Here is a 57,671-nt window from a genome sequence, read left to right as displayed (position 1 = left end):
CACCGCAGGCCGCGTCGCCACCACCCGAGTCGAACTCCACCTCGAACACACCCAGCAAGGCACCCGCTCCCGCCTCACCACCGACGCCGTCGTCCTCGCCACCGGCTACCGCGAACGCCCCCTCGACACCATGCTCGCCGGACTCGACCCCTACATGCGCCGCGACACCTCACAACGCCCCCGCATCGACGACCACTACCGCCTCGTCCTCGACCCCACCGTCACCGGAGCCGTCTACGTACAGAACGCCGAACGCCACACCCACGGCGTAGGCGCCCCCGACCTCGGCCTCTCCGCCTGGCGCAGCGCCACCATCCTCAACTCCCTCACCGGCACCAACCCCTACCCCCTCCCCAACCGCACCGCATTCACCACCTTCGGCCTCACCCACCCCCACCCCCCGCACCCACACGACCGCACCGACCTCATCCCCCTCACCGAAGCCACCTGAAAACACCACACACAAAAACGGGGCCCGGCTCAGCAACAGCCGAACCGGGCCCCGCCCACACACAAAAAACGCCCTAGAACACCGGCGTCCCGTCCCGCGTCAACTTCCAGTCCACCGACGCGAACTCCGCCGCATCCACCGTCCCCTTCGCCTGCACCCAAGCAATGATCGTATTCCGGATCTCATCCGAATTCGCCCACACCTGCTCAGCACCCGGCACATGCGGGAAATTACCCCCACCACTCGCCCGATAATTATTCACCGCCAGCACGAACTTCGCCGCCGGATCAATCGGCTTCCCACCGAACGACAGATTCACGATCCGCGAACCCACCGCCTTCGCAATATCGATCTCATACGTCAGACCAGAAACCGCATCGTAGTTGTAATCCGGAGTCCCCTCCGCATTCGTCAACTTCGACGTATCCACCGCCCCACCCGCCGGCGTCTGCACATAATACCGAGCCGAGAACTCCAGATAATCCTTCATCTGCGCACCCGTCACCAACCGCGCCTCAAGCGTGTTCTCGAACGGATACAACCCCGCCGCATCCTTGATCGTCACACTCCCCGCAGGAATCTGCGCCGTACGCGAGAAACACGACGCCTGCGACAACACCGGCAACGCCGCATACGCGCCACCCGCCAACGCCGCCCTCACCGTGTCCGCCTGCACCACATTGATCAAATCAATGATCGGCTCGTCCTTCCACGGCGCATCCGCCGTCGTCATCGCCACCGACGACGTCCCGATCACCTCATTGACATACGCCACCACCTTCTTGTGCTCATCCTTCAGCAACTTCGTGATCCTCGGATCCTCCGCCACCGCATTCGTGTTCAACACCTTCGAACCGGCCCTCTCGACCGCCCAACGCCCCTTCTCCCACACCAGATCGAAATCAAAGACCGTCAGCCGCTCACCCCACATCAACGGCTCCGACAGAACAACCTTCCTACCCGTCTCCTCGTTCACCACGAACGACTCAGGGATCTCCACATGCGCATGACCCACCAGAATCGCATCGATCCCCGGCACCTGCTGCGCCACCAGACCCGCCGCATTCTCCACATACGGAATCTGATCCCCGTACGACGACGTACCACTCGCACCCGAATGCGCCGCCACGATCACCACATCCGCACCCATGGACCGCAGCCGCGGAACAAACTTCGCCGCCTGCTCCTCAAGGCCCGGAAACGTCATCTTCCCCTGAACGTTCGCCTTGTCCCAGATCGCAATACCCGGATTCGTCAGACCCAGGATCGCCACCTTCACATCACGACCGTGCGGCGTACGCAACGTCTTGAAGACATACGGAGTGAACGCCGGCTTCAACGTCTTCGCATCCAGCGCATTCGCACCCAGCAGCGGAAAACGACACTGCTCCTCGAACTTCCGCAGCACCGGAATACCGTAGTTGAACTCGTGGTTACCGAGCGCCGCAGCGTCGTAACCGATCAGGTTCATCGCCTGCGCCATCGGATGCACCGGACCGTGCTTCGCCGTGATCGGGTCGATCTTGGCGTAGTAGTACGACAACTGCGTGCCCTGGATCGTGTCACCCGCATCGATCATCAGGGTGTTGTGGCGGCCCTTCTCCTTACGGATCCGCTCCACCAGCGTAGAGATCTTCGCCAGACCGACATCGTTGTGGTCCGCGTCGTCGAACTCCTTGTCCGTGAAGTAGTCCCAGTTGAAGACATGACCGTGCAGATCGGTCGTCCCCATCACGGTGAAGGAGTACCGCTGCTGCGGACGCCCATGACCCTGACCAGGCCCACGCCCATGCGCCTCAGCAGGCACAGCCGTACCCCCAGCCACAGCCACACCGGCGCCGGCGGCTGCCGAAGTACCCAAAAACGTCCTACGGTTGAGCGGCATTTCATCTCCCTAGTCCACAACACAACGCGCGTAGATGCTGTCCAGCACGATGCACAACGCGCGTAGATTCTGACCCAGGAGCCGCACCCCGCAACACCCCCCGCACATTTCGATCTGATGACCGACCACCGTCCGGCCGGGGCTGCCACAGTGGAACCCATGACCTCCGAAACCCCCGCCCCCGCACCTCCCTACGGCACCCCCGAAACCCCCCGCGTCGCCGTACGCGGCGAAGCACACCTCGAAGTCGACCCCGAGATCGCCCGCATCGACATCACCGTCAGCGCCCGCGGCAAAGACCGCCGCGCCGCACTCGACGACCTCACCCGACGCAACAACCAACTCCTCACCCTCGTCAAAACCTACGGACCAGCCATCGAAAAGGTGGAAAACGGGGCATTCTCCATCACCCCCGAAACCACCCCGCACAGCAGAGGCGAACGCATCCGCGCCTACCACGGCCGCGTCCACATCACCGTCGAACTCAACGACTTCACCGCACTCGGCGAACTCACCACCCGCACCGCCGACCACGACATGACCCGCACCACCGGACCCTGGTGGTCCCTGCGCCCCGCCTCACCCGCCCACGGCGAAGCACGCCGCCGAGCAGTCCGGGACGCCGTCCAACGAGCCCGCGAATACGCCGACGCCCTCGGCGCCCGGCTCACCGCACTCGTCGAACTCGCCGACCTCGGCGCCGAGAACACCCCCACCCTCGGCGCAATGCCCCCGGTCCCCGGCGGCCTCCGGACCCGATCCGCCTACAGCGGCACCGACGAAACCCCCACCGCCCTCGACCTCGAACCCCAACGTCAGACCGTGTACGCACAAGTAAACGCCCGCTTCACCATGACCCCACCCCAGCTCTGAACCAACCGCTCATCAGAGCACCACTCCGCCCACTTCAACACTTGTCAACTAGCCTTCATCCAAAGGTGGTTGAGCCGTCACCCCCACCCAATTGCCTACCCATCGGTAAGCCCTACGCTCGAACCATGCGCCGAGCAAAGATCGTCTGCACCCTGGGCCCAGCAACCGACTCGTACGAGCAGATCAAGACACTCGTCGACGCCGGAATGGACATCGCCCGCTTCAACCTCAGCCACGGCAGCTACGCCGAGCACGAACAGCGCTACCACCACGTCCGCAAAGCATCAGAGGAAACCGGCCGCAGCGTCGGCATCCTCGCCGACCTTCAAGGCCCGAAGATCCGCCTCGGCCGATTCACCGAAGGCCCCGTACTCCTTGAACGCGGCGACGACTTCACCCTCACCGTCGAACCCGACGCCCAGGGCGACCGCAACAGCTGCGGCACCACCTACAGCGGCCTCACCCGCGACGTCACCACCGGCGAACGCATCCTCGTCGACGACGGAAAAGTCACCCTCGAAGTCATCTCCGTCGAAGGCCCCCGCGTCCACACCATCGTCATCGAAGGAGGAATGATCTCCGACCACAAGGGACTCAACCTCCCCGGCGTCGCCGTATCCGTCCCCGCGATGTCCGAAAAAGACACCGAAGACCTCCGCTGGGCCCTCCGCACCGGCGCCGACATCATCGCCCTCTCCTTCGTACGCACCGGACAGGACATCAACGAAGTCCACCGCGTCATGAAGGAAGAGGGCCGCACCCTCCCCGTCATCGCCAAAATCGAGAAGCCCCAGGCCGTCGACAACATCGACGACATCGTCGCCGCATTCGACGGCATCATGGTGGCCCGCGGCGACCTCGGCGTCGAAATGCCCCTGGAACAGGTCCCGATCGTCCAGAAGCGCGCCGTCAAACTCGCCAGGCGCAACGCGAAGCCCGTCATCGTCGCCACCCAGATGCTCGACTCGATGATCGAGAACTCCCGCCCCACCCGCGCCGAAGCCTCCGACGTCGCCAACGCGATCATCGACGGCACCGACGCCGTCATGCTCTCCGGCGAGACCAGCGTCGGAAAGCACCCCGTCGAGACCGTCAAGACCATGAGCCGCATCGTCGAGGCAGCCGAGGAGGACCTCCTCGCCAAGGGCCTGCCGCCCCTCACCGACCGCAACAAACCCCACACCCAGAGCGGCGCCGTCGCCCGCGCAGCCGCCGAAATGGGCGACTTCCTCGGCGCCGAACTCCTCGTCGCCTTCACCCAGTCCGGCGACACCGCCCGACGCCTCTCCCGCTACCGCTCCCCGATCCCGCTGCTGGCGTTCACCCCCGACCCGGCCACCCGCGCGCAGCTCAACCTCAGCTGGGGCGTCGAAGCGATCCTCGGCCCGCACGTCGACTCCACCGACGAAATGGTCGCGCAGGTCGACGAGCAGCTCCTGAGGACCGGCCGCTGCCAGAGGGGCGACACGGTGGTCATCACCGCGGGCTCCCCGCCCGGCATCGCGGGCTCCACCAACCTGGTCCGCGTCCACCACATCGGCGAGAACGACGCCCCGGAGTAGCGGCGCTGCGGCCCGGGGTCAGAACTTCGGGCCCACGTGGCGGTCCATGAGGGCGACGGACGCGCGCTTGGCGACGGAGATGTTGTAAGGCCTGCCGTGGCGGGTGCAGTGCTTCCACTCGACGCCGAGCCTGTCGAGTGTGTCGGTGTAGAGCGTGCGGATGTCGTCCGAGACGTTGGTGAACCAGTAGCGCGGATACTCGTACCGCTTCCGTTCGCCGCCCACGACGCGGGTGGTCCAGTTCATGTTCCGGCACCCGTCGGAATGGACCAGACCCCGGACGAACTGCCAGGGGTGCTCGTCCACGATGTTCTGCTGCCAGGGGTCCAGGGTGATGGCCCGGTCGTGCTTCTTGCCGGGGCCGTGCTGGGGGAAGAGGCAGGGCAGGTGTTTGGAGTAGACCTTGATGTTGTGGCAGCCCTCCTTGCGCACGCGGCACGTGGCGTTGTCCGGGAAAACTGCTCTCAGAGCTGACTCTGCGGCGTCCTGCAAGCCCGGCCAGGCGTCGTCACACGTGATCATGAGGCTCGGCACATTGTGCTTGGAGTAGTGGTTGATGTGGCCGTCGCCGAGATAGAGGCCGAGCAAGTAGGCGTAAGCGGATCGGTCCAGGTGGCGGCCGTCGCAGCGTGGGCACAGCGCTGACGACTGTGCGCGTGTCGTCTCGCCCCTCTTGACCCGCTCCATGTGCCGCCAGTAGGAGACGGTGCCGGGGGGCACCTTGAGCCGTCGAGCGACGGCCGCGTTGGTGGAACCGGCCTGGAGGAGCCCGAGCGCCTGCTGGCGCACGGCTATGCCATGAGTGTTCATGGCGCGACTCTCTGCTATGCCAGGAGCTGGTGCGCAGCAAAAAGCGGATGTTCACGTGAATGTGAACATCCGCCTCTTTTGTTCGAATGTGCCCGGTGTGGGATTCGAACCCACATGCCCAAAGGGCACGGCATTTTGAGTGCCGCGAGTCTGACCAGTTCCTCCAACCGGGCAAGTCAGGGAGCTTTCGAGCAGTGTACCGGTTCACGTTGGCAGCTTGCTGCTAGGTAGGCTGCATAGGCAGCTGCACCTGCCCCGCAACGAGGAGCCCCCGTGACCGCCCCCGAGTCGCCCCAGCCCGTCGCCGACGACGACAAGTCGCACGTCCCGCCGCTGACGACCCGCGTCGTCATCGCCGAGGACGAGGCCCTCATCCGCCTCGACCTCAAAGAGATGCTCGAAGAAGAGGGTTACGCGGTCGTCGGCGAAGCCGGTGACGGTCAGCGGGCTGTCGAGCTGGCCCGGGAACACAAGCCCGATCTCGTCATCCTCGACGTGAAGATGCCCGTCCTGGACGGCATCTCCGCCGCCGAGAAGATCGCCGAGGAGTCCATCGCCCCCGTCCTGATGCTGACCGCGTTCTCGCAGCGCGACCTCGTGGAGCGGGCCCGGGACGCCGGAGCGATGGCGTACCTGGTGAAGCCGTTCTCCAAGAGCGACGTGGTGCCCGCCATCGAGATGGCGGTGTCCCGCTTCACCGAACTGAAGGCCCTGGAGCAGGAGGTCGCGGACCTGTCGCTCCGGCTGGAGACCCGGAAGCTGGTGGACCGGGCGAAGTCGGTGCTGCAGACGCAGTACGGGCTGACCGAGCCCGCCGCGTTCCGGTGGATCCAGAAGACGTCGATGGACCGGCGGATGTCGATGCAGCAGGTCGCCGAGGCGGTCATCGAGGACGCCGAGGAGAAGAAGGCGGCGAAGGAGCAGGGCCAGTAGACGCCCGCCGCTCTGTACGGAGAAGGCCCGCCCCGGTGACGCACGGGGGCGGGCCTTCGTCCGTGGTGGGTCAGTCCTCGCCGAGGTACGCCTTGCGGACCGACTCGTCGTGGAGCAGGTCCTGGCCGGTGCCGGAGAGGGAGATCTTGCCGATCTCCATGACGTAGCCCTGGTCGGCCAGGGAGAGCGCGGCCTGCGCGTTCTGTTCGACGAGCAGGATCGTGGTGCCCTGGGACTTGAGCTCGACGATGGTCTCCAGGATCTTCTGCATCATGATCGGGGAGAGGCCCATGGAGGGCTCGTCGAGCATGAGCAGTTTGGGCTGGGACATCAGTGCGCGGCCCATGGCGAGCATCTGCTGTTCGCCGCCCGAGAGGGTTCCGGCGGCTTGCTTTCGGCGTTCGCCCAGGATGGGGAAGAGGTCGTAGGCGCGCTGGATGTCCTTCTCGATGCCTTCTTTGTCGTCTCTCAGGAACGCTCCGAGCTGGAGGTTCTCGTAGATCGAGAGGCGGGGGAAGATGTGGCGGCCTTCGGGGGAGTGGGCGAGGCCCAGTGCGACGATCTTGTGGGCGGGGATGCCCGCGAGTGGTTTCCCGTCGAAGGTGATGGTGCCGCCGGCCGGCTTGATCAGTCCGGAGAGGGTGCGCAGGGTGGTGGTTTTGCCTGCGCCGTTGGTGCCGATGAGGGTGACGACCTGGCCGGCTTCGACGGTGAAGGAGATGCCTTTGACGGCTTCGATCTTGCCGTAGGCGACTCTGAGGTCCTCGACTTCGAGGAGAGCGGTCACGGGGTGTCTCCTTCGGTGCCGGTGGCGCTGTTCTGTTGTGCTGCTTCGGCTTCTGCTGCTTCGACTTCGGCGGCTTCTTCGTCGCCGGGGGCGCCTTCGAAGGGGGTGCCGAGGTAGGCGGCGATGACGCGTTCGTCGCCCTGGACGACGTCGGATGTGCCTTCGACGAGTTTTTCGCCCTGGACGAGGACGGCGACGCGGTCGCAGAGGTTGAAGATGAAGCGCATGTCGTGCTCGATGACGAGTACGGCGATGCCCTGGTCGCGGATGGCGAAGACGAGTTCTTCGGTGGCGCGGGTTTCCTGGGGGTTCATTCCGGCGGTGGGCTCGTCGAGGAGGAGCAGGCCGGGTTCGCTGGCGAGGGCGCGGGCGATTTCGAGCTTGCGCTGTTCGCCGTACGGGAGGTTGCGTGCGAGGTGGTCGGCCTTGTGGGCGAGGCCGATGAACTCCAGGAGTTCCGTGGCGCGTTCGCGGGATTTCGCTTCGGCCTTGTGGAAGCCGGGGCCGCGGAGGATGGCGGACCAGAGGCCTTCTTTGGTTCTGGTGTGGCGGCCGACGAGGACGTTTTCCAGGACGGTCATGTTGGCGAAGAGCCGGATGTTCTGGAAGGTGCGGGCGATGCCTGCCTTGGTGACGAGGTGGGGCTTGGGTGGCAGGACGGTGCCTTTGTAGCTGACCTTGCCCTCGGTGGGGACGTAGAGGCCGGTGAGGCAGTTGAAGAAGGTGGTTTTGCCTGCGCCGTTGGGGCCGATGAGGCCGACGATCTCTCCGGTGTTGACGGTGAGGTCGACGTTGCGTACGGCGGTGAGGCCGCCGAAGCGCATGATGACGCCTTCGGCCTGGAGCACCGGGGTGCCGGTGGCTTGGGGTGTCTGTGCGGTGGTTTCGGTGGTCATGTCGTTCCTCACGCCCCTGCCGTGCCGGCGGGGACGGTGTCGTCGCCGGGTGCGCGCTGTTCCGGTAGGTCGGGGGTGTCGTCCTCGTGGAATTCGAGTTGGCGTCGCCGGTTGGCGATGACGCCTTCGGGGCGGAAGCGCATGAGGAGGACGAGGGCGATGCCGAAGGCGAGGAGTTCGTACTGCCGGAGGAAGGTGAGTTTCTGGGGGATGAGGTAGAGGAAGGTGGCGCCGAGGAGGGGGCCGCCGACGGTGCCCATGCCGCCGAGGACGACGGCGGCGAGGAGGAACGCGGAGTTGGGTGGGGCTGCTCCGGCGAACTGGTAGGGGGCGGGTGTGACGCTGTAGGTCACGTGTGCGCTGACGGTGCCGGCGAGTCCGGCGAGGGTGGCGCCGAGGGCGAAGGCGATGAGTTTGGCTCGGAAGCCGTTGATGCCCATGGCGGTTGCTGCGGTTTCGTCCTCGCGGATGGCGATCCAGGAGCGGCCGATGCGGGAGTCCGCGGCGCGGTTGAAGACCACGACGACGAGTCCGGTGATGACCAGCATGAGGAGGAAGTAGTTGGCGAAGCGGCCGAGGGTGAAGCCTGCGATGTCGTGGGCTGTGCCGAGGTTGAAGCCGAAGAGGTTGAGGTCGGGGATGGAGGGGATTCCGTTGGGGCCGTTGGTGATGTCGGGTCCTGAGGAGCCGTCCATGCTGTTGACGGCGATGCGGAAGATCTCTCCGAAGCCGAGGGTGACGATGGCGAGGTAGTCGCCGCGGAGGCGGAGGGTGGGGGCGCCGATGAGGACGCCGAAGATCAGTGAGGCGGCCATTCCGGTGAGGGCGGCTGCCCAGAAGGGGAATTGGACGCCGGCGAATCTGGAGAATTCGGAGCCGGAGACGAGGGCGGCTGCGTAGGCGCCGACGCCGAGGAAGGCGACGTATCCGAGGTCGAGGAGTCCGGTGAGGCCGACGACGATGTTGAGGCCGAGGGCGACGGTTCCGAAGACGAGGATGCTGACGCCGAGGTTGGCGTTGGCGTCCTCGGTCTGGGTGAAGGGGAAGATCGCGGCGGCGAGGAAGGCCATGGAGGTGGCGAATCCCTTGTGCCGTGCGTTGAGTTGGGAGAAGCGGTCGGTGAGTCCGGCGCTGAAGAGGGCCCAGGCGTTGAAGAGGACGAGGAGGACGAATGCGAGGAAGACCTCGGGTTGTTCGTCGGGGACGTCGATGCCGTAGGTGAAGACGGTCAGGCCGAGTGCGGTGGCGGCGGTGATGACGACGCGCTGTGCCCAGGCGGGCAGGCGCTTGGGTGCGGGGATGCCCTCGGCTTTGGCGAAGTAGTGCTTGGCGGTGGGGCCGGGGCGGGGGAGTGCGAGGGTTCCGGCGAGGGAGAGCGTGGAGCCTGCGAGGGCGATCCAGCCGCCGGGGTCGACGTTGACGAGCCCGCCGAGTTCGAAGGAGATGGCGAGGACGACGTACCAGGCGGCGGCGAAGGCGGCGAGTGCGGCGAGGAACACGGGGGCGGTGGCGGCGCCGGGGTTGAGCCAGCGCAGTCCGCGGGTGTTCTGGTGGCCGAGCAGGTAGAGGAGGGTGATGACGCCGGCGATGACGATGAGGATCTGGAGGCCGGAGGGGTTGCCGGAGTAGGTGAGGTCGTCGGCGAAGTCCGCTTTCCAGGTCCAGGAGAGGAAGGCGCTGATGATGGTGGCGACGGCGCCGACGGCGGTGAGTGCGCGGGCGGCGGCCGGGGGGAGCGGTATCGGCGGCTGGGGCCCGGTGGGTTCGGGGCTCTTGGCGGGTTCTGTGGTGGCGTTGGTGGTCATGGTGGTCACGCCCTGTCCGCGACGCGTTCGCCCAGTAGACCTTGTGGTCGTAGGAGCAGTACGAGGATGAGGAGGACGAAGGCCCAGACGGAGGACCAGGCCTGGCCGCCGAGTTGGTGCATGCCGGGTACCTGGTCGATGTAGGCGGTGGCCATGACTTCGGCGACGCCGAGGACGAGGCCGCCGAGCATGGCGCCGTAGATGTTGCCGATGCCGCCCAGTACGGCTGCGGTGAAGGCCTTGAGTCCGGCCTGGAAGCCCATGCTGTAGTCGACGTTGCCGATTTTGAAGCCGTAGGCGATGCCGGCGACGGCGGCGAAGAGGCCGCCGATGGCGAAGGCGATCACGATGATGCGGTTGGTGTCGATGCCCATGAGCTGGGCGGTGTCCGGGTCCTGGGCGGTGGCCTGCATGGCGCGGCCGGTGCGGGAGGTCCGGGTGAAGACGGCGAGGGCGGCCATGCAGAGCGGGGCGGCGATGATGAGGAAGAGGTCGCCGCTCTGGACGGTGACGGAGCCGAGGTGGTAGGGGCCGCCGGGGAGGGCGGGGAAGACGCGGGCGTTCTCGGCGCCGGGGTACCAGTTGAAGACGGCCTGCTGGAGGGCGAGGGAGAGGCCGATGGCGGTGATGAGTGGTGCGAGGCGTGGTGCGCCGCGTAGGGGGCGGTAGGCGAAGCGTTCGGCTCCTACGGCGACGAGTACGGCGACGAGGGCGCCGCCGATGAGCATGGCGGGCAGGGCTATCCACATGGATGTGCCGTTGGGCAGCACGTACAGGTAGATGGTGAGTGCGCCGAAGCCGCCGGTCATGAATATCTCGCCGTGGGCGAAGTTGATGAGCTGGACGATGCCGTAGACCATCGTGTATCCGATGGCTATCAGCCCGTACATCGAGCCGAGGAACAGCCCGTTGGCCAGCTGCTGCGGCAGGGAGTTCACCGCGTGGCCTCCATGTGGGTGGGAAGTGAGCGGGGGGAGACTGCGGGCCGCGCGGTGACGGGTGGTCCTGGCCGCGCGGCCCTGGGTGGTGCGGTGTTCCTGGTCAGCCGGCGGGGGTGTAGACGCCGCTCTTGACGGCCTTCCAGACGCCGTTCTTGACCTGGTAGACGGTGAGCTGCTTGTTGGTGGTGTCGCCGTACTGGTCGAATGCGACGTGGCCGGCGATGCCGTCGAAGTCGGTCTTCTGGACGGCGTCGACGATCTGCTGGCGGGCGTCGGTGGGGATCTTGCCGTCCTTCACGACGGCGCCGACGGCCTTGATGATGGCGGTGGCGGCGTCGTAGGAGTATCCGCCGTAGGTCCCGTAGTCACCGGTGTACTTGGCGGCCTTGTACTTCGCGATGAAGTCCTTGGCGGCGGGGAGGGAGTCGACGGGGACGCCGACGGAGGTGGCGAGGTCGCCTTCGGCTGCCTTGCCGGCGGTCTTGATGTAGGTCGGGGAGAACATGCCGTCGCCGCCCATGAGGGGGATGTTGGCGCCGGCGTCCTTGAGCTGCTTGGTGATGATCTGGGACTCGTCGTACTGGCCGCCGTAGTAGAGCATGTCGGCGCCGGAGTTCTTGATCTTGGTGACGAGGGTGGAGAAGTCCTTGTCGCCGGTGTTGACGTGGTCCTCGCCGGCGAGTTTGCCGCCTGCCTTCAGGAAGTTGGACTTGAAGAGCTTGGCGAGGCCGGCGCCGTAGGTCTGCTTGTCGTCGACGACGAAGACCTTCTTCTTCTTGAGGGTCTGGCCGGCGTACTGGGCCGCGAAGCCGCCCTGGAGGGCGTCGGTGGTGGCGGTGCGGAAGTACGTCTTGTAGGGGCGGACCTTGGAGGTCTGCCAGTTCTTGCCCTGGGTGAGTTCGGGGGCGGTGTTCGCCGGTGATATCTCGACGAGGTTGGCGGTGGCGAAGACCTGCTGCATCGTTTGTGCGACACCGGAGTTGAGGGGGCCGACGACGCCGAGGACGTTCTTGTCGGCGACGAGGGTGGAGGCGTTCTGCTGGCCGGTGGGCGGCAGGGCCTTGTCGTCGAGGGCCTTGATGGCGAACTTCACGCCGGGCACGGTGTTGTTCTTGTTGGCGTCGTCGATGGCGACCTTGACGCCGCCCTGGATGCCGAGGCCGGTGGCGGAGTTCGCTCCGGTGAGGGGCGCGTCGACGCCGATGATGACCTCGGTCTTGCTGTCGCCGCCCTTGCTGTCCTTGTTGTCGCGTGATCCACAGGCGGTGAGTGTGAGTGCTCCGGTGGTCAGCACGGTGGTGAGTATGAGCAACGAACGGTGTCGCACGATGTTTCCTCTCCCTGGCGCGTCGCCTCTGCTGAGGCGACGTAGGTCTCGCCGGGCCGTACTGGGGTGGTACTGAGCCGTGCTGCAGACGCGCCCGGCGGCGCGGTGACTGGCCGTGACTCTAAGCGCAGGTGGCAGAGGTGTGGGCCGGAGAGGGTCAGGATGTGACTGTCTTGTTATGCCCGGAGGGTTGAACGGCTGTCCTACAGCGGACAGTTGGGAGGAATGCGGTCACCATCTATCTGCCCACATGATGAGAACGCGCAGTTCCGCTCAGGGGCTTGAGGCAATCTTGCTGCTGTCACCTTGTGGTGTAAGGGAGTTGGGGCGACGGCGCCCCCGGACCCGGTGGAGGTGGGGGTGCGGGGGGCGTCGCGGACCCGTGCGTTCCTTGCGTTCTTGTGACGCAGTGTGACGGCGGAGTGGTGTGGCGGTCGTCGGGAGTGACGGATTCCGCTCGCTGCCGTGGTGCGCGATGGCGTGTTCTGTGCCGGCCGGGCGCTGTGCCGGGGTGGTGCGTGTGCTGTCAGGTTTCCGTGTCAGCCCGTGGGGTTGCCGGGGTTGGCGTCGCGGAGGAGGCAGGTGAGGCGTGCGGTGCAGACCCGCTTGTCGTGTTCGTCGGTGATGACGATTTCGTAGGTGGCGGTGGAGCGGCCCCGGTGGACGGGGGTGGCGACTCCGGTGACGAGTCCGCTGCGGGCGCCGCGGTGGTGGGTGCAGTTGAGGTCGACGCCGACGGCGAGTTTGGCGGGGCCGCCGTGCAGCATGGCGCCGACGGAGCCGAGGGTTTCGGCGAGGACGGCGGAGGCGCCGCCGTGCAGCAGGCCGTAGGGCTGGGTGTTGCCTTCGACGGGCATGGTGCCGACGACGCGGTCGGCGGAGGCTTCGACGATGCGTACGTCCATGCGTTCGCCGAGGTGCCCGGCGGAGAAGAGCGCGACCAGGTCGACGCCGAGGGCCGCGTACTCGTCGATGACTTCCTGGGGGAAATTCACGGTGGTCTGCTCGCCCATGGGGGTGTGGCTCCGATCGGTGTCCGGGGTGCTTAAGCGAACGCTTAGGCGGGGGGAGATTGTTCCAGACGGATCACCACGGATTTGCTCATGGGGGTGTTGCTGATGTCGGCCGTGGCGTCGAGCGGGACCAGGACGTTGGTCTCCGGGTAGTACGCGGCGGCGCAGCCCCGGGCGGTGGGGTAGTGCACGATCCGGAAGCCGGGGGCGCGTCGTTCTGCGCCGTCCTTCCATTCGCTGACGAGGTCGGCGTACGTGCCGTCGGGGAGGCCGAGTTCGCGGGCGTCGTCGGGGTTGACGAGGACGACGCGGCGACCGCCCTTGATGCCGCGGTAGCGGTCGTCGAGGCCGTAGATCGTGGTGTTGTACTGGTCGTGGGAGCGCAGTGTCTGGAGGAGCAGCCGGCCTGCGGGGAGTGTGGGGTACTCGACGGGTGCCGCGGTGAAGTTGGCTTTGCCGGTGGTGGTGGGGAAGCGGCGTTCGTCGCGGGGGGCGTGCGGGAGGGCGAAGCCGCCGGGGGCGGCGATGCGGGTGTTGAAGTTTTCGAAGCCGGGGACGACGCGGGAGATCCGGTCGCGGATCGTGGCGTAGTCCTGCTCGAATTCCTCCCAGTCGATGGTGGTGCGGTCGCCGAGGGTGGCGCGTGCCATGCGGGCGACGATGGCGGGTTCGGGGAGGAGGTGGGGGCTTGCGGGGGTGAGGTTGCCGCGGGAGGCGTGGACGAGGCCCATGGAGTCCTCGACGGTGACGAACCGGGTGGTGCTCCTGGTGCCGCGGGTGCCTGGCCGGATGTCTTTGTCGGTGCGTCCCAGGGTGGGCAGGATCAGTGCGCGGGTGCCTGTGACGGTGTGTGAGCGGTTGAGTTTCGTCGATACGTGCACGGTGAGGGAGGCGCGGCGCATCGCTGCCTCGGTGACGTGGGTGTCGGGTGTGGCGGCGACGAAGTTGCCGCCCATGGCGAAGAAGACTTTGGCTCTGCCGTCGCGCAGGGCTTCGATGGAGCGGACGACGTCGTAGCCGTGGTGGCGGGGTGAGGTGATGCCGAATTCCTGGTCGAGGGCGTCGAGGAATGCGGGGGCGGGTCGTTCGAAGATGCCCATGGTGCGGTCGCCCTGGACGTTGGAGTGTCCGCGGACGGGGCAGACGCCGGCGCCGGTGCGGCCGATGTTGCCGCGCAGGAGGAGGAAGTTGACGACTTCGCGGATCGTGGGCACGGAGTGTTTGTGCTGGGTGAGGCCCATGGCCCAGCAGACGATGGTGCGTTTGGAGGCGAGGATCAGGGCGAGGGCCTGTTCGATGTCCGTGCGGTCGAGGCCGGTCGCGGTGAGGGTCTGGTCCCAGTCGGCGGCGCGTGCGGCGGCGGCGAACTCCTGGTAGCCGTGGGTGTGTTCGCGTACGAACAGTTCGTCGGTGGCGCCGTCGGTCTCGATGATCAGTTTGTTGAGGAGGCGGAAGAGTGCTTGGTCGCCGCCGATGCGGATCTGGAGGAAGAGGTCGTTGAGTGCTGCGCCCCGGAGCATGCCCTGGGGGGTCTGCGGGTTCTTGAAGCGTGCGAGTCCGGCTTCGGGCAGCGGGTTGATCGAGATGATCTTGGCACCGGCGGCTTTGGCCTTCTCCAGTGCGGAGAGCATCCGGGGGTGGTTGGTGCCGGGGTTCTGTCCGGCGACGATGATCAGGTCGGCCTGGTGCATGTCGTCGAGGGAGACGCTGCCTTTGCCGATGCCGATGGTTTCCGACAGGGCGGTGCCGGAGGACTCGTGGCACATGTTGGAGCAGTCGGGGAGGTTGTTGGTGCCGTAGGCGCGGGCGAAGAGCTGGAGGAGGAAGGCTGCTTCGTTGCTGGTGCGGCCCGAGGTGTAGAAGAGTGCTTCGTCGGGGGAGCCGAGGGCGTTGAGCTCGTCGGCGATGAGGGTGAAGGCCTGGTCCCAGCTGACCGGTTCGTAGTGGTCGCCGCCTTCGGGGAGCAGCATGGGCTGGGTGATGCGGCCTTGTTGTCCGAGCCAGTAGCCGCTGCGTTCGGCGAGGTCGGCGACGGGGTGCGCGGCGAAGAATTCGGGGGTGACGCGGCGGAGTGTCGCTTCTTCGGCGACGGCTTTCGCGCCGTTCTCGCAGAATTCCGCGGTGTGTCGTTTGTCGCCTTCGGGCCAGGCGCAGCCGGGGCAGTCGAAGCCGTCCTTCTGGTTGACCTTGAGGAGTGTCCTGGCGGTGCGCACGACGCCCATCTGCTGTTGGGCGATCTGCAGGGTGTGGGCGATGGCGGGGATTCCGGCGGCGGCGTGTTTGGGGGGCGCGACCTGCGGTGCGTCCTGGACCGGGTCACCTGCGGGCGGCTTGGCAGCCATGGCGCTCCCCTTCGAACGGGCGGATCTGGCGTACGTGACCGATCCTGTCACGCGGCACCGACAGGTGCTCCGGGGAGGTGTGCGGAGGTCTGGATTGTCAGTGCTCCGTGGCAGGATCGCTTCCGTGGCAAAGACAGCGAAGACCGCGCAGACAGCACAGGCAGCGCCGAAGCAGACCGCAAGCACCCGCCCCCGCCTGCTCCTGATGGATGGGCATTCTCTGGCGTACCGGGCGTTCTTCGCGCTGCCCGCGGAGAATTTCACGACCGCGAGCGGTCAGCCGACGAATGCCGTCTACGGTTTCGCGTCGATGCTGGCGAATACGTTGCGTGACGAGGCGCCGACGCATTTCGCGGTGGCTTTCGATGTGTCCCGTAAGACGTGGCGTTCGGAGGAGTTCCCGGAGTACAAGGCGAACCGTTCGAAGACGCCGGACGAGTTCAAGGGGCAGGTCGAGCTGATCGGTGAAGTGCTGGACACGATGCGGGTGGACCGGTTCGCGGTCGAGGGGTTCGAGGCGGACGATGTCATCGCGACGCTGGCCACGCGTGCCGAGGCGGAGGGTTTCGATGTTCTGATCGTGACGGGTGACCGGGATTCCTTCCAGCTGATCACGGACCGGGTCACGGTGCTGTATCCGACGAAGGGGGTCTCGGAGCTGACCCGTTTCACGCCGGAGAAGGTCGAGGAGAAGTACGGGCTGACTCCGCAGCAGTATCCGGATTTCGCGGCTCTGCGGGGTGACCCGTCGGACAATCTGCCGGGGATTCCGGGGGTCGGTGAGAAGACGGCCGCGAAGTGGATCAATCAGTTCGGTTCGTTCGCGGAGCTGGTGGAGCGTGCGGACGAGGTGAAGGGGAAGGCCGGGCAGAATTTCCGTGATCATCTGGATGCGGTGCGGCTGAACCGCCGGCTGACCGAGATGGTGCGGGACGTGGAGTTGCCGAAGGGTCCTGCGGATCTGGAGCGTGTCGCGTACGACCGTGAGGCGCTGGCGGGGGTGCTGGAGGTGCTGGAGATCCGGAACCCGAGCCTGCGGGAGCGGTTGCTGGCCGTTGATCCGGGCGCGGCGGAGGAGGAGCCGGCGGCTCCGGCGGCCGGGGTGGAGCTGGACGGTTCGGTGCTGGGGTCCGGTGAGCTGGCGCCGTGGTTGGCCGAGCACGGCGGGCAGCCGCTGGGTGTGGCGACGGTCGAGTCCTGGGCGTTGGGTACGGGCAGTGTCGGTGAGGTCGCGCTGGCGGCGGCGGGGGGCGCGGCGGCGTGGTTCGATCCGGCGCAGCTGGATGAGGCGGACGAGCGGGCGTTCGCGGCGTGGATCGCGGATGAGGGCGCCGCGAAGGTCATGCACGGTGCGAAGAACGCGATGCGGGTGTTCCCCGAGCACGGGTGGAGTGTCGGGGGCGTCACGATGGACACCGCGCTCGCGGCGTATCTGGTGAAGCCGGGTCGGCGTTCCTTCGCGCTGGAGGCGTTGGCGGTGGAATATCTGGGCCGGGAGCTGGCTCCGGCTGCTTCGGCGGACGGGCAGCTCGCTTTCGGTTCGGACGAGCAGGCCGAGGCCGAGGCGCTGATGACGCAGGCGCGTGCGGTGCTCGATCTCGGTGCGGCGTTCGGTGAGCGGCTGCAGGAGGTCGGTGCGGCGGATCTTCTTCATGAGGTGGAGCTGCCGACGTCGGTGTTGCTCGCCAGGCTGGAGCGTCATGGCATCGCCGCGGACCGGGCTCATCTGGAGGGGATGGAGCGGCAGTTCGCGGGTGCGGTGCAGCAGGCGGTGAAGGAGGCGCATGCGGCGGTGGGACACGAGTTCAATCTCGGTTCGCCGAAGCAGCTGCAGGAGGTGTTCTTCGGTGAGCTGGGGCTGCCGAAGACGAAGAAGACGAAGACCGGGTACACGACGGACGCGGACGCGCTGGCGTGGCTTGCCGCGCAGACCGAGCACGATCTGCCGGTGATCATGTTGCGCCATCGTGAGCAGGCCAAGCTGCGGGTGACGGTCGAGGGTCTGATCAAGATGGTGGCGGCGGACGGCCGTATTCACACGACGTTCAACCAGACGGTCGCGGCGACCGGCCGGCTGTCGTCCACGGATCCCAATCTGCAGAACATCCCGGTGCGTACGGACGAGGGGCGGGCCATCCGCCGGGGCTTCGTCGTGGGCGAGGGGTACGAGTCGCTGATGACGGCGGACTACAGCCAGATCGAGTTGCGGGTGATGGCGCATCTGTCTCAGGACGCGGGGCTGATCGAGGCGTTCGCCTCGGGTGAGGACCTGCACACGACGGTTGCCTCGCAGGTGTTCGGTGTGGAGAAGTCCGCTGTCGACCCGGAGATGCGCCGCAAGATCAAGGCGATGTCGTACGGGCTGGCGTACGGGCTCTCGGCGTTCGGTCTTTCCCAGCAGTTGAATATCGAGGCGGGTGAGGCGCGTGCGCTGATGGACACGTTCTTCGAGCGGTTCGGTGGGGTGCGGGACTATCTGCAGCGTGTCGTGGAGGAGGCGCGGGCCACGGGGTACACGGAGACGATGCTGGGGCGCCGCCGTTATCTGCCGGATCTCAACAGTGACAACCGTCAGCGTCGTGAGATGGCCGAGCGGATGGCGCTCAACGCGCCGATCCAGGGGACGGCGGCGGACATCGTGAAGGTCGCGATGCTCAAGGTCGACCGGGCGCTGACGGGGGCGGGGCTGGCGTCGCGGATGCTGCTCCAGGTGCATGACGAGATCGTGCTGGAGATCGCTCCGGGCGAGCGTGAGCGGGTCGAGGAGATCCTTCGCCGGGAGATGGCTGCGGCTGCGCAGTTGCGTGCTCCGCTGGATGTGTCGGTGGGGGTGGGCGCGGACTGGGAGTCCGCCGCGCACTGAGCGGGCCGGGGCGCTGACCGGCGGAGCAGGGGGGGCCGGTCGGGGTGGCGGGTGTTCGGGTCGTCCGGAGGTGTCCGGGTTGTGTGGGGTCCGAAGCTGAAGAATCGGTGAATAGCGGTCAGGGACCGGTGTTGTGGCGCCGGGAGTTGTCGTAGTGTCACCGGAGTCCTGCGCCGGGGAGCGCGACGAGCAGTCCAGGGGAGGGCCCGTACATGGCACCGCATTTCAGCAGTCGGCTGCGCAAGGGGGCGACCGCGACCACGATGGCCGCGCTGGCGGTGGCGGCGATGACCGCCTCGCAGGCGCCGGGCGCGGTGGGCAGTCCGGGCGATCAGCCCCTGGGCAACCGGCAGGCTGCTGACGCGACGCCACCTGCCGGTACCCCGGTGAGCGGCGACTCGCCGTATTTCACGGACCTTCCGCCGCTGGTCACCCCGGAGACCACGACGCCTCCGGTGAACACCCCCGCCGGGGCGGCCGAGGCGGGCATACCGGCTTCGGTGCTGGCCGCGTACAAGAAGGCGGAGCAGACCGTCGCGGGTACCGATCCGTCCTGTCATCTGCCGTGGCAGCTGCTCGCGGCGATCGGCAAGGTCGAGTCGGGTCAGGCGCGTGGTGGCCGGGTGGACGCCGGGGGCACCACGCTCTCGCCGATCCTGGGTCCGGTGCTCAACGGCGCGGGCTTCGCCAATATCCCCGACACCGACCACGGGCAGTACGACGGGGACTCGGAGCACGACCGTGCGGTCGGCCCGATGCAGTTCATCCCCTCGACCTGGGCCGTCTGGGGGCAGGACGGGAACGGCGACGGGAAGAAGGACCCCAACAACATCTTCGACGCGTCGCTCGCCACCGGCCGGTATCTCTGCGCCGACAGCCGTGATCTGGCGGTGAAGCACGATCTCGACCAGTCGATCCTCGGCTACAACCACTCGCAGGAGTACCTGAGTACGGTCCTGTCCTGGTTCGAGTTCTACAAGAAGGGCAGCCACGGTGTCCCGGACGGCACGGGAGTGCTGCCGGCCGGTACCGGCCCCGACGGCGAGGGGTTCGGTACGGGGGGTAACGGCTCGCACCCCGGTGGTGGTCCGGCGGGTTCCACCCCGTCCCCGAGTCCGTCCGCGAAGCCGAAGCCGAAGCCGACGAAGACCGGTGAGGGGACGATTTCCCCGCACCCCACCCCGAGCGGCAGCGGGAAGCCCTCGCCGCACCCGTCCGGCAGCGGTTCGCCGTCCCCGTCGCCCTCACCGAGCGGTTCCGGCTGCCCGTCGCCCTCGCCGTCCCCCTCGGACAGTGCGAGCCCGACACCTTCGCCCTCTCCCTCGGACTCGGCGAGCCCCACGCCGACACCGACGCCCAGTCCTTCGGGCAGTGCCGGCGGCTCGCCGTCGCCCTCGCCCTCACCGAGCGGGAGCGGCAGCCCGGAACCCTGCTCCGCCGGGTAACAGCCCGGCTGGACACCTGACCCGGCCCGGCCGGACACCCGACGCGGTGTCCGGCCGGGCTTCGCCATGTCCTGACACGGGTGTTGCGTGCCGGCGCGCAGGTGCCGTCCGGCGGCCCGGTGCGATGTCTTCTCGGTACGACGTGTTCTCATCTCGCGGCTGCGTTGCTACGGTGCCCCATCCCTGACGCTGTATCAGATTCTCCAGGAGGCCGAGTATGCGCGCCCTCATCGCCGCCGCCATCGGGCTGGCAGTGGCCTTCGCCCTCGTCCTCACCATCTCGGCTGTCGGTTCGCCCACCGGCAAGACCTCGCCCAAACCCCTGCTCACCACCGTCCCCGGTCCCAAGAAGTAGGAGGACGACGGTCATGCGTCGTAAAGCCAGTCTGGTGCTGCTCGCGTTCGCGGTCTTCTGCGCCGCCATGTCCCCGCTGCTGCGCTGGTACGCGTTCCCCCGGCTGGCCAAGATCCCGGCCAACCAGTACCAGGAGGAGGTGCTCCAGGCGAAGCCCGCGACCCTCATCGACTACGGCACGATGCAGGCCAAGAAGGTCCCCGAGGTCACGATCGTGCAGACGCTCAAGGGCAACGTGGAGGAGTCCGACCGGATCGAGCAGAGCGCCGGACGCGATGTCGTCGTCTGGGACACGCTGTCGTACATCGCCGGGCCCGACGGGAAAATGGTCTCGGAGATCCCCGAGCGCTACATCTTCGACGCGCACAGCCAGGCACCGGTGCACGCGACCGGCGAGATGGTCGACGGCGACCCGGTCATCCGTACGGGCATCGAGTACAAGTGGCCCTTCCTGACCCAGAAGCGCGACTACGAGTACTTCGACGCGCAGTCCCGGACGTCCGCCCCGATCCACTACAAGGGCACCGTGAAGTTCCACGGCCTCGACGTCTACTACTTCGAGCAGACGGTCCCGTGGACCAAGGTTCCGCTGCCCAAGAAGATGCCCGTCAAGGGCATCACCGCGGAGTCCGTGGCGAAGACGGGTACCACCCGCTGGTACACCACGAAGCGGATGTTCTGGGTCGACCCGGTCACCGGCGCCCCCGTCAACGGTGAGGAGCTCCACAAGGAGGAGCTGCGCGGCGGGACCCTGCTGGGGGGCCGGGCGAAGGTCACCGTGTTCGCCGGTGATGTGAAGATGCGCCCGGACTACGTCGACGCCACGGTCGCCCTGGTCAAGTCCAACCGCCTGCTGGTGCTGCTGCTGACCTCCTACCTCCCCTGGGGGTTCCTGGGCCTGGGGATCTGCCTGCTGGCGCTCGCGCTGCTCCTGGAGGCCCGCAGCCGCAGGCCCGGGGATCCGGACCCGTCCGGGTCGCACCTCCCGGACCCCGTGCCGGTCAACGCGTGAAGGGTTACCGACTCCCGTTCTGGCGGGCCTTCGTGTACCGCGTGGGCTCCGCCGCCGAAGGGTCCTCCGGCCAGGGATGGCGCGGGTAGCGCCCGCGCAGCTCCGCCCGTACGGACCGGTACCCCTCGCGCCAGAACGACGCCAGGTCCGCGGTCACGGCGGCGGGCCGCCCGGCCGGGGACAGCAGATGCACCAGCACCGGCACCCCTGCGACGGCCGGGGTCTCGGCGAGACCGAACATCTCCTGGAGCTTCACCGCGAGCACCGGCTGCGCGCCCCCGTAGTCGAGCCGGATCCGTGACCCGCTCGGCACCTCGTACCGCTCGGGCGCCAGCTCGTCCAGCCGCGCCGCCTCACCGGTCGCCCAGGGCAGCAGCCGGTCGAGTGCCTGTCCGGCGTCGATCCGCGCCAGATCCGCTCTCCGCCGTGCCCTGGACAGTTCGGGTTCCAGCCAGGCGTCGGGGTGCCCGGCGAGGGCCTCGTCCGAGACGTCCGGCCAGCCCCGGCCCACTTCCCGGTGCAGAAAGGCCAGCCGCTGCCGCAGTTCCCGCGCGTGGGGCGACCACCGCAGCAGCCCGAGCCCCTCGCGGCGCAGCCCGTCGAGGAGCGCCTCCCGTACGAGAGCGGGCTCCGGGCTCTTCAGCGCTCTCGCCGCCAGTTCGACGGCGCCCAGCCGCTCCACCCGCCGCGCCAGCACGTCGCCGCTCTCCCAGCGGACCTCCTCGTCCGTGCCGAGCAGGTGCCCGGCGGCCAGCCGTGCGGTGTCCTCGTCGATCACGGCCGCCAGCCGCACCCGTGCGGAGGCGGCGGTCGCGGGCCGGTCGGCGACCGCGACGGCCAGCCACGGTGAGCCGCGCAGCCGCGACCCGGCCGCCGTCTCGGCCCCCGTTCCCGACGCCATCAGGAACACGCCCTCGGACCGGGCCCGCGCCACCCGCTCGGGGAAGGCCAGCGCGGCGACCAGCCCCGCCACGGCGTCGTCGCCTGCGGCGGGTGCCCGGCCGCCCCGGCCCGTACCGCCGCCGTCCACCCCCGAAGCCAGCCTGCGGGCCTCCTGACGCCAGCGGCCCGCGTAGCTGTCGCCGCCCGCGCGCGCGGTGCGCCAGGCGGCGGCCAGGTCGTCCCCGTACTCCCGAGGCGGCTCCTCGCTGAGCAGTGCCACCACCTCCGCGGCCCGGCGGGCTCCGACCTCGCGTGCGCCGTCGACGAGCGCCCGCGCGAGCCGGGGGTGCAGTCCCAGCCGGGCCATCCGTACGCCCCGTCCGGTGGCCCGGCCGTCCGCGTCCACGGCGCCGATCGCGGCGAGTACCTCCCGGGCCGCGGCCATCGCCCCGGCCGGCGGCGGGTCGAGCAGTGCCAGGCCGGCAGCCGACGGGTCGCCCCAGCAGGCCGCCTGGAGTGCGAAGGCGGCCAGGTCGGCGACCTTGATCTCGGGGGAGGGGAAGCGGGCGAGCCGGGTGTTCTCGGCCTCCGTCCAGCAGCGGTAGACGGTGCCGGGGGCCTCCCGCCCGGCCCGTCCCGCGCGCTGGCGGGACGCGGCCTGCGAAGCCCGTACGGTCGTGAGGGCGCTCAGCCCGCGCGCGTGGTCGGTGCGCGGCTCCCGGGCCAGCCCGGCGTCGACCACCACCCGTACCCCCGGCACGGTCAGCGACGACTCGGCCACCGACGTCGCGAGGACCACCCGCCGGCTGTCCGAACCGGCGAGTACCGCGTCCTGAACGGCGGCCGGAGCCCGTCCGTGCACCTGGAGGACATCCACCCCCAGGCCGCCCAACTGCCCGGCCACCCTGGTGATTTCACCGACCCCGGGCAGGAAACAGAGCACGTCCCCGGTCCGCTCGGCCAGCGCCCGCCGGACGACCGAGGCGACATGCGTCAGCAGTGCGGGGTCGACCCGCATCCCGTGCGGCGGGCGCACCGGCCGGGCCGGCGGCGCCCACACCGTCTCCACCGGGTACGCCACGCCCCGGGCCTCCACCACCGGCGCGTCCCCGAGCAGCCGCGCCCACCCCTGCGCGTCCGTCGTCGCGGAGGCGGCGACCAGCCGCAGCTCGGGCCGGAGCGCCGCCCGTACGTCCAGCAGGAAGGCGGCGACGGTGTCCGCGTCGAGATGGCGTTCGTGGCACTCGTCGAGCATCACCACATCGACCCCGGCCAGCTCCTGGTCGCGCTGGAGGCGCTGCAGCAGGACACCGGTCGTGACGACCTCCACCACCGTGCCGGGGCCCGCCACCCGCTCCCCGCGCACGGTGAATCCCACCCGGCCGCCGACGGACTCGCCGAGCAGCCAGGCCATCCGGCGGGCCGCCGCGCGTGCGGCGATGCGCCGGGGTTCCGCGACGACCACCTTCCGCACCGGACCGCGCCCGGCTCCGTCCCCGACGAGACCGGCGAGCACCAGGGGGACGAGGGTGGTCTTGCCGGTGCCGGGCGGCGCGCAGAGCACGGCGGTCCCGTGCGCGTCGAGTGCCCGCTCCAGGGCGGGCACGGCGGTACGGACGGGGAGCACGTCGAGCGCGCCGGTACGGATCACCCGCCCAGTCTCGTACGCCGCGGGGGCGGTCCCGTACGCCGCGGGCTCAGTCCCGTACGCCGCCGGGACGGTCCGTCACGCCGCGGGCTCAGTCCCGTACGCAGACGAAGATCGCGGACCCCGGGATCAGCTTGCCGCGCAGCGGGGACCAGCCGCCCCACTCCGAGGTGTTCCAGGCCGGCCACTCCGGCTCGACCAGGTCGACCAGCCGGAAGCCGCCCGCCACCACGTCCCGCACCCGGTCGCCGACGGTGCGGTGGTGCTCGACGTACACCGCGTCGCCCTTCTCGTCCTCCTCGACGTACGGAGTGCGGTCGAAGTAGGAGGCGGCGACGGTCAGGCCCTCGGGCCCCGGCTCGTCGGGGAACGCCCAGCGGATCGGGTGCGTGACGGAGAAGATCCAGCGCCCGCCGGGCCGCAGCACCCGCCGCACCTCGCGGAAGACCTTCACCGGGTCCGCGACGAAGGGGACCGCGCCGTACGCGGAACAGGCCAGGTCGAAGGAGCCGTCGCGGAAGGGGAGGACCGACGCGTCGGCCGCGACCAGCGGCACGCTCGCGCCGCCGGGGTTGTGCTCGGCGATCCGCAGCGCGTGCTGGAGCTGGCGGTGCGAGACGTCGAGTGCCACCGGGTGCGCGCCCTGCGCGGCCAGCCAGCGCGAACACTGCGCGGCGCCCGCACCGATCTCCAGGACGTCGAGCCCCTTCAGCTCCTCGGCGGGGCCCAGCAGCTCGGCCTCGACCTCGTCGAGGCCCTCGGGCCCCCAGACGAAACGGTCGTCGCCGAGGAACGAGCCGTGCTCCGTCTGGTACTCGTCGGCGTTCCGGTCCCACCAGCCACGGTTGGCACGGCTGCTCTCGGTGTCCCCGGCGTCACGACGTGTCGCCTCGGGCTCGTACTCTTCGCTCATCGTGCCTGTCTGTATCGTCGGGACCAACGGGATGCGTCGCTGGTGGAACGGTGTCCGGGGCCGATCCGGCCCCGTGCGGCCGAAGTTGTGCCGGGAATGGGGCGTTCCGCCCCGGGTGTGCGCCTTCGCGCATTGACCGTGTCCGGCCGTCCCCGTATGCTACAAGTTGCGCTGCGAGCCTGCGCTCCTCAGACCTAGCAGGCTGCGCTTGCATCTGTTGCATGTCCCCTCGGTTATCGAGGCGCCACCGACGTGTTCGGCAACGAACACGGAACACCGGATCGGCGCTTCCTGGGCTGTCCGGCGTCTGCAGAGGCGATACGGGCTCCCGGCGTAGCAGTACCTACGACTTCAATGTCCGTACCGGAGCCCTTTCCCACATGACGAGCAGCACCGAGACCACCGCCACCACGCCGCAGGTTGCGGTCAACGACATCGGCGACGCGGACGCGTTCCTCGCGGCGATCGACGAGACGATCAAGTACTTCAACGATGGCGACATCGTTGACGGCGTCATCGTCAAGGTTGACCGGGACGAGGTTCTCCTCGACATCGGTTACAAGACCGAAGGCGTCATCCCGAGCCGCGAGCTCTCGATCAAGCACGACGTCGACCCGAACGAGGTCGTCAAGGTCGGCGACGAGATCGAGGCCCTGGTTCTCCAGAAGGAGGACAAGGAAGGCCGCCTGATCCTCTCGAAGAAGCGCGCTCAGTACGAGCGTGCCTGGGGCACCATCGAGAAGATCAAGGAAGAAGACGGCATCGTCACCGGTACCGTCATCGAGGTCGTCAAGGGTGGTCTCATCCTCGACATCGGCCTCCGTGGCTTCCTGCCGGCCTCCCTGGTCGAGATGCGTCGTGTCCGCGACCTCCAGCCCTACGTGGGCAAGGAGCTCGAGGCCAAGATCATCGAGCTGGACAAGAACCGCAACAACGTGGTCCTGTCCCGCCGTGCCTGGCTCGAGCAGACCCAGTCCGAGGTCCGCCAGACGTTCCTCACGACCCTGCAGAAGGGTCAGGTCCGCTCCGGCGTCGTCTCCTCGATCGTCAACTTCGGTGCCTTCGTGGACCTGGGTGGCGTCGACGGTCTCGTGCACGTCTCCGAGCTCTCCTGGAAGCACATCGACCACCCCTCCGAGGTTGTCGAGGTCGGCCAGGAAGTCACCGTCGAGGTCCTCGACGTCGACATGGACCGCGAGCGCGTCTCCCTGTCGCTCAAGGCGACGCAGGAAGACCCGTGGCAGCAGTTCGCCCGTACGCACCAGATCGGTCAGGTCGTCCCGGGTAAGGTCACGAAGCTCGTTCCGTTCGGTGCGTTCGTGCGCGTCGACGAGGGCATCGAGGGTCTGGTCCACATCTCCGAGCTGGCCGAGCGCCACGTGGAGATCCCGGAGCAGGTCGTCCAGGTCAACGACGAGATCTTCGTCAAGGTCATCGACATCGACCTCGAGCGCCGCCGCATCAGCCTCTCGCTGAAGCAGGCCAACGAGTCCTTCGGTGCCGACCCGGCCTCGGTCGAGTTCGACCCGACGCTGTACGGCATGGCCGCGTCGTACGACGACCAGGGCAACTACATCTACCCCGAGGGCTTCGACCCCGAGACGAACGACTGGCTCGAGGGCTTCGAGACCCAGCGCGAGGCTTGGGAGGGTCAGTACGCCGAGGCGCAGTCGCGCTTCGAGCAGCACCAGGCCCAGGTCATCAAGTCCCGCGAGGCCGACGAGGCCGCTGCTGCCGAGGGCGCTGCCGCCCCGGCCGCGACCGGTGGCAACGCCGGTGCGGGTGTCTCGGGTGGTTCGTACTCCTCGGAGTCGGACGACAACTCCGGCGCCCTGGCGTCGGACGAGGCGCTGGCCGCCCTGCGCGAGAAGCTGGCCGGTGGCCAGAGCTGACGCTCAGGTCCCAGCTGGTAGATAGCTGAAAGCAAGGCCCGCTCCCTTCGGGGGGCGGGCCTTGCTCATGTCTGCGGGCGCGGGTTCACGGGGTGACGGCGATGTTGGTGAGCCCCTTGCCGCCGGTGACCGTGTTGCTGGCGTAGACCGTGGTGGGGCAGCTGTCCGCCTGGTAGTTGGTGATGTTGAACGCGAGCTGGAGCGCGCCCGGATCGTCGCTCAGGTCGGACGTGTTGGAGCGGAAGACCGTGCCGCAGCCCCAGCCCGGCTGCTGGGTGTGGGTCTCGTAGCCGGTGTTGCTGGTGTGGGTGCCGGTGTTGTTCTCGACGAGTGCGTCGTTACCCTTCACGTCGACCCAGGAGTCGTCGTAGTGGGCGCCGGTGAGGCCGCTGCCGTCGAAGGTGTTGCCGATGATCTGTGTGCCGCTGGTGCCCTCCTTGACGTCGACGTTCTCGCCGCCGACGCCGGGCCCGATGGTGTTGTTCAGGATCTGCACCCGGTCGCTGTTGTCGGAGAGGTCGCCCGCCGTGCCGACGTAGACGCCCTCACCCATGCCGCGGCCGTCGCGGCCGGTGTCGTAGATCCGGGAGTTCTTGACGACGCCGTCCTTGCTGGACCTGCGGAAGTGCACGCCCTCCATGTCCAGGCCGTGCACGGTCACCGAATCGATGGTCACGCCGACCGCCGTGTCCATCATGATCCCCTTCTGGCCGCCGGTGAGGGTGATGCCCTGGACCGTCCAGTGCGAGGCCCCGTTCAGATAGAGGCCGTAGCCGCCGCCGGTGGTGGTGAGGACGGCCTTGGACGAACCGGTGAGGGTGATCCGGGACGAGGACGTTCCGGCGGCTGTCGTCTTGAAGTTGCCGGTGTACGTGCCGTCGGCGAGCCGGATGGTGTCACCGGGGCCGACGGTGGTGAGGGCCGACTTCAACTGGGCCGCGGTGGACACCTGGACGACCGTGGCGGCTTCGGCGGTCGATGCGGTCGCGGTCAGGCCGCCGGCGGCCAGGGTCGTGATCAGAAGGGGCAGGAGGAGCGGGCGGGTACGCATGGGGGCCTCCGCGTCGGGGTTCGGGATTCGCGCCACAGCATCGCTCGATGTTTGTCCATGTGAACCGTGGGCGAGTTTCTGAACGCTGTGCTGCCCCGAGACGGTAGGGACGGCGCGTGGACATGTCAAGGTCTGGACCAAGGGGTGCGGGGGAAGGGGTACGGGGGAGTCCGGGGGAGAGTCCGGGGGGACGCCCGGGGGAGGGGTGCGCGTCGCGCCGGAGGGGGAGGACGACGGAGGGGGCGCGAGAGGACGGACCGTCAGGGGGCCGGGAGTTGCCCCGCACCGGGAGCCGCCTGTGAAGAGGCGTACGCGGGGAATGCTCGCGCCCCCTCGGACGTTCTCCCCGATGAACACGAGGAGGAGCGGTAATCGTGCTGGATCCGCAAGATTTGTACGCATGGGAGCCGAAGGGCCTGGCAGTCGTCGATGTGGCGCTCGCGCAGGAGTCGGCCGGACTTGTCATGCTCTACCACTTCGACGGGTACATCGACGCGGGCGAGACCGGCGACCAGATCGTCGAGGGGCTGCTGGACACCCTCCCCCATCAGGTGGTGGCCCGCTTCGACCACGACCGGCTCGTGGACTACCGGGCACGCCGCCCCCTGCTGACCTTCAAGCGCGACCAGTGGGCGGACTACGAGACACCGGCCCTCGAAGTGCGTCTGGTGCAGGACGCGACAGGAGCGCCCTTCCTGCTGCTGTCGGGCCCCGAGCCCGACGTCGAGTGGGAGCGGTTCGCAGCAGCGGTGGAGCAGATCGTCGAGCGGCTCGGCGTACGCATCTCGGTGAACTTCCACGGCATCCCGATGGGCGTCCCGCACACCCGCCCGGTCGGCATCACTCCGCACGGCAACCGCACCGACCTGATGCCGGGGCACCGGTCCCCGTTCGACGAGGCGCAGGTACCGGGCAGCGCGGAGGCGCTGGTCGAGTACCGGCTGGCGCAGTCCGGGCACGACGTGCTCGGCGTCGCCGCCCACGTGCCGCACTACGTCGCACGCTCCTCGTACCCGGACGCCGCGCTGACCGCGCTCGAAGCCGTCACGGGAGCGACCGGGCTCGTGCTGCCGGGAGTCGCACACTCCCTGCGTACGGAGGCGCAGCGCACCCAGGACGAGATCGAGCGCCAGATCGGCGAGGGCGACGAGGAACTGGTCGCACTCGTCCAGGGACTTGAGCACCAGTACGACGCGCTGGCCGGATCGGAGACCCGCGGCAATCTGGTCGCCGAGGCGGTCGATCTGCCGTCGGCCGACGAGATCGGCCGCGAGTTCGAGCGCTTCCTCGCGGAGCGGGAGGGCGAACTCTGACGGCTCCGGCCGGGGCCCGGCCCGGTCCGGAGGAAAGACGGTCGGTCTAAGCTCCTGCCCATGCTGAAAGTGGGGTTGACCGGTGGAATCGGCGCCGGAAAGAGCGAAGTGTCCCGGCTGCTCGTCTCGTACGGAGCGGTGCTGATCGACGCCGACCGGATCGCGCGCGAGGTGGTCGAGCCCGGAACTCCCGGGCTGGCGGCCGTCGTCGAGGCGTTCGGGGAGTCGGTCCTCACGGCCGAAGGAAGCCTGGACCGGCCGAAGCTCGGTTCGATCGTCTTCGCCGACGCGGACCGGCTCGCGACGCTGAACGCGATCGTCCACCCGCTCGTCGGAGCCCGCTCCGCGGAGCTGGAGGGCCTTGCGGGAGCGGACTCGATCGTCATCCACGACGTGCCCCTGCTGACCGAGAACGGTCTCGCCCCGCTCTACGACCTGGTGATCGTGGTCGACGCGTCGCCCGGGACACAGCTCGACCGGTTGGTACGGCTGCGCGGCATGCGGGAATCCGAGGCCCGCGCCAGGATGGCAGCCCAGGCCGGCCGGGAAGAACGCAGGGAGATCGCAGATCTCCTGATCGACAACGACGGCCCCCTGGAGGCCCTGGAGCCGCAGGTCCGCACGGTCTGGGCGCAGCTGTCCGAGCGGGCAGCAGGCCGGGCGGGCGGCTGACCCCGAAGCCCCGGGCGGGCAGTAGTACGACGGAAAGGACCGGACGGATGTCCCACAGCAACCCCGAGACCCACGTCATCGACTACCGGGCGGCGGAAGCGCTGCTGGCGGCCCGTGATCCGCGCGGCGCCGTGAAGCTGCTCGACGAGGTCATCGCCGCCCACCCGGAGAACACGGCGGCCCGTCTGCTGCGGGCGCGCGCGTTCTTCGCCGCTGCCCAACTGCGCCCGGCCGAGCTGGAGTTCCAGCTGGTACTGGAGCGGGAGCCGGACAACGCCTTCGCGCATTTCGCCCTGGCCCGTACCTTCGAGCGGGCCGGCCGTCCGGAACAGGCCAGGCGCCACTTCCGGTTGGCCGCCGCGCTCGATCCGAAGCCGGAGTACCTGGAAGCGGCCCGCTTCGATTCGGAGGGCCGGTCCGGGGGCTGACCGGACCGCTGATCCGGCGACCGGAGACCGGCGACCGGGAGGGAACGACCGGTCCGGCGTGTTCGTTCGGCGGGCATGAGCCTTCGGATGCGTGAGGGATATGACGGCACGGGGCCGGGCGCGCGGACGCCCGACGGCTGCTCCGTGGAGTTGTACAGACGCCTGCCGGTCGGCAGCGAACCGGATGTGATCGCTTCGGCTGTCCCGGCCGGAGCGAGCATCCTCGAACTGGGCTGCGGGGCGGGCCGGGTGACCCGCCCGCTGACCGAGCGGGGCTTCGCCGTCACCGCGGTCGACGAGTCGCCAGGAATGCTGGAGCAGATCGAGGGTGTGCGCACGATATGCAGCCCGATCGAGACGCTCGACGCGGGAGAGACCTTCGACGTGGTGATGCTGGCGTCGTACCTGGTGCACTCGGGAGACCCGGAGGTCCGTCAGGGCATGCTGCGTACCTGCCGTCGGCATGTCAAGGACGAGGGCTGTGTGCTGATCCAGCGTGAAGGCCCGGACTGGCACACGGACGTCCCGCGCGAGCGGCAGAACGACACGGGCGGGATCGTGCGGATCCTGTCCGCGACCCCGGTCGGGGACGGCGTGGACTCGATGGTCTGCGAGTACGTCTACCCCGACGCGACGTGGACGCAGACCTTCCTGTCGCGCCCGCTGACCAGGGAGGAGTTCGCGCACCACCTCGACGGGGCGGGGCTCGTCGTGGACCGCTGTCTCACGGACGACGGAACATGGGTGAGGGCGCTGCCCCGGCACTGAGCCCAGCTCCGGCTCCGACTGCGGGCGGGCGCGCCGTGCCGCGTCGTCCGTGGTGCCGGCTGCGGTGTTTCCGGCGGTGGTGCCAGTGGCGTCGTCCGTGAGGTGGTCAGTGGACCAGGCTGTAACTGCGCCAGGCGACGAGCGGGGGCGTCACCGTGTTCGTGAGCGTGGTGGCGTTGTACACCGATGGCCTGCCGGCGCAGTTGGTGCCCGGATACAGCACCATGTCGATCAGTGTGTTGTTGACGACGGAAGCGGCGCCGCCGCGCAGCAGCGGGTGACAGCCCCGTACGGACGGGTTCGACACGGTGACGACCTGTGAGGCCGGAGTGGTGTACGAGATCGTGCCGACGGCGCTGCGGTTGAGACCGGAACAGCCGGTGACGGCGAACGGCAGGAGCACTGCCCCGGCGATGATGCCGAGACGCCGGTGATCGGACATGGGCGGTCCCGTCTGTACAGAGAGTCACTGGTGGGCCCCACCCTGCCGTGCCCCGGGCGGGACGGCATCCGGTGCTGGGCCGCGCGGGGGACGTCACTACGGCCGCCTTGGTGCGGCCCGCCGATCCGAACCTCTCCCCGGTCGGTCCTGTGCCGGCTGGGTCCGTCTCGGCTCTCCAGGCCGGGGACTCCGGGATCTTTACGGGGAGGGGCGCGGCACGGTACCAGGGAAGGGAACGTCCGCCACATTGCTGTTCTTCGAGCCGATGGGACCGGAATTGAACAGAGTGAGCCCGAACCAGATGGAACCTGTGTGCATGACCCGCCAGGGTGCGGTCCGGGGGCGGATGGGCGACGAAGGGGTGGCGTCCTTCCTCGGCATCCCCTACGCGGCGCCGCCCTTCGGCCCGCGCCGGTTCCGTGCACCGGCGGCGCCCCCGTCGTGGGAGGGCGTGCGCGAGGCGAAGGCGTACGGCCCGACCGCGCCCAAGGCTCCGTACGCGCCCCCGTTCGACACGCTCATCCCGGAGGGCCGTGGCGGTGACGGTGAGGACTGTCTGAACCTCAACGTCTGGACGCCGCAGCCGGGGCCCAACGGGGGGCTTCCGGTGCTGGTGTGGCTGCACGGCGGAGGGTTCGCGAACGGTTCGAGTTCGGCGTCCGGCTACGACGGCAGTGCGTTCGCCCGCGACGGTGTGGTCTGTGTGACGGTCAACTACCGGCTCGGCACGGACGGTTTCCTGAGCCTGGACGGAGCGCCGGACAACCGGGGGCTGCTCGACCAGATCGCCGCCCTGGAGTGGGTGCGCGAGAACATCGAGTCCTTCGGCGGCGCTCCCGACCGGGTCACCGTCTTCGGGGAGTCGTCCGGGGCCATGGGCATCGGGGTGCTGCTCGGGACGGAACGGGCGGCCGGGCTGTTCGGCCGGGCGATTCTGCAGAGCGGGGCCGCCCACCACTTCCTGCGGCCCGCGACGGCCGCTCTGATCGCCGCGCGGCTCGCGGAGTACCTGGGGATCGAGCCGACCGCCGATAAGTTCGCCGCTGTGCCGCTCGCGGAGCTGCTGCCCGCCCAGGCCAGGCTGCGCGCCGAGATCGGGCGACGCCCGGATCCGGAGCTGTGGGGCGATGCGGCGCTCAACGTGATGCCCTTCGAGCCGGTGCTCCCCGGGCTCGCCCTGCCGGGTCCGGAGTGCGGTGTCCAGTTGCTCGTCGGCAGCAACCGTGAGGAGAACCGGCTCTTCATGGTCCCGACCGGACGGTTGGACGCGATCACCGAGGAACGGCTGCGGCTCGCGCTGACGGCGTACGGACTCGACCCGGACAGGGCACTCGCCGTCTACCGTGCGACCCGCCCGCAGGCGTCGCCGGGTGAGCTCCTCGACGTAGTGGCGACCGACTGGTTCTACCGGATTCCGGCCGTCCGCCTCGCCGAGGCGGTTCCCGGCTCCCGGCTGTACGAATTCGCCTGGCGTTCCCCGCAGTTCGGCGGCAGGCTCGGCGCCTGCCATGCGGCCGAGCTGGGCTTCGTCTTCGACAACCTCCGCGATCCGTCGTACGCCGCGATGCTCGGGAACTGCCCGCCCCAGAGCCTGGCGGACACCGTGCACGGTGCGTGGGTGGCCTTCGCGACGACCGGAGACCCCGGATGGGCGCCCTACGACCGGGCCGCGCGCACAACGATGATCTTCGACGAGGAGTCCGCTCCCCGCCAGGACCCGCGGGCGCGGGAGCGCGCCTTGTGGGAGGGGGTGCGCTGAGGCCTGTCGGAAGGGCAGGTTCCGGTTCCCGGGTCCGTTGTCAGACCCCGCACCTAGACTCGCAGAGACATCGGATGCGAGGGGGGAAGGCAGGTGAGCGGGGTGCCGGAGACGGGGAGAGCGCGGAGGACCGGTGGGCCGGCGCCTGCCGCCGGGACCGTGCCTGCCGCCGGGACCGTGCCTGCCGCCGGGCCGGGGCCGGCCGGGCTCATCAGAGGGGCCGCGGTGTTCCTCCCCGCCGTGCTGCCACGGGACGGCCGCTTCGCCTTCTGGGACCCCGACGGTGAGGTGTCCGGGCCCGACGAGCTCGCGGTCGTGCGACGCCAGGGCGCAGCGGTCCGGCGCCGGACCGTCCCTGCGGTGCTGCTGTCCGTCGCCGAGGCGCTGCCGCTGCTGGTGGCGGCCCGGCACTCCCCGGTGGCCCATCCGGCCGTCCGCTGCTGGGGCGCGGCGGCGCTGCACGCCCTGCAGCTGGTCGCGCGCGGTCGGCTGCTCCCCGGCCTGACCGCCGACGACCACGACGCCTGGCGAGCCGGACCGCTGGACGCGGAGGACATCGCACACCTGCGGGCCATCGCCGCAGCCATGCCACCGGAGGCACACGCCACGCCGCTTCCCGGGCGCACCCCCATGGAACTGCCCGAGCCACCGGGACTGATCCGGGCGTTCTACGACGCCGTCGCCGACACCCTGCCCCGCACCCCGGCGGCACCGCACGCGGCCGGGGCCGCCTACGCGGCCCGTGAGGCCCAGCAGCTGCCCGGACTGCGGGAGTGGGCGGCGGAGGTGGCAGCCGGGTCGGACGCCGGGGTGCAGGTCTCGCTGCGCCTCGACCTCTCCGGGTTCGAACTCTTCGACCAGGCCGACCGGACCGACGGGACCGACCGGGGCGGGGACACCGCGGAAGTGGAGCGCCGGGCGGGTGCGGCCGTCGTCCAGGTGCACAGCCTCGCCGACCCGACCCTCGTGATCGACGCCGGGCGGCTCTGGGCGGGGGACGGCGACAAGCACTTCGGGCCGCGGGTGCGGATCGACGCGGTACTGGCGCTGCGGCGCGCGGCCCGGGTCTGGCCCCCGCTGGCCCGGCTCCTGGAGCGCCCGGTGCCCGACGTACTGCCGCTGTCCGAGGAGGAGCTGTACGAGCTGCTCGGCCCGGCGGCGGCCAGGCTCGCCGCGGCGGGGGTGGCCGTGCACTGGCCCAGGGAGCTGGCCCGTTCGCTCACCGCCACCGCAGTCGTACGGTCCGCCCCCGGCTCGGCCACGGACGGCACCTCGTTCTTCGACACCGAGCACCTCTTCTCCTTCAGCTGGCAGTTGGCGCTCGGTGACGACCGGCTGACCGATGCGGAGATGGACGTCCTGGCCGAGGCGCACCGCCCGGTGGTCCGGTTGCGGGACCAGTGGGTGGTGGTTGATCCGGCCCTCGTACGCAAGGCGCGCAAGCGGCAGTTGGGGCTTCTCGCACCCGTGGACGCGCTGTCGGCGGCGCTCACCGGCAGCGCCGAGGTGGACGGCGAGACGGTCGAAGCGGTGCCGGTCGGCGCGCTCGCGGCCCTCCACTCCCGGCTCACCACGGACGCCGCCCCGCTGCCGCAGCCCACCGGCCTGGACGCCACGCTGCGCGACTACCAGCTGCGCGGCCTCGGCTGGCTCGATCTGATGACCTCGCTCGGCCTCGGCGGCTGCCTCGCGGACGACATGGGCCTGGGGAAGACCATCACGCTCATCGCCCTCCACCTGCACCGGGCACGCCGCGAACCGACACTGGTGGTCTGCCCCGCCTCGCTGCTCGGCAACTGGCAGCGGGAGATCGCCCGGTTCGCGCCCGGGGTGCCCGTCCGCCGTTTCCACGGCACGGACCGCTCCCTCGACGACACCGGGGGCGGCTTCGTGCTCACCACCTACGGCACGATGCGCACCAGCGCCGCCGAACTGGCCGCGCACCCCTGGGGCATGGTCGTCGCGGACGAGGCGCAGCACATCAAGAACCCCCACGCGGCCACGGCGAAGGCCCTGCGCACGATCCCCGCCCCGGCCCGCGTCGCCCTCACCGGAACGCCGGTGGAGAACAACCTCTCCGAGCTGTGGGCCCTGCTCGACTGGACGACTCCCGGACTGCTCGGCCCGCTGAAGACCTTCCGCGCCCGCCACGCGAGGATCGTCGAGAACGGCGAGGAGGACGGGGCGGTCGAGCGGCTGGCCCGGCTGGTCCGCCCGTTCCTGCTGCGCCGCAAGAAGTCCGACCCGGGCATCGCCCCCGAACTGCCGCCCAAGACGGAGACCGACCACCCCGTTTCGCTCACCCGTGAACAGGCATCCCTCTACCAGGCCGTGGTCCGTGAATCGATGGCGGTCATCGAGGCCGACGAGGGCGCCGGCCGCCGCGCCCAGATCATGAAGCTGCTCACCGCGCTCAAACAGATCTGCAATCACCCGGCGCAGTACCTGAAAGAGGGGCCCTCGCGGCTCGCGGGCCGCTCGGGCAAGCTCGCGCTCCTCGACGAACTCCTCGACACGATCCTGTCGGAGGGCGGCTCCGTCCTGGTCTTCACCCAGTACGTGGCGATGGCCCGGCTGCTCTCCGACCATCTGACCGCCCGCGGCGTCCCCTCCCAACTCCTGCACGGAGGCACCCCCGTGGCCCGGCGCGAGGAGATGGTGGACCGCTTCCAGGCCGGTGAATCCCCGGTCTTCCTGCTCTCCCTCAAGGCCGCGGGGACGGGCCTGAACCTCACCCGAGCGGGCCATGTCATCCACTACGACCGCTGGTGGAACCCGGCAGTGGAGGAGCAGGCGACCGACCGCGCCTACCGCATCGGCCAGACCCAGCCCGTGCAGGTCCACCGGCTGATCGCGGAGGGTACGGTCGAGGACCGCATCGCCGACATGCTCACCGCCAAGCGGGCGTTGGCGGACGCGGTCCTCGGCTCCGGCGAGAGCGCCCTGACCGAGCTGGGCGACGCGGAACTCGCCGACCTGGTGTCGCTGCGGAGGCCGTCATGAGCAGCTGGTGGGGGAACGCCTGGGTGGCAGCCGTGGAGGCGCTGTCACTGGACGAAGGACGTCTCGAACGCGGCAGGAAGTACGCGGACGGCGGCCATGTAGCCGCGGTGAACGTGGCGCCGGGCCGCATCCTCGCGTACGTCCAGGGGAGCCGTCCGCGCCCCTACCGTGCCGAGCTGCGGCTGCGTACGCTCACGGACCCCGACTGGGAGCAGTTCCTCGACGCTGCCGCCGCCCAGCCGGGCCACATCGCCGCTCTCCTCGACAAGGACATGCCCCACTCGCTGGTCGACGCGGCGGCCGAAGCGGGGGTGGCCCTGCTCCCCGCGCCCGGTGATCTCACACCGTCCTGCTCCTGCCCGGACGGCGGCCGGCCCTGCAAGCACGCCGCCGCCCTCTGCTACGAGACGGCCCGGCTCCTCGATTCCGACCCCTTCGTGCTGCTGCTGATGCGCGGCAGGGGTGAGCGGGAACTCCTCGACGAACTGGCCAGGCGCAACGCGGCCCACGCGGCCCGTGACCGGCGTGCGGCGCCGCCCACGCCCGGAGTGCCCGCGCGCGAGGCGCTCGCCCCGCGGTTCCTCCCGCCGCTGCCCGCGCCCCTGCCGCCCGGCCCGTACCCGGGCCGGCCCCCCGCCTACCCCGGCGCGCGCGGAGCCCCCGACCCGCTGACCCTGGACCACCTCGCCACCGACGCCGCCGCCCGCGCCCACACCCTGCTGACCACGGGCACCGACCCGGTCGCCGGTCTCACCCCCTGGCAGGACGCCGTCCGGCTGGCCGCCGCCCGTCCCACCGCCGGGCTGACCGCCACCACCCGCACGCTCTACCGCGACCTCGCCGGAGCCACCGGGCGCAGCCCCACCGACCTGGCACGCGCGGTCGCCGCCTGGCGGCAGGGCGGAGCCGACGGGCTGTCCGTACTCGAAACACCGTGGGACCCACCGGCGGGCCCCTTCGACCGGGCTCGCCCCGCCCTGGCCGCCGCCGGGCTGCCGCGCTTCCAGCCCTGGCGCAACCGCCTGACGATCCCCGGCGGCGCGCTCCAGCTGCGCTTCGGTCACGACGGCCGCTGGTACGCCTACGAATCGGATCCCGGCCGCGACGACTGGTGGCCACGCGACAGCCCGCACCGCGACCCGGTGGCGGCGTTGCGGCGCTAGGCTTCGGAAGCAGCCGGGGAGAAGGAACTCACCGGACAGCAGAGACGGCCAAGGGGGAACAGTGGACGCGGAGTTGACGGCGCTGGTGACGGCGGGGGCGACCGCACTCGTACAGCAGATGGCGACCGATGCCTGGACGCGTACCCGTGACCGGATGGCCGCGTTCCTGGCCCGGCGGGGCAGCGCCGAACCGACGGCGGTGGCAGCCGAACTGGACGCGGCCCGCGCCGAACTGACCACCGCACAGCAGGCCGGTGACACCGACACCGCCGCCGATGTGCAGGGCGAGTGGCGACTGCGGATGCGCCGCGCCCTCCAGGCGGACCCGGAAGCCGCCGCCGAACTGCGCACGCTGCTCGACGAGATGGCACCGCCGACGTCCGGCACGCGGGTCGGGGTCATCAACAACAGTATGTCCGGGGGCACTTACCAAGCTCCCGTGATCCAGGCCGGGATCATCGGTCGCCAGAGCATGGGCGGGGACCGCGGTCGCGGTTAGAGCAGTTCCTGGTCCTGGTCGCGCAGTTCGAGCACCCGCACCCCGTACGGCTCCAGCGCGACCTCCGGTGACTCCGCGCCCGTACCGAGGTCGAACAGGCGGCCTCCGCCCGGCCGTACGTTCAGCGCGTCCTCCGACTGGCTGACCAGCCAGGCGAAGCGCCGCCCGTCCTCGTGGACCAGGACATCGGCGCTGACGTACGGGGTGTCCACCGTCACGGCCCGCGCCACCCCGGCGACCTCCGCCAGCGCTTCGTACAGGCGGTGGGTCTGCTCCGGGTTGACCCGGGCGGTGCGGGCCGCCATGTTCTCCAGCGGGTACGTGGCCAGTACCGTCCGGCCCTCCCCGATCTCGTGGACCAGCAGTGCGGGGCGCCCGTGCCCGTCGGTCGCCACCACCCGGGCGCCCTGCGGCACCACCGGGAGATACGCGCGGCTGTCCTCGTTCCCCGACACCGGGAAACGCAACGTCTCCCCCGACTTCAGCGGGCCGAAGTCCTCGGTGAAGGTCATCTCCAGGACGTTGTCCTCGATCGGTTCGGCGACCCCGTACGACAACTGGTGCTTTACCCCGAAGAGGCCGTCCAGGTCGTGGAACCACGGGCCGCGCGTCGCCGGGTGCTCGCCCGAGCAGAACGACAGGTACACCGTCGCCCCCGCCCGCGCCCGCCGCTCCAGATCCCGCCGGGTCCGCGTCGTCAGCTGCCGGGTCGACGGGAGCAGGTACAGCTGGACGTCGTCGGCGATCCCGTCCGCCTCCCGGACGAAGCCCACCGGGAGGTCGGCGCCGCGGGCGGCCACATAGCCCTGGTGGAGCGAGGAGAAGATCAACGGCCGGTCGGCGGGCCTGCTGTAGGGGTATCCGCGTTCCAGGAAGGCGGGGACGACCAGCGCCGCTCCGGTGTCGGCCCGCCGGCAGCGCGGGAAGTCGACCTGCTCCAGCACCTTGCCGAAGGCGGCCAGTTCGCGCAGCGGCTCCTTGGGGCGTCCCGCGCTGTCCGTGATGCCGAAGTGCATCTCGAAGGGGTGGTGGTCGTACGGGGACCGTTCCCACAGGTCGTCGTAGTCGGTGTTGTTCCAGGCGATCCAGCCCGTCGCACCGCCGAGCAGCGAATTGTGCAGTGTCTGCCGGTAGTACACGCCCGCGTTGCGCGCCGACACGGTGTCCGTGGAGAGCCCGAACTCCTCCAGGACCACCGGCTGTCCGGTCACCGCGGCCAGCTCGCACTCGAAGGCCGCCCGGTAGTGCTGGCGGACCTTGTCGGTGTCCGAGCGGTACACGTGGGGCCCGACGAAATCGACGTACTCGGCGGTCTCGCGCAGCGAGAAACCGTTGTCGCGCCCGGTCACCTCCTGCCCCCAGGCGCCGTCGCCGAGCGAGACGGGCTGGGTGCCGCCCGCCGCCCGTACCGCGTTGCACATTGACTGCGCCCACGCCGTCACCACGTCCACCGACGGCGGGTCGACCTGGTAGATCCGCCCGTACCCCGGCATCTCATTGGTGATCAGCCAGCCGGTGACGGCCGTGTGGTCCTTGAAGCGCCGGGTCATCTCGCTCGCGAACCACGCCTGGCGGCCGACCATCCACACGTCCTCGTACAGATCGCGGCCCGCGCGCCAGACGGGGTCCCAGTTCTCCCCGGACATGTGACCGACGATGAACGTGGGAACGGTCCCCATCCCGTACTCGCCGTGCGCGTCCAGGAAGTCCCGGAACCGGTCGCACAACTTCTCGTCGATGCGGTGCGGTTCGGGGTGGAAGTCGGGCCAGTAGAAGAACGACCGGGTCATGTTGAGCCCGTGCTCGCGCAGTACGGCGAGCTCCTCGCGGACGACCGCCGGGTCGTAGTCGCGCCACATCAGGGGGCCGCCGGTGCGGGACCAGTAGTTGGCCCCGAGCCAGGGCAGTACGGCGGGGTCGTGGGCGAGCTGGGCGCTGTGGCGCTGCATCTGTGGTGCTCCAGGGGGTCAGGCGGGACCGGTCGACTCACGTACGACGAGCCGGGGTTGTCCGGTGAGGGGTTCGGTGCGGACGTCCTCCCCGCACTGCGCGAGCAGCTCGCGGGCGGCGGCTGCGCCGGCCTGTTGGACGTACTGGTCGACGGTGGTCAGGCGGGGGTGGATCCAGCGGCCCAGCGGCAGGTTGTCGTAGCCGACCACGGAGAGTTCGCCGGGCACGGACAGGCCTGCCCGCTGGGCGGTGCCGAGTCCGCAGACGGCCATCGAGTCGTTGGCGTACACGAGGGCCGTGGGCCGGTCGTCGAGTGCGAGCAGCCGCTCGGTGGCGGCTGTCGCTTCCGCCTCGGTGAAGTCCGTGTGGACCACCGCGGCCGGTACGAGACCGTGTGCGGCCAGGGCTTCCCTGAGGACCCGCAGCCGGAAACGGGTGTGCAGGAGGTCGTCCGGCCCGCAGACGTAGCCGATGCGCCGGTGCCCGAGGGCCAGCAGGTGCCCGACGGCCTCGGTGATCCCGTTGCCGTGCGCCGTGCTCAGCAGGACCGCCGGCAGTCCCAGGCCCTTCAGGAGCGGCAGCCGTGGATCGTCGGCGCGGTGCTCGGTGAGTACGGCGCCGTCGACGCGGCCCTCGGCGGCCAGCCGTTCGTACAGCGCGGTCTCCTCGCGCACGTCGCCGGCGAGGTGCAGCAGCAGCCCGTAGCCGCGCGGCGACAGCTCACTCTCCAGACCGGTGATGAGCTCGGAGAAGAACGGATCGGCGCCGAGGACATCGGTGGGGCGGCGCACCACCATCGCGACCGTGCGCGTACGCGAGCGGCGCAGCGCGCTCGCCGACGCACTCGGCGACCAGCCCAGCCGCTCCGCCGCGTCGAGGATGCGGCGGCGGGTGGGCTCGGAGATCCGGCCGGTGTTGTTGAAGACCTTGGACACCGCGGCCGTGGAGACTCCGGCCCCGGCTGCGACATCCTTGATCGTCGGCCGGGGGCCGGAGGGCGTACTCGGACTCACATCTTCACCGCACCACTCACGAGGGCCTGCTGCATGCGCTTCTGCAGCAGCGTGTACATGATCCAGACGGGGACGAGCGTGAGGATCGTACCGGCCGTGAGGATGCCGTAGTCCGTGCCGATCTGCGACTTGAGCGTGGGCAGGGCCACCTGAATGGTCCGCAGGTCGGGGTCCGGGCCGATGATGATCAGCGAGTACAGGTACTCGTTCCAGAAGGTGAGGAAGTTCAGCAGCAGCACGGTGGCGATGCCCGACATGCACATCGGGGTGTAGATGTGCCGCAGCACGCCGAAGGTCGAAGCGCCGTCGATCCGGGCGGCCTCTTCCATCTCGCGCGGAATGGTCCGCATGAACTGGATGAGGATCACCACCGACAGCGGCATCGCCGTGGCGGGCAGGAACAGCACCATGAACAGCCGGGTGTGGAAGAGGCCGGTGGCCGCCGAGAGCAGGAAGGTCGGGAAGAGGGCGGCGAAGGTGGGGACGAGGAAGCCGAGCGAGAAGATCTTCTCGATGACGGACCCGACCCTGCCCTGTGCGCGGGCGAGTGCGAACGCGGCGGGTATCGCGAGGCCCAGGGTCAGCGCGAGCGAGAACACCGTCACGATCGCGGAGTTGAGGATCGCCATCCCCAGGTCCGCGCTCTCGAACGCGGTACGGAAATTGCCGAATCCGAACGAGGTCGGCGGGGCGAGCGGGCTCGCGAAGATGGCCTCGTTGGACTTGAAGGCGGAGGCGAGGAAGTAGTACAGCGGAATGGCGAGCAGCACGGCGTACGCCCACACCAGAATGTGCGCGGGGAGCCAGGACTTCCTGAACCGGGGCTTTCTGAACTGTGTGGTGGCCATGGTGGGTCGGGCTCCGATCAGTAGCTCTGGCGGAAAGCGCGGCGGATGGCGAGCAGCCCGACGAGCCCCGCGAGGAAGAGGACCACGCCGACGGCCTGGCTGTAGCCGAGGTCGCTCTCCATGAACGCCTTCTCGTAGACGAGGAACGACAGCGTGGTCGAGGAGTTGGCGGGGCCGCCCTGGGTCAGCAGCAGTACCTGCTGGGCGGAGCCGAAGAGCGTCCAGAGGAACTGGAGCATCGTCACCACACCGACGTACTCCTTGATGACGGGGAAGTGGATCCGCCACATGGCGCGCCAGTGCCCGGCGCCGTCCAGCTGCGCGGCCTCGCCGATCTCTTCGGGGACGCTGTCGAGCCGGGCGGCGAAGAGGACGGCGGTGAAGCCGATACCGGCCCAGACGTCGAGCGCGATCAGGCAGTAGAGCGCGGTGTCGGGGTTGGCGAGCCAGGCGTCGGTCAGCGAGCCGAGACCGACCGACTTCAGGGCGCCGTTGACCAGGCCGTCGGGGGAGAGCGCCGCGTAGAAGACCATGGCCTTGGCCGGGGTGGAGATGAGCCCCGGCACGAACAGCAGATAGCGGATGACCCGGTGTCCCGGCGGCTTCTGGGCGACGTAGTACCCGACCATGTAGGCGCAGACGATCATCACCGGGATCGCGATGACCATCTGGACGCCGGTGTTGCGCACGGCCTGCCAGAAGACCGGATCGTCGTACAGCGCGCCGAAGTTGTCGAATCCGGCGAAGGAGGTCGGCTGCAGCATGCCGGGCCAGTGCAGGGCGGCGATCACGAAGATCGCGACCATGGGCCCGACCATGAAGACCAGGTACCAGGCAAGGGCGGGCAGGGCGAGAACCGTGGTCCGGGGCCCGCGCTGCCTGCGCTGCGCGGCGGAGGGGGGACCGGCCTGCCGGGAGGCGGGCCTGACGGATGACGTCATCGTCATGGGGTTGCCTCCTCAGGCGTTGCGGTACGCGCCCTGGAGCGCGGAGAGAATCCGCCGGGCGCTGACGCCGGGCGTGAAGGCCGTACTGGTGGCCTGGATCATCGGCTGGACGGCCGACGGCGGTACGTACAGATCGGGAAGCACGACCTGGCTGACGTCGGCGCCGAGTTGCTGGGCCTTGGCGACCAGCGGGAACCCGTCGCTCAGGGTGTCGCTCTTCACCGCCATGTCCCGGCCGCCCTCGGTGATGAAGCGGGAGACGATGTCGGGCCGGTACATGAAGCGGACGAACTTCTCGACGGTCTCGATCTTCTTGGTGCCGTTGGGGCTCACCCAGAACCCGGAGACGGTGAAGGTCCGCAGGATGGTCGGCCTGTCGTGCACGGCTCCGGGCGGCAGCGGCCAGCCACCGACATCCGTATGCCTGGCAACGTTGTCAGGAACCCGGGCGAGGGCCGAGGACATCGCCGACTGCATGGCGGCGGCCTCGGTGTTGAACTGGGTGGTCATCGAGTCGGTGGTGAGCCCCTGGGCCTTGTCGGTGAAGACACCGGCGTCCCGCAGTTCGACGAAGTACTCGATGCCTTCGCGCGCCCCGCTGATCCCGCTGAAGTCCCCGGTGGCGTAGAGCTTCTTGGCCTGCGGGGCGGTGACGAAGGACTGGATGATCTGGGCGAGCAGCTTCTGTCCGGTCCAGTCGTTGCCGCCGATGGTGACGGGCGCGGTGCCCTTCGCCCGCAGCTTCCTGGCGGCGGCGATCAGGGCGTCCCCGGTGAGCGGTATGTCCTCGACCCCGGCTCTGTGCATCAGGCCGCGGTTGAATGCCACGGGCCAGTTGCTGGCGATGTAGGGAAGGGCGCGGAGTCGTCCCTTGTCGTCGGTCCACTCGTCGAGCGCTGCGGGCAGGATGCGCTCGCGGAGGCCCCAGTCGTCCAGGTACCCGTTGACGGTCACCGTGGCGCCGAGCGCCGTCCAGGAGACGGTCTTGTCGTAGAGGTTGACCATGACGACGTCGGCCTCTTTGTGCGCCAGCCGGGACGTCTCGTAGACCTGACCCAGCTCGTCCCCGTTGATCAGGCTCTTGACCCTGAGTCCGGGGTTCTCCTTGCGGAACATGTCGAGAACGGCCCGGAAGGTCGCGGAGCCGGGCGCGGTGCCGCCCAGCGAACTGTGGACGACCAGGGTGTCGGGGTCGGACTCGTCCCCTCCGACCAGCCCGCACCCGGACAGCCCGGGGGCGGCGACACCGGCCGCGACGGCCGCTCCCGCGGTGATGAATCCGCGGCGATTCAGCATGGAACGCACGGCGTGCGGCCTCCTACAGGGGAGCAGGGGAGTGGGTGCCCGGGAGGTGGTTAATCGATACACCTGCGAGGTGGGAGCACCGTACGAGGTGATCGGGGGGTGGTCAACCCCCCGTTGCGCATGGTGGAAAGGCCGCTGAATGAAGGTTCAGTATCCGCGCTCATTGACACCGGCGGCCCGGACTCCAAATACTGACTAGTGATTCAGTAAGACCGGTCGGTGCATGGCCCCGTGACAGCTCCTCCCCGTGTGCCGGTCGGTCCGAGGACGTCATCGTCGTGTCTGGAGACGCCATGTCGGAGCTGCCCACCGAGCTGATCCCGCTGACCCCCGAACAGCGGGACATCGTCGGCCTCACCCGTACCTTCGCGCTGGAGGAGATCCGGCCGGCGGCGCGCGCCGTCGACGAGGCCGACGTCGAGACCCCCTGGGACTTGTGGCGCAGGGCCGCCGAGGTCGGCATCACCGGATTCATGCTGGCCGTCACCGAGCCCGGCACCGGTTCGGACGCCGCCTCCCTCACCACTGCGGCCACCCGCACCACCGGCGTCGGCACGGAGCTGGCCGAGTCCGACCTGTGGACGGATCCGCCCGCACTCGGCGGCACCCTCGTCCGGGTGGATGTCGACCCGGCGCAGATGTACGCGGGACTGCCCGCGGACCTCCCGCTGGTGGGCGATGCCTGCCACACCGTGCGCGCACTGCTCGCCGCCTGCCGCGGCGGCGGGGCAACGACCCGCACCAGCCGGGAGACCGGCACCGTACGGCCGGATGCCGGTACCCCACGGCCGGATGCCGGTACCCCACGGCCGGAGACCGGTACCGTCCGCCGGGCCGTCGCCGTCCGCCGGGCCGTCGCCGTCCGCCGGGCCGTCGCCGCGCTGCGGGACGAGCGGGACGCCGGGACGCGGAGCCGGGACGCGCACCGGCTGCGAAATGGCGGCCCGCTGCGACCACCCGACCGGCGTCGACCTGCCCCCGGTCGACCTGCCCGCACTGGCCCGCGCCTACGGCGGCCACGGAGTGCACGCCGACTCCCCCGAGGCGCTCGCCGAAGCCCTGCGCCTGGCCCTGACCACCCCGGGGCCCACCCTCATCACCGTTCCGGAGGAGTCCTCCTGATGACCACGTCTTCCCACACGCCGTCCTCCCCCGCGCCGCAGACCCCCGCCACGCCCGTGACGAGCCCGTCGCCCGCTCCCGCCGCCCCCTTGATCTCTCTCACCTGGACCGACCACGAGACCGGGCACCAGGGACACCTCGTCGTCGACCGGCTGGTGCGCGGGGTTTCCAGCGGCGGCCTGCGGATGCGCGCCGGCTGCACCCTGGAGGAAGTGACCGGTCTGGCCCGCGGCATGACGATGAAGGAGGCGCTGCACTACAACCCGCAGGGCCGCTACATCCCGTTGGGCGGCGCCAAGGGCGGTATCGACTGCGACCCGCGCGACCCCGCCGCCCACGGCGTTCTCGTCCGCTACCTGCGCGCCGTACGCCCCTACGTCGAACGCTTCTGGACGACCGGCGAGGACCTCGGCCTCACTCAGGACCTCGTCGACCGGGCCGCCTCCGAGGCGGGCCTCGTCTCCTCCATCCAGGCCGTCTACCCGCTCCTGGACGACGAGGAGGCCGCCCGGCAGCGCCTCGCCGACGCGTTCGCCATCGAGGTGGACGGCATCGGACTCGGCGAGCTCGTCGGTGGCTGCGGCGTCGCCGAATCGGTACTCGCCGCGCTGGACCGGGCCGGTACCCCCTATCAGGGAACCCGGGTGGCGGTACAGGGCTTCGGCACCATGGGCGGCGCCACCGCGCGTTTCCTGGTCCGCGCCGGACTGCGCGTCGTCGCCGTCGCCGACATCAAGGGCACCCTCGCCAACCCCGCCGGTCTGGACATCGAGACGCTGCTCGCCGCCCGTGACGGCCACGGCTGCGTGGACCGCGCCGTGCTCCGCGCCGACGACAGCGAACTGCCGGCCGGTGCCTGGCTGACGGCCGACGCCGAGGTGCTGGTGCCCGCCGCCGTCTCGTACGCCGTGGACACCGCCAACCAGGCGGGCATCACCGCCCGCTGGATCGTCGAGGCCGCCAACATGCCGGTGCTGCCGGAGGCGGAGGCGCTGCTGACCGGCCGCGGCATCACCGTACTGCCGGACGTCGTCGTCAACTCCGGTACCAACGCGTGGTGGTGGTGGACGCTGTTCGGCGACATCGGCGCCGACGCCGACGAGGCGTTCGCCCACACCCGCCGTTCGATGCGTGCCCTGATCGACCAGATGCTGTCCCGCGCCGAGGCCGACGACTGCACGCCCCGCGCCGCCGCGCACGCCCTGGTGGCCGAGCGGCTGCCGGTCATCGCGGAGCGCTTCGGATGGTTCCGCTGACGACCCGGCCCGCCGTGCAGGCCGCGGCCCCCGGCGCCCTCGATCCGGTTCAGGGACTTGCGCAGCCGGGGACGTTGCTCACCCCAGCCCCTGGAAAATCGGGGGAGCACTCCGGACCGGGGCAGTCCCCGGGGGCGCCCTGGGGGGAACTCGGTGCGGTGCCGTGCGACGGCGAGATCGGTGTACGGGTCACTGAGGGACTCCTGCTGCGGCGCGGGCAAGGGAGGCGTGGCGCAGTGCATTGACTGAATGAACAGTCAATAGTGGTCGACTGTGGCCCCGCCGTTGCGCGCTGTCAAGGGTCCGTGCGACCTTGTCCCCCACAGGGTTCGGACACCCTGTGGGGACAGTAGGGTGACGAGGTGGCAAGAGTCAGACTGAACGTTGCCGAGCGGCGCGAGGAGCTGCTGCGCGCCGCCATCGAGCAGATCGAGGCGCGCGGCGCCGCGGCCGTGCGCGTCGCCGATGTCGCCTCCGCCCTGGGCGTCAGCAACGCCCTGGTGCTCTACCACTTCGCCACCAAGGAGAAGCTCGTCGCCGCGGCCTTCGCGCACGCCGCCGAGGGCGACCTCGCCCACCTCCGCCTCCTGCTCGGCCGCCGCACCTCCGCCGTCCGCAGGCTGCGCGCGGCGGTCCGCTGGTACGCCCCGACCGGCCAGGCCAAGGGCTGGCGCCTGTGGATCGAGGCCTGGGCCGGTGCGCTGCGCGACCCCGTACTGCGCGAGACCGCTGGCGGGCTCGACCAGCAGTGGAAGGCGGCGCTCGCGGACGTCATCGCGGAGGGCGCCGCCGCCGGTGAGTTCGACTGCCCCGACGCCGCCGCCACGGCCTGGCGCCTCACCGCCCTCCTGGACGGCCTCGCCGTCCAGATGACCTCCTACGGTGCGCCGCTCTCCCGCGCCGCGATGCTGGAGTGGACCGACGACGCCCTGGCCCGCGAACTCGGCCTGGAACTCGATGTCCTGACGGGAACCGCGGCGCGCTGAGCCGACGCCGAGCGGGCGCCCTGAACCCGTCCAGCCACTTGTCGAGTATCAGGAGGCTCCCGACGCCCGGCCAAGCGCACCGCAGGGACGCGCACCGTGTCTCGCCCGGCCGCGCGAAGTGCAACCAGCCCTCCGCGTCGCTCGCCCGCAGTCCGGCCTGCCTCCGTGCCGGCTCGAAACCGTCCGGGTACGGCAGAGGTGGCGTCGTTCTGCGAGGACGTGTTCAAGGACGGCGGAGCTGCGGTCATCTCGGAACGGGCGGCTTCATATGTCTCGGACGAGACGTGAGGTTGGGGGCAAGGTACACATCAAGGCATTGGTCCAGTGCGCAATGAAGGACTGGATCGGGCTGCCCGGCCGTATGGGCGGCTTGGAGGGCTGAGATGACGGATCGACGAGGGAGCGTGCCCCAGACCCAGACCCAGGCCCAGGCCCAGGCCCAGGCCCCAGACCCAGACCCAGACCCAGACCCAGACCCAGACCCAGACCCAGACCCAGAACCCAGCCCCGGCTGCGACGCGGGCCTCAGCGTTTGTGCCTGCATGAAGCCATCTGCCGAGCTATGCCCACCGCTTAGACCGGTCGCAAGCCCTCGTCCTCGCCCGGTTCCGTACAGGTGACCAGCCCTGTGGTCTCCGGGGCAGCGGAGGCACAAGGACCGGGGCATCGGGAAGCCTCTCTACGAGGCGGGAGCCGCGGAGGCCTATCCGGGGAAGCCCTCACGGCGTCACAAGGACTTCGACCAACTGATCAGTGTGGCGAAGTCCGTCTCCCGCAGACCGCGGCGGGGGTCGATGCGCAGCAGCAGCGAAGGAGCGTCGTGGTGGGCCGTGACGTGGGCCCTGTCCAGGTCCGTGATCATGTCGTCCACCCAGGCGAACGGGCGGCCCGCGGCCCAGTTCAGGAGAGGGCGGGTCTTCCAGTAGAGGCCGTCGGGGTCCTTGGCGAAGAGTTCCGGCCATTCGATTACCGGGAGGTCGTGGGGCAGGCCGATGACTGGGGCGATCATCTCGTTCGCCTGGTGCATCCAGGTGGTCGCCCATGCCAGGTCGAAGGGGAGCGCGGTGAGACGGGCACCGTGCCCGGGGAGGAGACGGACGCGCAGGCCCCGGCGGTGGGCGCGGGAGCCGGGGGTCTGGCGGGAGAGCCAGTTGGCGGGGTGGCATCGGTGTGTGGTGTAGCCGCGCAGGCGGGGCAGGCGGGCGGCGTACGGATTGAGGGGGCCATCCACGTCGAGGAGGAGCAGCGGGCGAACCGTCATGGAGAGATGCTTCCCGCCCTGATATCCACTCAATGCCAGTGATGCTGAATAGAGTTGGCACGTGGTCGATGAGACGCGGAACAGCGTGAGCGGGCAAGCCAGGGTCGGGACAGTGGTTCAGGCCGGAAGCGTGGGGGAGGTTCACTTCCATGCGGGCGCGGATGCGGATCCGGATATCGCCGAGTTCCAGCTGCCGCCGGGCGCCGCGCACTTCGTGAACCGGGAGAGCGAACGGGACGCCGTGCTCGGGGTGATCGGACGGATCGGACGACCGGGACGCGTGGAGGCCGAGCGGCCCCTCGTCGTCGCGGTGCACGGAGTGCGAGGAGTCGGGAAGACCGCACTCGGAGTGCACCTCGCGCGGCGGCTGGGCGGCGACTTCCCGGACGCCGTGCGGTTCGTCGATCTCGACGACCACCGCCGGGGCGGAGGTGTCGAGATGGCGGAAGTCCTGGGAGAGCTGCTGCGCTCACTGGGGGTGCGTCCGGACTGCGTGGAGCCGACGTATGCGGGACGGCAGCGCCAGTACTGGGCGCGTACACGGGGCAAGCGGATGGTCGTAGTGGTCGACGGTGCACGGGTCGGCTTCGAGGTGGAACAGCTGATGCCGGTGTCGGCGGACAGCGTGGTGATCGCCCTCAGCCAGGGGCGGCTGGACGACCTCAAGGGCGGCGCCGACCTGGAGGTGCCACTGGGACCGCTGGGGAACGAGCACGCCGCGCAGTTGCTGCGGAGCATCGTCGACGACCCCCGGCTGACCACCGAGACCGCGGCGGCCGAGAGGCTGGCCCAGGTCTGTGGCGGACTTCCGGTCGCGCTGGAGGTCGCGGGTGACTGGCTGCGCAGACACCGCAGGCGCGGACTCCTGCGGCTCGTCGCCCAGTTGACCGACGAGCTGACGGAGAGGGGGGTCCCGATGGTTGAAGCGGTATGGAACGCGGCGTACGGAGACCTGAGCGGTGAGGCTGCCCGCCTCTACCGGCTGCTCGCGGTGCACCCCGGTCCGTACATCGCGCCCGAGGCCGTCACCGCACTGCTCGGAGCGGGGCCGGACGCGGCCGAGGACGCGTTGGAGGAGCTGGAGCGGGCCAGCCTGCTGCTCCCCGGAAGGGGCGGCCGGCTCAGGATGCACGATTTGCTCCGGGCCCACGCGGTGCGCTGCGCACGCCGGGACGGCGGGGATGCCGAGGCCGCGGCGGCGCGGCAGCGGGTGATCCACTGGTATCTGCGCCAGGCCCAGCGCGCCGACGCGCTGGCGGCCGGGCCACGGATGACGCTCGCGGAGCCGGAGCCCGGTGACGCGGATGCGCCGGACGTGGACTTCGGGGAGAGCAAGGTGCGTGCCCTGCACTGGATGGAGGGAGAGCGGCTCGCTCTGTACGCCTGTGTCCGCACCGCGTACGCGCACGGGATGGACGACGCGGCCTGGGCGCTCTGCGAACCCCTGTGGACCCACTTCCTCGACCATGCGCACTACGGCGATGTGACCGAGGCATTCCGCACCGGGCGCGACGCCGCCCAGCGGGCCGGGCACAGCGCTGCTCTGGTACGGATGCGCTGCCAGCTGGCCCGCCCCCTGTGGGAGCAGGAGCGGTACGAGGAGGCGTATGCCGAGGTGGAACCGGCCGTAGCCGCGGCCCAGTTGCTGGACCGTCCGAAACTGCTGGCCTCCGCCCTGGAGTTCCGGGGCAAGGTCCGCTCCGTACAAGGCGACTGGGCGGGCGCCGCACCGGACTTCGAGGCATCGCTGCGCATCCACACCGGGATCGGCAATGCGTACGGCGTGCTGCTCCAGTCCCATCTGCTGGGCCAGGCCGCAGCGGGGATGGGCGAACTGGACCGGGCCGTGGCGCTGTTGGAACAGGCCCACGCGATGGCGCGGGAACAGCAGCGTGAGCGGATGGCGGCCCGGACCGGCTTCGAACTGGGGCGGGTGCTGCACCGCGTCGGTCGACGGGACGAGGCCGCCGGCCTGTACGCCGCCGCGCTGAGTGGAGCGCGGGAACGCGGTTCGGTTCGGGACGAGGTGCGGATTCTGGAGGCGTTCGCCTCGCTGGCCGCGGACACCGGGGACGCGGACGCGGCAACGGCCCACCGTGCGGCGGCTGCCGCGCTCCGCGAACGGGAAGGCGGGTTCTGAGCCGACTGGGTCCGAGCCGCAGGAAGGGTTCCAGGAACGGCTCCATGAAAGGGTTCAGGAGGGGGTTCAGGTGGGGGCTGAGGTGCGGGTTCGATCGCCTGCACGCACTCCCCTCGCGCGCGATGTTTCAGAGCTCGTGGTCTGCTTCCTCGTCGGTGGCCGGAGCCAGCCGGGCGCGGTAGACCTGGCCCCCGACCCGGCAGTGCAGCGTGGTGGGGAGGCGGGGGTACGGGTTGTCCGTCAGCCAGGCGTGCACGCCGGACAGCACGGCCGCCGGATCGGTCCGGACGACCCTGTCCCCGGTGCGGCACGGTTCGATACGCAGCAGCAGCAACGGCGTCTCCGGTCGGCGCAGCAGCCAGCGGGAGGCGGTGAGTTCGGCCGCTGCCGTCCGGTGTCCGGGGTGGTCGGCGAGTGCGCGGGCGGTCCAGCCGGCCGCGGTCGGGGCCGCGGTGTGCGGGTGCGGCACGGCGGTCCGGGTGCGGCGCCGGAACAGCAGCGACGCGCTCTGCGTCTGGGGCTCTGCCGCCCGTTCCCGTTCGGCCGCCAGATGGTGGGCCGGGACATCCGCGTGCGCGGGGCGGCGGTCGACGTCGATCTGGTCCCCGTGGACCTCCGTCCGTACGGCGAAGGCTGCCGGACCGTGCGAGGCGGGTGCGGGGGCCGGCAACGGGCGGGCGACCAGCTCACCAGCCCGGGGAGTGAGGCCGAGCAGTGCGTACAGCTCGGTGCGCAGGCGCTCAAGTGCGGCGCCCTGCTCGGCGAAGGCCGGTGCGGCGAGGGCGCGGACCGCGCTGGGGGAGTGGGCGGCCAGCGCCGGTTCGAGATCGGCCGGTGTGGCAAGGAAACGGGCCTGGGCGAGAAGTTCCGCCATCGGACTGCCGGGGAGGAGCTCGTCGCCGCCGTCGCACGCCGCGATCAGGGGCAGGCCCAGCGCCGCCGCGTAGAGCGCCGACGAACCGTGGTCGGTGATGACCGCGTCGGCGGCGACGAGTACCGTCGCCCACTCCTCGTACGGACGGGCCAGCACCATCCCCGAGGCGAGCGCGGGTTCCAGCATCTCGCGGAGGTCGTAGGCGCTGGTCCTGCTGTACTCGTTGGGGTGCAGGATCAGGGCCAGTTGGTAGCTGTCGTGGGGGAGTCCGGCGGCCAGCTCCGCGGGCAGACCGGGACGCCGGGCCAGCAGGGACTCGGGGCCCCAGGTCGAGGTCAGGGCGATCACCTTGCGGCCACCGGTTCCCAGGGTGGTGCGGTAACTCCCGCGGCGGGGGAGGGAGACCAGCATGCGGTCCAGGGTCGGATCGCCGACTACGGTGCTGCGAGCTGCGGCCGGTGGGCAGCCGACGGCGAGGCGGTCGGCCTGGCTGGGGTGGGCGAGGGCGTGCAGGTCTGCGATCGGCCGGCCGTTGCGCAGCAGCATCGCCGGATCGAGACCGGACGCCGTACGGGCCGATCCCTCGTACGGAACCGCCTTGTTGAAGCCCGCACCGTGCGGGAGCAGGGCCAGCGGGCCGGTGAGACGGTCGAGATCGCCCTTCGGGCTGGCGGCGACGATCAGGTCGTGCGGGTGGCGTACGGCCTCGGCCCACGGGATCGTTCGGGCGCCGGCGCGTTCGACCGCGGCGAGGGCGTCGATGTCGAACTCCGAGCCGGGGACGAGGGTGAACCGGCGGTGGCGGATGCGGTCGTCACCCACGAAGACCGGGATGACGTCGAGGAGACGGTGCAGGGCGGTCGCCGAACGGGCCGCGAAGAGTACGGACTTCTGCTCCGCCGCCTGTCGCCCGCCGCCTGTCATCCGCTGACCGCTGACCGCTGACCGCTGACCGCTGACCGCTGACCGCTGACCGCTGACCGCTATCGCATCGTTCATTCTAGAGTGTCCGGTATCGCCATGTATGCCGCTTCTGTAATTCACTTGTACGTTCCTGGGGTCGGGCAGCGGCATGGCCCAGATCGTACCGGCGCCCGGATGCCCGCACGGGTAGCGTGTGCACCGGATGGTGTCGGCCGCCGCGGGGGAAAAGATGGATTCAGGGTCCGTGAGGAACGACTTCGACGGAACCGCGTACGGTCCCGTCATTCAGGCAGGAGAGATCGGGGCTCTGACCGTGAACATGCCGCAGCCCCGGACGGCTGTGGTGCCCCGGCAAGTCCCCCCGGCGTCGCCCGGGTTCGTCAATCGGACGGCGGTCCTCGGCGACATCGACGACTGGGCCGGCCGGGGCGGCAACGGTGCGCGCGTCGCGGTGCTCAGCGGATTGCCCGGAATGGGGAAGTCGGCCACGGTCCGGCAATGGGTCCAGGACCGGCGCGAGCAGTTTCCCGATGGTGACTTCTATGTCGACTTCACCGAACTGCGCCGCGAGGCGGGCGCCGATGTCTCCACCGGCGTGACCAGTTGTCTGCGTGCGCTCGGAGTCACGGACGAATACCTGCCACCCACACTCGGTGAGTTGTGCGCGCTCTTCCGCAGCCACACGGCGCTCCGGCGGGTCCTGGTGGTGCTCGACGACGTCACCGAACCGGCTCAGCTCAGAGCGCTGATCCCCGGTGGTCCGGGCAGTGCCGTCATCGCCACGAGCCGTGGACGGCTCGGCGAGCTGGTCATGTCCGGCGCGGAGCTGATGCGTCTCGGACCGCTCGAACCGGCGCACGGCCTGCGCGTCCTGGAGGACCTGTGCGGGGCCGGGCGCGTGGCGGCCGATCCGGATGCGGCAGCCCGCATCGTCGACCTCTGCGACGGCTTACCTGTCGCGCTGCGGGTCGCGGGCGCCCGCCTGGCCATGCACCGAGGACTCACTCCGTCCGCGCTGGCCGCCGAACTGGCCGATGAGCAGGGCCGACTGGATGCCCTGAGCCTGGGAGGAGAAAACGCTGTGGCTGCCGTCTTCACCGTTGCGTACGAGGGCCTCGATGCGGAGGCGTCCCGCCTCTACCGGCTCCTCGGCGTCTATCCCGGGCACCACTGGGACGCCGAGACCGCCGCCGCTCTCGCGGACCTGACACCCCGGCAGGCACAGCGCCTCCTGGACACGCTCGAAGAGGCGAGTCTGGTGGAGGTCGCGGTGCCCGGCGACGGGGAGCGGGAGCCGGGGGCCGGACCGGGACACGAACCCGCCGGTCCGTACGGGTTCCACGGTTTGGTACGCCTCCACGCCCGCAGCCAGGCCGAACAGCACGAGACCGGGGAACAACGCGCGGCAGCCGTGAAGCGCGTGATCGACCACTTCCTCACCCTCACCGGGTACGCGGACCTGGCCGTGATGGGCGGCCGGATGCGCATCGGCGCGTACACGCGGCGACTAGACGGTGCCGCTGGGCCGTTCTCCACCAAGGCCGACGCCCTGAATTGGCTGGTCGGACACCGCGCCGAACTCCTCGCAGCCGTGCGCGCCGCGGCGGCGCTGAATCTGCACCGCCGGACCTGGGAGCTGGCGGAGGCGCTCACCGCGCTCTACCTCAACCGCCGCTACCTCAACGACTGGGCGGAGTCCGGCGAGCTCGGCGCGCTGGCTGCCGCCGCGGACGGGAATCCCGCCGCCGAGTCCCGGCTGCGCGCCCTGGTGTCACGTCCCCTGCTGGACCGCGGAGACGACGACCGTGCCCGCGCGGAGCTGGAGACCGCGATCGTCCGGGCCGACGAGAGCGGTGACACGCTGCTGCGGGCCTCCGCGCGTGAGTTCTACGGTCGTTACTGGGACCGGCACGACCTCTCCCGCGCCGTGGAGACGTACGGGGAGGCGCTGGAGTTCTACCGCCTGGACGGTGACTCGCGCGGTATCGCCATCGGCCTCTACTTCCTGGGCTGCGCACAGGACTCGGCGGGGCGGCACACCACAGCCCTGGACACGCTCGACGAGGCCTGGCGACGGTTCCTCGCGCTGACGGTGAAGGACGAGCGGATGGCGGCCCGCGCACGCAGCGCCATCGGGACCACGCTCCACCATCTGGGACGTGACGACGAGGCGGTCACCGCGCTGGAGGAAGCCGTGCACGCGTTCGGGTCCGTGGGCGCACGCCACTACGAGGCCCCGGCACGCGAGGCGCTGGCCGAGCTCTGTTCGGGAGACCAGCGTCTGCGCCACCTGGTGCGGGCACTGGAGATCTACGAGGAGGGCGGCGGCCCGCGCGTGGCTGTCCTGCGCGAGCGCCTCTCGGCTGAATTCCCCTCCCCTGAATTCCCTTCAGGGGAGCAGTCGTAGCGTGACGTCCTCCTCGCGCCCGGCGAAGCAGAGGGTGAGGAAGCCCGCCAGGGGCAGGCCTGCCCGGAGGCAGCTGTAGACGGCCGAGGCCGACATCCCGGCGTCGGTCGTCCGGCCGGTCGTGGACACCTCGACCGTACGGCCGTCTGTGAGCCGCACCCGGCAGCAGCCGCCCGCGAGCGACGAGGCAGCGAGCAGGGCGCCGGGGTAGCGGGCGAAGACGTTCTCGGCCCAGCGGGCCGCGGCAACCGCTGTGGGGGCGGCCGTACGGCGCACCAGGACGGATGCGCTCTCCGCGACGCCCTGGTCCCGGGCGTCGTCGCCGCAGCTCACGTACCGGAAGACGCTGTCCGTGCTGTCGGTGTCTGTGCGGTCGGTGTCCGGTTCGGCGACGAGGTGAGCGACGGACGCCGGGAACCGTTCGACCACGACCCGGCTGTCGCCCTGGCTGGTGACGACCCGGGTGATGACGACGGACGCGGTCGTGTCCTCCTCGTCCGGCTGTGGCACGGGGAGTACGGGAGCCAGCCTGGGCGGTGGAGGCCCCTCGCACGGATCGAGCCGGAGCTGTTCGTACACCACGGTGCGCAGATTCCCCAACGCGTGACCGGGGTCGGCGAAGGCGCTCTCCCCGAGCTTGCGGAAGCGGTCCGGCTGGTGCTCGGAGAGTGTGCGCTCGATCTGTGCGCGCAACGGTGCGTCCTGAACGAGCCGCGGCGCCAGCTGGCCCAGCTCCGCCATCGGTGTGCCGGGTACCACCTCGTGCTCACTGAACGCGCCGAGCAGCAGCGGGGTTCCGAGCGCGGCTCCGTAGAAGGTCACGGATCCGTGGTCGCCGATCAGCAGGTCGGCGGCCAACAGCGTTCCCTGCCAGCCTGCTGCGGGCGGGATCCGCAGCAGACCGGAGCCGCGGGCCGACGCGAGTACGGTCTCCACCTGGTAGGAGCCGTGCGCGGCCTGCACATTGGGGTGGCTCACGAGGGCGACGGCGTACTCGTCCCTCGGCAGCTCCGCCAACAGCCTGGCCGGTAGGCCCGGTTGAGAGCCCATGGTGGACTCCTCGCGCCAGGTCGTGCTCAGCATCACCAGTCGTCGCTCAGGGCCCACGCCCAGGGCGTCGCGGTACCTGGCGCGCAGGTTCCGGCCTTCGAGCAGCGCGTCGTAGCAGGGATCCCCGATGAGCACGCTGAGTCCGTCCGCCGCGGGGTGGGCGGCAGCCAACTGCGCGGCCTGGCTCGGGTGCGAGACCGCGAGCCGGGCCCGCCCGCTGCGCAGCAGGGCGGCGGGCACCAACCCGGCCAGCCGTTCGCGGGTGCTGCGGGAGTCGGGGACGGTCTTGTGGAAGCCCACGCCGTGCGGCAGGACGAGGACGGGACAGACTCCGGGAAGCCGGGCGTTCTCGGTGGCGGTGACGATCAGATCGGGCTCGGCCGAGGCCAACTGCCCCCAGGGCATGACGCGGGCGCCGACAGTCCGCAGCAACTCCTCGACTCCGTGGTTGAACGCGGAGGTCGGGTCGTACGCGAAGACGACATCGACGCGCGGGTCGTCCCGCAGAACGGGGCGCAGCACGTCCAGGACCCGAACGGTCGAGGTGACGGTGCGGGCCACGGCGACCACGAGGCGTTTGCCGGGCAGGGTGCGCCAGCGCTCGGGATCTTCACCGACCGGAACACGCAACCACCGCTCGCGGCTCGCGGCTCGCGGCTCGCGGCTCGCGGCTCGCGGCTCGCGGCTCGCGGCTCGCGGCTCGCGGCTCGCGGCTCGGGTCATGGTCCGCCTAGTACGAATCACCATGGTCCGCAACCCCCTGGCCTGCGTGTCGATCTCGCCCCGCGCGACCCACACCGTACGCCATCCCTCCGGGACCTCACCGGTCATGGCCGGTCGGCGACCTCAGCGATGATGGAGGGGTGCGACTCGAAGCGATCTCCTGGGAACGGCTGGCCGATGCCCTGGCACAGCGCGCGGACGGACTGAAGGCCGCGGACGGCGGCCCCTGGCCCAAGATCGCGATCGATGGCGCACCCGCCGCGCCCACCGCCGAACTGTCGGCCGCCGTGGCCGAGGCGCTACGGGAACGCGGCCGGTCCGTCCACCTCGTCAGCACACAGGGCTTTCTACGCCCGGCCTCCCTGCGGTACGAGTACGGGAAGCGGGACCCGGACGCGTATTACAGCGGCTGGTTCGACACGGGTGCGCTCTGGCGGGAGGTCTTCGGTCCGCTGGAGGCAGGCGGCAGCGGTCGTGTACTGCCCGATCTGTGGGACCCGGTGACCGATCGGGCCACCCGCAGCCCGTATCAGCAACTTCCGGACGGTGCGCTGTTGATCGTGCAGGGGCCGTTTCTGTTCGGGCACTGGTTTCCCTTCGATCTGAGTGTGCACCTGCGGCTCTCGCCGGGAGCGCTTCAGCGCCGTACCGGGCAGGACACGCAGTGGACGTTGCCGGCCTTCCGGAGGTACGAGGACGAAGTGGATCCTGCGGAGACCGCCGATGTCGTCGTACGGGCGGACCACCCCGACCACCTCGCCTGGAACGGTCCCACCCGGGGGCGGGTCTAGACCAGGCGCTTTATCTCTCCCCGCACCCGGTAGAAGCCGCCCGAGGAGGAGTGCAGCGCGTCCACCACGTAGCGGGCGCCGACCTGACGTATCGCCCGGGGGAACTGGACGTGCCAGGAGGGTTCGTAGCCGTCCGAGACCACCTGGACGCGCAGCCGTCCGCCGACCTGCACGCACTCCACGACTATCCCGGCTCCCGGCGCGGGCATCGCACTCACCGTGGCCACGGTCGCCGCCGGGGTGTACGTGGGAAGCGCCGCAGCCTGCTTGACGTCCAAGGCGACCGGAACGCTTCCGCCCTGCGCCGCGGTGATGGCCGCCTCGCTCGCATCGATGCAGGC

At 70.1% G+C, this 57,671-nt stretch carries 45 protein-coding genes, 1 tRNA gene and 1 pseudogene (2 of these 47 running past the window's edge); 24 read left to right on the top strand and 23 right to left on the bottom strand.

Annotated elements, in window-relative coordinates; genetic code table 11:
• Positions 1-451, top strand: partial view of a lysine N(6)-hydroxylase/L-ornithine N(5)-oxygenase family protein gene (locus OG709_RS08005; RefSeq protein ID WP_250303779.1) — the end only. 959 nt of this gene lie to the left of the window's left edge; only the last 451 of its 1,410 coding nucleotides appear in the window; its start codon lies beyond the left edge, outside the window; its stop codon occupies positions 449-451.
• 73 nt (positions 452-524) lie between these two features.
• On the opposite strand, the gene OG709_RS08000 is transcribed toward OG709_RS08005, so the two are convergent.
• Positions 525-2,336 (bottom strand): bifunctional metallophosphatase/5'-nucleotidase, encoded by a 1,812-nt coding sequence (locus tag OG709_RS08000; protein ID WP_266643636.1) that lies wholly within the window; start codon positions 2,334-2,336, stop codon positions 525-527.
• Positions 2,337-2,495: 159 nt separating this feature from the next.
• Between OG709_RS08000 and OG709_RS07995 the strand changes: the two genes are divergently transcribed.
• Positions 2,496-3,209, top strand: a complete 714-nt coding sequence (locus tag OG709_RS07995) for an SIMPL domain-containing protein (protein ID WP_326695080.1) — start codon at positions 2,496-2,498, stop codon at positions 3,207-3,209.
• Between the two features lie 125 nt (positions 3,210-3,334).
• Positions 3,335-4,771 carry a pyruvate kinase gene (gene pyk, locus OG709_RS07990; RefSeq protein WP_266643639.1) on the top strand — a complete coding sequence of 479 codons (1,437 nt, stop codon included), beginning with the start codon at positions 3,335-3,337 and terminating at the stop codon, positions 4,769-4,771.
• Between the two features lie 18 nt (positions 4,772-4,789).
• Here the strand turns inward: pyk and OG709_RS07985 are convergent, their stop codons facing one another.
• A complete protein-coding gene (locus OG709_RS07985; RefSeq protein ID WP_329165395.1) occupies positions 4,790-5,581 on the bottom strand; it encodes a helix-turn-helix domain-containing protein in 792 nt (263 codons plus the stop codon).
• Between the two features lie 89 nt (positions 5,582-5,670).
• Positions 5,671-5,754, bottom strand: a tRNA-Leu gene (locus OG709_RS07980).
• A gap of 100 nt (positions 5,755-5,854) precedes the next feature.
• On the opposite strand from OG709_RS07980, the gene OG709_RS07975 reads away from it, so the two are divergent.
• Positions 5,855-6,514, top strand: coding sequence for an ANTAR domain-containing response regulator (locus OG709_RS07975; RefSeq protein ID WP_250303784.1), 660 nt, complete (start codon positions 5,855-5,857; stop codon positions 6,512-6,514).
• Positions 6,515-6,584: 70 nt separating this feature from the next.
• Here the strand turns inward: OG709_RS07975 and OG709_RS07970 are convergent, their stop codons facing one another.
• From OG709_RS07970 to OG709_RS07940, 7 genes are all read right to left on the bottom strand, one after another.
• Positions 6,585-7,301 carry an ABC transporter ATP-binding protein gene (locus tag OG709_RS07970; RefSeq protein ID WP_250303785.1) on the bottom strand — a complete coding sequence of 239 codons (717 nt, stop codon included), beginning with the start codon at positions 7,299-7,301 and terminating at the stop codon, positions 6,585-6,587.
• Positions 7,298-8,197, bottom strand: coding sequence for an ABC transporter ATP-binding protein (locus tag OG709_RS07965; protein ID WP_250303786.1), 900 nt, complete (start codon positions 8,195-8,197; stop codon positions 7,298-7,300). Before OG709_RS07965 ends, OG709_RS07970 begins: the two co-directional genes overlap by 4 nt.
• Before the next feature lie 8 nt (positions 8,198-8,205).
• Positions 8,206-10,002: a branched-chain amino acid ABC transporter permease gene (locus OG709_RS07960; RefSeq protein WP_266645097.1), complete on the bottom strand. Its 1,797-nt coding sequence runs from the start codon at positions 10,000-10,002 to the stop codon at positions 8,206-8,208.
• A gap of 5 nt (positions 10,003-10,007) precedes the next feature.
• Positions 10,008-10,940, bottom strand: a complete 933-nt coding sequence (locus tag OG709_RS07955) for a branched-chain amino acid ABC transporter permease (RefSeq protein ID WP_250303787.1) — start codon at positions 10,938-10,940, stop codon at positions 10,008-10,010.
• Positions 10,941-11,043: 103 nt separating this feature from the next.
• On the bottom strand, positions 11,044-12,270 hold the full coding sequence (locus OG709_RS07950; RefSeq protein WP_250303788.1) for a branched-chain amino acid ABC transporter substrate-binding protein: 1,227 nt from the start codon (positions 12,268-12,270) through the stop codon (positions 11,044-11,046).
• Between the two features lie 539 nt (positions 12,271-12,809).
• Entirely contained in the window at positions 12,810-13,283 is a 474-nt protein-coding gene (locus OG709_RS07945; protein ID WP_250303789.1) for a PaaI family thioesterase, read from the bottom strand.
• Between the two features lie 44 nt (positions 13,284-13,327).
• Positions 13,328-15,625 (bottom strand): FdhF/YdeP family oxidoreductase, encoded by a 2,298-nt coding sequence (locus OG709_RS07940; RefSeq protein ID WP_326695081.1) that lies wholly within the window; start codon positions 15,623-15,625, stop codon positions 13,328-13,330.
• A gap of 205 nt (positions 15,626-15,830) precedes the next feature.
• Between OG709_RS07940 and polA the strand changes: the two genes are divergently transcribed.
• The 4 genes from polA (at position 15,831) to OG709_RS07920 (ending at position 21,300) form a co-directional block, all read left to right on the top strand.
• On the top strand, positions 15,831-18,488 hold the full coding sequence (gene polA, locus OG709_RS07935; RefSeq protein ID WP_250303877.1) for a DNA polymerase I: 2,658 nt from the start codon (positions 15,831-15,833) through the stop codon (positions 18,486-18,488).
• A 212-nt stretch (positions 18,489-18,700) separates the two neighbouring features.
• Positions 18,701-19,933 (top strand): lytic transglycosylase domain-containing protein, encoded by a 1,233-nt coding sequence (locus OG709_RS07930; protein ID WP_401272833.1) that lies wholly within the window; start codon positions 18,701-18,703, stop codon positions 19,931-19,933.
• Positions 19,934-20,150: 217 nt separating this feature from the next.
• Complete coding sequence (locus OG709_RS07925; RefSeq protein ID WP_250303791.1) at positions 20,151-20,288, top strand: SPW_0924 family protein; 138 nt, start codon at positions 20,151-20,153, stop codon at positions 20,286-20,288.
• A gap of 13 nt (positions 20,289-20,301) precedes the next feature.
• Positions 20,302-21,300, top strand: coding sequence for a DUF3068 domain-containing protein (locus OG709_RS07920; RefSeq protein ID WP_250303792.1), 999 nt, complete (start codon positions 20,302-20,304; stop codon positions 21,298-21,300).
• A gap of 4 nt (positions 21,301-21,304) precedes the next feature.
• Here the strand turns inward: OG709_RS07920 and hrpB are convergent, their stop codons facing one another.
• Entirely contained in the window at positions 21,305-23,833 is a 2,529-nt protein-coding gene (hrpB, locus tag OG709_RS07915; RefSeq protein ID WP_250303793.1) for an ATP-dependent helicase HrpB, read from the bottom strand.
• A gap of 88 nt (positions 23,834-23,921) precedes the next feature.
• The gene (locus OG709_RS07910) at positions 23,922-24,743 is read right to left on the bottom strand and encodes a class I SAM-dependent methyltransferase (RefSeq protein ID WP_250303794.1); all 822 of its coding nucleotides are present in this window, start codon (positions 24,741-24,743) and stop codon (positions 23,922-23,924) included.
• Between the two features lie 380 nt (positions 24,744-25,123).
• Here OG709_RS07910 and rpsA point away from each other — a divergent pair, with 380 nt between their 5' ends.
• Positions 25,124-26,635 (top strand): 30S ribosomal protein S1, encoded by a 1,512-nt coding sequence (gene rpsA, locus OG709_RS07905; RefSeq protein WP_250303795.1) that lies wholly within the window; start codon positions 25,124-25,126, stop codon positions 26,633-26,635.
• Between the two features lie 85 nt (positions 26,636-26,720).
• On the opposite strand, the gene OG709_RS07900 is transcribed toward rpsA, so the two are convergent.
• The gene (locus tag OG709_RS07900; protein WP_329165390.1) at positions 26,721-27,686 is read right to left on the bottom strand and encodes a right-handed parallel beta-helix repeat-containing protein; all 966 of its coding nucleotides are present in this window, start codon (positions 27,684-27,686) and stop codon (positions 26,721-26,723) included.
• A 374-nt stretch (positions 27,687-28,060) separates the two neighbouring features.
• Here OG709_RS07900 and OG709_RS07895 point away from each other — a divergent pair, with 374 nt between their 5' ends.
• The 4 genes from OG709_RS07895 (at position 28,061) to OG709_RS07880 (ending at position 30,867) form a co-directional block, all read left to right on the top strand.
• Positions 28,061-28,999, top strand: coding sequence for a PAC2 family protein (locus OG709_RS07895; protein ID WP_250303797.1), 939 nt, complete (start codon positions 28,061-28,063; stop codon positions 28,997-28,999).
• 60 nt (positions 29,000-29,059) lie between these two features.
• Positions 29,060-29,671 (top strand): dephospho-CoA kinase, encoded by a 612-nt coding sequence (coaE, locus tag OG709_RS07890; protein ID WP_250303798.1) that lies wholly within the window; start codon positions 29,060-29,062, stop codon positions 29,669-29,671.
• Between the two features lie 47 nt (positions 29,672-29,718).
• On the top strand, positions 29,719-30,099 hold the full coding sequence (locus OG709_RS07885; protein ID WP_250303799.1) for a tetratricopeptide repeat protein: 381 nt from the start codon (positions 29,719-29,721) through the stop codon (positions 30,097-30,099).
• An 87-nt stretch (positions 30,100-30,186) separates the two neighbouring features.
• Positions 30,187-30,867 (top strand): class I SAM-dependent methyltransferase, encoded by a 681-nt coding sequence (locus tag OG709_RS07880; RefSeq protein WP_329165386.1) that lies wholly within the window; start codon positions 30,187-30,189, stop codon positions 30,865-30,867.
• A 106-nt stretch (positions 30,868-30,973) separates the two neighbouring features.
• Here OG709_RS07880 and OG709_RS07875 read toward each other — a convergent pair whose 3' ends face one another.
• On the bottom strand, positions 30,974-31,309 hold the full coding sequence (locus tag OG709_RS07875; RefSeq protein WP_250303801.1) for a hypothetical protein: 336 nt from the start codon (positions 31,307-31,309) through the stop codon (positions 30,974-30,976).
• Positions 31,310-31,625: 316 nt separating this feature from the next.
• Between OG709_RS07875 and OG709_RS07870 the strand changes: the two genes are divergently transcribed.
• The 4 genes from OG709_RS07870 (at position 31,626) to OG709_RS07855 (ending at position 37,733) form a co-directional block, all read left to right on the top strand.
• A complete protein-coding gene (locus OG709_RS07870; protein ID WP_329165384.1) occupies positions 31,626-33,068 on the top strand; it encodes a carboxylesterase/lipase family protein in 1,443 nt (480 codons plus the stop codon).
• A gap of 159 nt (positions 33,069-33,227) precedes the next feature.
• Positions 33,228-36,071: a DEAD/DEAH box helicase gene (locus OG709_RS07865; protein WP_405684613.1), complete on the top strand. Its 2,844-nt coding sequence runs from the start codon at positions 33,228-33,230 to the stop codon at positions 36,069-36,071.
• Positions 36,068-37,234 (top strand): SWIM zinc finger family protein, encoded by a 1,167-nt coding sequence (locus OG709_RS07860; protein WP_329165383.1) that lies wholly within the window; start codon positions 36,068-36,070, stop codon positions 37,232-37,234. Before OG709_RS07865 ends, OG709_RS07860 begins: the two co-directional genes overlap by 4 nt.
• Before the next feature lie 61 nt (positions 37,235-37,295).
• The gene (locus OG709_RS07855) at positions 37,296-37,733 is read left to right on the top strand and encodes a hypothetical protein (protein ID WP_250303804.1); all 438 of its coding nucleotides are present in this window, start codon (positions 37,296-37,298) and stop codon (positions 37,731-37,733) included.
• On the opposite strand, the gene OG709_RS07850 is transcribed toward OG709_RS07855, so the two are convergent.
• Genes OG709_RS07850 through OG709_RS07830 form a run of 5 tightly spaced genes read right to left on the bottom strand, consistent with a single transcriptional unit; the run spans position 37,730 to position 43,796 of the window.
• The gene (locus tag OG709_RS07850; RefSeq protein WP_329165381.1) at positions 37,730-39,682 is read right to left on the bottom strand and encodes a cellulase family glycosylhydrolase; all 1,953 of its coding nucleotides are present in this window, start codon (positions 39,680-39,682) and stop codon (positions 37,730-37,732) included. The two genes, OG709_RS07855 and OG709_RS07850, sit on opposite strands and share 4 nt — an antisense overlap.
• Positions 39,683-39,700: 18 nt before the next feature.
• Positions 39,701-40,696, bottom strand: a complete 996-nt coding sequence (locus tag OG709_RS07845) for a LacI family DNA-binding transcriptional regulator (protein ID WP_250303806.1) — start codon at positions 40,694-40,696, stop codon at positions 39,701-39,703.
• Positions 40,693-41,544: a carbohydrate ABC transporter permease gene (locus OG709_RS07840; protein ID WP_250303807.1), complete on the bottom strand. Its 852-nt coding sequence runs from the start codon at positions 41,542-41,544 to the stop codon at positions 40,693-40,695. The genes OG709_RS07845 and OG709_RS07840 overlap by 4 nt, the downstream gene beginning before the upstream one ends.
• Before the next feature lie 17 nt (positions 41,545-41,561).
• Complete coding sequence (locus OG709_RS07835) at positions 41,562-42,491, bottom strand: carbohydrate ABC transporter permease (RefSeq protein WP_266643659.1); 930 nt, start codon at positions 42,489-42,491, stop codon at positions 41,562-41,564.
• A 12-nt stretch (positions 42,492-42,503) separates the two neighbouring features.
• Positions 42,504-43,796, bottom strand: a complete 1,293-nt coding sequence (locus tag OG709_RS07830; RefSeq protein ID WP_250303809.1) for an ABC transporter substrate-binding protein — start codon at positions 43,794-43,796, stop codon at positions 42,504-42,506.
• A gap of 293 nt (positions 43,797-44,089) precedes the next feature.
• Between OG709_RS07830 and OG709_RS07825 the strand changes: the two are divergent.
• The 4 genes and pseudogenes from OG709_RS07825 to OG709_RS07810 form a co-directional block, all read left to right on the top strand.
• Positions 44,090-44,320: pseudogene (locus OG709_RS07825) on the top strand (acyl-CoA dehydrogenase family protein); the annotation flags it as partial.
• 97 nt (positions 44,321-44,417) lie between these two features.
• Positions 44,418-44,918: a thiamine pyrophosphate-dependent enzyme gene (locus tag OG709_RS07820; protein WP_329169073.1), complete on the top strand. Its 501-nt coding sequence runs from the start codon at positions 44,418-44,420 to the stop codon at positions 44,916-44,918.
• A gap of 56 nt (positions 44,919-44,974) precedes the next feature.
• A complete protein-coding gene (locus tag OG709_RS07815; protein ID WP_250303880.1) occupies positions 44,975-46,174 on the top strand; it encodes a glutamate dehydrogenase in 1,200 nt (399 codons plus the stop codon).
• A 362-nt stretch (positions 46,175-46,536) separates the two neighbouring features.
• Positions 46,537-47,160 carry a TetR family transcriptional regulator C-terminal domain-containing protein gene (locus OG709_RS07810; RefSeq protein WP_250303810.1) on the top strand — a complete coding sequence of 208 codons (624 nt, stop codon included), beginning with the start codon at positions 46,537-46,539 and terminating at the stop codon, positions 47,158-47,160.
• 727 nt (positions 47,161-47,887) lie between these two features.
• On the opposite strand, the gene OG709_RS07805 is transcribed toward OG709_RS07810, so the two are convergent.
• Positions 47,888-48,421: a hypothetical protein gene (locus tag OG709_RS07805; protein ID WP_250303811.1), complete on the bottom strand. Its 534-nt coding sequence runs from the start codon at positions 48,419-48,421 to the stop codon at positions 47,888-47,890.
• Between the two features lie 130 nt (positions 48,422-48,551).
• On the opposite strand from OG709_RS07805, the gene OG709_RS07800 reads away from it, so the two are divergent.
• Positions 48,552-50,561 carry a hypothetical protein gene (locus OG709_RS07800; RefSeq protein WP_329165377.1) on the top strand — a complete coding sequence of 670 codons (2,010 nt, stop codon included), beginning with the start codon at positions 48,552-48,554 and terminating at the stop codon, positions 50,559-50,561.
• A gap of 127 nt (positions 50,562-50,688) precedes the next feature.
• Here the strand turns inward: OG709_RS07800 and OG709_RS07795 are convergent, their stop codons facing one another.
• Entirely contained in the window at positions 50,689-52,359 is a 1,671-nt protein-coding gene (locus tag OG709_RS07795) for a translation initiation factor 2 (RefSeq protein ID WP_443068569.1), read from the bottom strand.
• A gap of 244 nt (positions 52,360-52,603) precedes the next feature.
• Between OG709_RS07795 and OG709_RS07790 the strand changes: the two genes are divergently transcribed.
• Entirely contained in the window at positions 52,604-54,766 is a 2,163-nt protein-coding gene (locus OG709_RS07790) for an NB-ARC domain-containing protein (RefSeq protein WP_326695093.1), read from the top strand.
• Here OG709_RS07790 and OG709_RS07785 read toward each other — a convergent pair.
• The gene (locus tag OG709_RS07785; protein ID WP_329165372.1) at positions 54,749-56,539 is read right to left on the bottom strand and encodes a CDP-glycerol glycerophosphotransferase family protein; all 1,791 of its coding nucleotides are present in this window, start codon (positions 56,537-56,539) and stop codon (positions 54,749-54,751) included. The genes OG709_RS07790 and OG709_RS07785 overlap by 18 nt on opposite strands.
• A 140-nt stretch (positions 56,540-56,679) precedes the next feature.
• Between OG709_RS07785 and OG709_RS07780 the strand changes: the two genes are divergently transcribed.
• The gene (locus OG709_RS07780) at positions 56,680-57,330 is read left to right on the top strand and encodes a uridine kinase (protein WP_329165370.1); all 651 of its coding nucleotides are present in this window, start codon (positions 56,680-56,682) and stop codon (positions 57,328-57,330) included.
• Here OG709_RS07780 and OG709_RS07775 read toward each other — a convergent pair.
• On the bottom strand, positions 57,327-57,671 hold the final stretch of the coding sequence (locus tag OG709_RS07775; RefSeq protein ID WP_329165368.1) for a WGR domain-containing protein. 1,104 nt of this gene lie beyond the right edge of the window; 345 of the gene's 1,449 nt are visible here — the last part of the coding sequence; its start codon lies off the right edge, out of view; its stop codon occupies positions 57,327-57,329. The two genes, OG709_RS07780 and OG709_RS07775, sit on opposite strands and share 4 nt — an antisense overlap.

The sequence above is a fragment of the Streptomyces sp. NBC_01267 genome, from assembly GCF_036241575.1.
Lineage (GTDB): Bacteria > Actinomycetota > Actinomycetes > Streptomycetales > Streptomycetaceae > Streptomyces.
Note: the sequence above shows the minus strand (reverse complement) of the source record. Positions and strands in the feature narration are given on the sequence as shown.

Bases quoted from the DNA above. Each gene is read 5' to 3' on its own strand.
- OG709_RS08000 (WP_266643636.1), bottom strand. From the start codon at position 2,336: ATGCCGCTCAACCGTAGGACGTTTTTGGGTACTTCGGCAGCCGCCGGC.
- OG709_RS07995 (WP_326695080.1), top strand. From the start codon at position 2,496: ATGACCTCCGAAACCCCCGCCCCCGCACCTCCCTACGGCACCCCCGAA.
- pyk (WP_266643639.1), top strand. From the start codon at position 3,335: ATGCGCCGAGCAAAGATCGTCTGCACCCTGGGCCCAGCAACCGACTCG.
- OG709_RS07985 (WP_329165395.1), bottom strand. From the start codon at position 5,581: ATGAACACTCATGGCATAGCCGTGCGCCAGCAGGCGCTCGGGCTCCTC.
- OG709_RS07965 (WP_250303786.1), bottom strand. From the start codon at position 8,197: ATGACCACCGAAACCACCGCACAGACACCCCAAGCCACCGGCACCCCG.
- OG709_RS07960 (WP_266645097.1), bottom strand. From the start codon at position 10,002: ATGACCACCAACGCCACCACAGAACCCGCCAAGAGCCCCGAACCCACC.
- OG709_RS07945 (WP_250303789.1), bottom strand. From the start codon at position 13,283: ATGGGCGAGCAGACCACCGTGAATTTCCCCCAGGAAGTCATCGACGAG.
- OG709_RS07940 (WP_326695081.1), bottom strand. From the start codon at position 15,625: ATGGCTGCCAAGCCGCCCGCAGGTGACCCGGTCCAGGACGCACCGCAG.
- polA (WP_250303877.1), top strand. From the start codon at position 15,831: ATGGATGGGCATTCTCTGGCGTACCGGGCGTTCTTCGCGCTGCCCGCG.
- OG709_RS07930 (WP_401272833.1), top strand. From the start codon at position 18,701: ATGGCACCGCATTTCAGCAGTCGGCTGCGCAAGGGGGCGACCGCGACC.
- OG709_RS07925 (WP_250303791.1), top strand. From the start codon at position 20,151: ATGCGCGCCCTCATCGCCGCCGCCATCGGGCTGGCAGTGGCCTTCGCC.
- OG709_RS07920 (WP_250303792.1), top strand. From the start codon at position 20,302: ATGCGTCGTAAAGCCAGTCTGGTGCTGCTCGCGTTCGCGGTCTTCTGC.
- OG709_RS07910 (WP_250303794.1), bottom strand. From the start codon at position 24,743: ATGAGCGAAGAGTACGAGCCCGAGGCGACACGTCGTGACGCCGGGGAC.
- rpsA (WP_250303795.1), top strand. From the start codon at position 25,124: ATGACGAGCAGCACCGAGACCACCGCCACCACGCCGCAGGTTGCGGTC.
- OG709_RS07900 (WP_329165390.1), bottom strand. From the start codon at position 27,686: ATGCGTACCCGCCCGCTCCTCCTGCCCCTTCTGATCACGACCCTGGCC.
- coaE (WP_250303798.1), top strand. From the start codon at position 29,060: ATGCTGAAAGTGGGGTTGACCGGTGGAATCGGCGCCGGAAAGAGCGAA.
- OG709_RS07885 (WP_250303799.1), top strand. From the start codon at position 29,719: ATGTCCCACAGCAACCCCGAGACCCACGTCATCGACTACCGGGCGGCG.
- OG709_RS07880 (WP_329165386.1), top strand. From the start codon at position 30,187: ATGCGTGAGGGATATGACGGCACGGGGCCGGGCGCGCGGACGCCCGAC.
- OG709_RS07875 (WP_250303801.1), bottom strand. From the start codon at position 31,309: ATGTCCGATCACCGGCGTCTCGGCATCATCGCCGGGGCAGTGCTCCTG.
- OG709_RS07870 (WP_329165384.1), top strand. From the start codon at position 31,626: ATGACCCGCCAGGGTGCGGTCCGGGGGCGGATGGGCGACGAAGGGGTG.
- OG709_RS07860 (WP_329165383.1), top strand. From the start codon at position 36,068: ATGAGCAGCTGGTGGGGGAACGCCTGGGTGGCAGCCGTGGAGGCGCTG.
- OG709_RS07850 (WP_329165381.1), bottom strand. From the start codon at position 39,682: ATGCAGCGCCACAGCGCCCAGCTCGCCCACGACCCCGCCGTACTGCCC.
- OG709_RS07840 (WP_250303807.1), bottom strand. From the start codon at position 41,544: ATGGCCACCACACAGTTCAGAAAGCCCCGGTTCAGGAAGTCCTGGCTC.
- OG709_RS07835 (WP_266643659.1), bottom strand. From the start codon at position 42,491: ATGACGATGACGTCATCCGTCAGGCCCGCCTCCCGGCAGGCCGGTCCC.
- OG709_RS07820 (WP_329169073.1), top strand. From the start codon at position 44,418: ATGTCGACCCGGCGCAGATGTACGCGGGACTGCCCGCGGACCTCCCGC.
- OG709_RS07805 (WP_250303811.1), bottom strand. From the start codon at position 48,421: ATGACGGTTCGCCCGCTGCTCCTCCTCGACGTGGATGGCCCCCTCAAT.
- OG709_RS07795 (WP_443068569.1), bottom strand. From the start codon at position 52,359: ATGACAGGCGGCGGGCGACAGGCGGCGGAGCAGAAGTCCGTACTCTTC.
- OG709_RS07785 (WP_329165372.1), bottom strand. From the start codon at position 56,539: ATGACCCGAGCCGCGAGCCGCGAGCCGCGAGCCGCGAGCCGCGAGCCG.